This is a genomic window from Gilliamella sp. (assembly GCF_024104075.1).
Classification (GTDB): Bacteria; Pseudomonadota; Gammaproteobacteria; order Enterobacterales; family Orbaceae; genus Gilliamella; species Gilliamella bombi.
Genome location: NZ_JAGGHR010000016.1, coordinates 1 through 54438 on the forward strand (window position 1 = coordinate 1; position 54438 = coordinate 54438).

72 protein-coding genes and 2 rRNA genes are annotated in these 54438 nt (G+C 36.1%); 19 read left to right on the forward strand and 55 right to left on the reverse strand.

Going from position 1 to position 54438, the window contains the following annotated elements:
- Positions 1-643: 643 nt before the first annotated feature.
- The 6 genes from galU to J6569_RS06275 all read right to left on the reverse strand — a co-directional run bounded on the left by galU (position 644) and on the right by J6569_RS06275 (position 4685).
- On the reverse strand, positions 644-1558 hold the full coding sequence (gene galU / locus J6569_RS06250; protein ID WP_085165994.1) for a UTP--glucose-1-phosphate uridylyltransferase GalU: 915 nt from the start codon (positions 1556-1558) through the stop codon (positions 644-646).
- Positions 1559-1577: 19 nt separating this feature from the next.
- A complete protein-coding gene (locus J6569_RS06255) occupies positions 1578-2096 on the reverse strand; it encodes a DUF2569 domain-containing protein (RefSeq protein WP_296318054.1) in 519 nt (172 codons plus the stop codon).
- The gene (locus J6569_RS06260; RefSeq protein WP_296318055.1) at positions 2093-2608 is read right to left on the reverse strand and encodes a hypothetical protein; all 516 of its coding nucleotides are present in this window, start codon (positions 2606-2608) and stop codon (positions 2093-2095) included. Before J6569_RS06260 ends, J6569_RS06255 begins: the two co-directional genes overlap by 4 nt.
- A 54-nt stretch (positions 2609-2662) precedes the next feature.
- Positions 2663-2812: an entericidin A/B family lipoprotein gene (locus tag J6569_RS06265; RefSeq protein WP_202983972.1), complete on the reverse strand. Its 150-nt coding sequence runs from the start codon at positions 2810-2812 to the stop codon at positions 2663-2665.
- Between the two features lie 17 nt (positions 2813-2829).
- Entirely contained in the window at positions 2830-4032 is a 1203-nt protein-coding gene (locus J6569_RS06270; protein ID WP_296318056.1) for an amino acid aminotransferase, read from the reverse strand.
- Between the two features lie 269 nt (positions 4033-4301).
- Entirely contained in the window at positions 4302-4685 is a 384-nt protein-coding gene (locus J6569_RS06275) for a RidA family protein (protein ID WP_034915311.1), read from the reverse strand.
- Between the two features lie 180 nt (positions 4686-4865).
- Between J6569_RS06275 and ffh the strand changes: the two genes are divergently transcribed.
- Complete coding sequence (ffh, locus tag J6569_RS06280) at positions 4866-6233, forward strand: signal recognition particle protein (RefSeq protein WP_034915314.1); 1368 nt, start codon at positions 4866-4868, stop codon at positions 6231-6233.
- 120 nt (positions 6234-6353) lie between these two features.
- Here the strand turns inward: ffh and J6569_RS06285 are convergent, their stop codons facing one another.
- Together J6569_RS06285 and ispB are read right to left on the reverse strand one after the other, a co-directional pair.
- Complete coding sequence (locus J6569_RS06285) at positions 6354-7226, reverse strand: EamA family transporter (RefSeq protein WP_065589708.1); 873 nt, start codon at positions 7224-7226, stop codon at positions 6354-6356.
- 110 nt (positions 7227-7336) lie between these two features.
- Positions 7337-8323, reverse strand: a complete 987-nt coding sequence (gene ispB, locus J6569_RS06290) for an octaprenyl diphosphate synthase (protein ID WP_174799337.1) — start codon at positions 8321-8323, stop codon at positions 7337-7339.
- Positions 8324-8479: 156 nt separating this feature from the next.
- Here ispB and J6569_RS06295 point away from each other — a divergent pair, with 156 nt between their 5' ends.
- Positions 8480-9307 (forward strand): TonB family protein, encoded by an 828-nt coding sequence (locus J6569_RS06295; RefSeq protein ID WP_296318057.1) that lies wholly within the window; start codon positions 8480-8482, stop codon positions 9305-9307.
- Positions 9308-9370: 63 nt separating this feature from the next.
- Here the strand turns inward: J6569_RS06295 and pepP are convergent, their stop codons facing one another.
- Positions 9371-10690: a Xaa-Pro aminopeptidase gene (gene pepP / locus J6569_RS06300; RefSeq protein ID WP_296318058.1), complete on the reverse strand. Its 1320-nt coding sequence runs from the start codon at positions 10688-10690 to the stop codon at positions 9371-9373.
- Between the two features lie 33 nt (positions 10691-10723).
- Entirely contained in the window at positions 10724-11275 is a 552-nt protein-coding gene (locus J6569_RS06305) for a UPF0149 family protein (RefSeq protein ID WP_065589711.1), read from the reverse strand.
- 144 nt (positions 11276-11419) lie between these two features.
- Between J6569_RS06305 and J6569_RS06310 the strand changes: the two genes are divergently transcribed.
- From J6569_RS06310 to crr, 4 genes are all read left to right on the forward strand, one after another.
- Entirely contained in the window at positions 11420-11752 is a 333-nt protein-coding gene (locus J6569_RS06310) for a hypothetical protein (protein WP_296300516.1), read from the forward strand.
- 133 nt (positions 11753-11885) lie between these two features.
- Complete coding sequence (gene ptsH, locus J6569_RS06315; protein WP_034911114.1) at positions 11886-12143, forward strand: phosphocarrier protein Hpr; 258 nt, start codon at positions 11886-11888, stop codon at positions 12141-12143.
- Positions 12144-12195: 52 nt separating this feature from the next.
- Complete coding sequence (ptsI, locus tag J6569_RS06320) at positions 12196-13923, forward strand: phosphoenolpyruvate-protein phosphotransferase PtsI (RefSeq protein WP_085166005.1); 1728 nt, start codon at positions 12196-12198, stop codon at positions 13921-13923.
- A 9-nt stretch (positions 13924-13932) separates the two neighbouring features.
- On the forward strand, positions 13933-14436 hold the full coding sequence (gene crr / locus J6569_RS06325; RefSeq protein ID WP_065574261.1) for a PTS glucose transporter subunit IIA: 504 nt from the start codon (positions 13933-13935) through the stop codon (positions 14434-14436).
- 78 nt (positions 14437-14514) lie between these two features.
- Here crr and pgi read toward each other — a convergent pair whose 3' ends face one another.
- Complete coding sequence (gene pgi, locus J6569_RS06330; RefSeq protein ID WP_296318059.1) at positions 14515-16164, reverse strand: glucose-6-phosphate isomerase; 1650 nt, start codon at positions 16162-16164, stop codon at positions 14515-14517.
- A gap of 310 nt (positions 16165-16474) precedes the next feature.
- Between pgi and fmt the strand changes: the two genes are divergently transcribed.
- Entirely contained in the window at positions 16475-17437 is a 963-nt protein-coding gene (gene fmt, locus J6569_RS06335; RefSeq protein ID WP_174799331.1) for a methionyl-tRNA formyltransferase, read from the forward strand.
- A 43-nt stretch (positions 17438-17480) separates the two neighbouring features.
- Here fmt and tehB read toward each other — a convergent pair whose 3' ends face one another.
- Positions 17481-18341: an SAM-dependent methyltransferase TehB gene (gene tehB / locus J6569_RS06340; RefSeq protein ID WP_296318060.1), complete on the reverse strand. Its 861-nt coding sequence runs from the start codon at positions 18339-18341 to the stop codon at positions 17481-17483.
- Positions 18342-18531: 190 nt separating this feature from the next.
- Here tehB and fabI point away from each other — a divergent pair, with 190 nt between their 5' ends.
- The 4 genes from fabI to J6569_RS06360 all read left to right on the forward strand — a co-directional run bounded on the left by fabI (position 18532) and on the right by J6569_RS06360 (position 21169).
- Positions 18532-19320 carry an enoyl-ACP reductase FabI gene (fabI, locus tag J6569_RS06345; RefSeq protein WP_034911124.1) on the forward strand — a complete coding sequence of 263 codons (789 nt, stop codon included), beginning with the start codon at positions 18532-18534 and terminating at the stop codon, positions 19318-19320.
- Between the two features lie 167 nt (positions 19321-19487).
- Positions 19488-20063: a peptidylprolyl isomerase gene (gene slyD / locus J6569_RS06350; RefSeq protein WP_085166009.1), complete on the forward strand. Its 576-nt coding sequence runs from the start codon at positions 19488-19490 to the stop codon at positions 20061-20063.
- Between the two features lie 176 nt (positions 20064-20239).
- Entirely contained in the window at positions 20240-20911 is a 672-nt protein-coding gene (gene radC / locus J6569_RS06355; protein ID WP_065589719.1) for a DNA repair protein RadC, read from the forward strand.
- Between the two features lie 54 nt (positions 20912-20965).
- Entirely contained in the window at positions 20966-21169 is a 204-nt protein-coding gene (locus J6569_RS06360) for a SlyX family protein (RefSeq protein ID WP_034911129.1), read from the forward strand.
- Positions 21170-21343: 174 nt separating this feature from the next.
- Here the strand turns inward: J6569_RS06360 and rplQ are convergent, their stop codons facing one another.
- The 35 genes from rplQ to iscR form a co-directional block, all read right to left on the reverse strand.
- Entirely contained in the window at positions 21344-21730 is a 387-nt protein-coding gene (gene rplQ / locus J6569_RS06365) for a 50S ribosomal protein L17 (RefSeq protein WP_065589720.1), read from the reverse strand.
- Between the two features lie 29 nt (positions 21731-21759).
- A complete protein-coding gene (rpoA, locus tag J6569_RS06370; protein WP_034911133.1) occupies positions 21760-22749 on the reverse strand; it encodes a DNA-directed RNA polymerase subunit alpha in 990 nt (329 codons plus the stop codon).
- Between the two features lie 25 nt (positions 22750-22774).
- On the reverse strand, positions 22775-23395 hold the full coding sequence (gene rpsD / locus J6569_RS06375) for a 30S ribosomal protein S4 (RefSeq protein ID WP_034911134.1): 621 nt from the start codon (positions 23393-23395) through the stop codon (positions 22775-22777).
- A gap of 41 nt (positions 23396-23436) precedes the next feature.
- Positions 23437-23826 (reverse strand): 30S ribosomal protein S11, encoded by a 390-nt coding sequence (rpsK, locus tag J6569_RS06380; protein WP_025314405.1) that lies wholly within the window; start codon positions 23824-23826, stop codon positions 23437-23439.
- Positions 23827-23841: 15 nt separating this feature from the next.
- A complete protein-coding gene (rpsM, locus tag J6569_RS06385; RefSeq protein WP_025314404.1) occupies positions 23842-24198 on the reverse strand; it encodes a 30S ribosomal protein S13 in 357 nt (118 codons plus the stop codon).
- Between the two features lie 169 nt (positions 24199-24367).
- Positions 24368-24481 (reverse strand): 50S ribosomal protein L36, encoded by a 114-nt coding sequence (gene rpmJ / locus J6569_RS06390; protein WP_025314403.1) that lies wholly within the window; start codon positions 24479-24481, stop codon positions 24368-24370.
- A 26-nt stretch (positions 24482-24507) separates the two neighbouring features.
- Positions 24508-25848 carry a preprotein translocase subunit SecY gene (gene secY / locus J6569_RS06395; protein WP_174799329.1) on the reverse strand — a complete coding sequence of 447 codons (1341 nt, stop codon included), beginning with the start codon at positions 25846-25848 and terminating at the stop codon, positions 24508-24510.
- Positions 25849-25856: 8 nt separating this feature from the next.
- On the reverse strand, positions 25857-26291 hold the full coding sequence (gene rplO / locus J6569_RS06400; protein WP_174799328.1) for a 50S ribosomal protein L15: 435 nt from the start codon (positions 26289-26291) through the stop codon (positions 25857-25859).
- A gap of 5 nt (positions 26292-26296) precedes the next feature.
- A complete protein-coding gene (gene rpmD, locus J6569_RS06405) occupies positions 26297-26476 on the reverse strand; it encodes a 50S ribosomal protein L30 (protein WP_025314400.1) in 180 nt (59 codons plus the stop codon).
- A gap of 6 nt (positions 26477-26482) precedes the next feature.
- Positions 26483-26983, reverse strand: a complete 501-nt coding sequence (gene rpsE / locus J6569_RS06410) for a 30S ribosomal protein S5 (RefSeq protein WP_034911141.1) — start codon at positions 26981-26983, stop codon at positions 26483-26485.
- Positions 26984-26997: 14 nt separating this feature from the next.
- A complete protein-coding gene (gene rplR, locus J6569_RS06415) occupies positions 26998-27351 on the reverse strand; it encodes a 50S ribosomal protein L18 (protein WP_025314398.1) in 354 nt (117 codons plus the stop codon).
- A gap of 9 nt (positions 27352-27360) precedes the next feature.
- Positions 27361-27894 carry a 50S ribosomal protein L6 gene (gene rplF, locus J6569_RS06420; RefSeq protein WP_174799327.1) on the reverse strand — a complete coding sequence of 178 codons (534 nt, stop codon included), beginning with the start codon at positions 27892-27894 and terminating at the stop codon, positions 27361-27363.
- Between the two features lie 11 nt (positions 27895-27905).
- Positions 27906-28298, reverse strand: a complete 393-nt coding sequence (gene rpsH, locus J6569_RS06425; protein ID WP_034911147.1) for a 30S ribosomal protein S8 — start codon at positions 28296-28298, stop codon at positions 27906-27908.
- 17 nt (positions 28299-28315) lie between these two features.
- The gene (gene rpsN / locus J6569_RS06430; protein WP_025314395.1) at positions 28316-28621 is read right to left on the reverse strand and encodes a 30S ribosomal protein S14; all 306 of its coding nucleotides are present in this window, start codon (positions 28619-28621) and stop codon (positions 28316-28318) included.
- Positions 28622-28632: 11 nt separating this feature from the next.
- Entirely contained in the window at positions 28633-29172 is a 540-nt protein-coding gene (rplE, locus tag J6569_RS06435) for a 50S ribosomal protein L5 (protein ID WP_025314394.1), read from the reverse strand.
- Positions 29173-29189: 17 nt separating this feature from the next.
- Positions 29190-29504, reverse strand: a complete 315-nt coding sequence (gene rplX, locus J6569_RS06440; protein WP_065561017.1) for a 50S ribosomal protein L24 — start codon at positions 29502-29504, stop codon at positions 29190-29192.
- Between the two features lie 10 nt (positions 29505-29514).
- Positions 29515-29886 (reverse strand): 50S ribosomal protein L14, encoded by a 372-nt coding sequence (gene rplN, locus J6569_RS06445; RefSeq protein WP_025314392.1) that lies wholly within the window; start codon positions 29884-29886, stop codon positions 29515-29517.
- Between the two features lie 196 nt (positions 29887-30082).
- A complete protein-coding gene (gene rpsQ / locus J6569_RS06450; protein WP_034911151.1) occupies positions 30083-30343 on the reverse strand; it encodes a 30S ribosomal protein S17 in 261 nt (86 codons plus the stop codon).
- A gap of 1 nt (position 30344) precedes the next feature.
- Positions 30345-30536, reverse strand: a complete 192-nt coding sequence (gene rpmC / locus J6569_RS06455; protein ID WP_034902373.1) for a 50S ribosomal protein L29 — start codon at positions 30534-30536, stop codon at positions 30345-30347.
- A complete protein-coding gene (gene rplP / locus J6569_RS06460) occupies positions 30537-30947 on the reverse strand; it encodes a 50S ribosomal protein L16 (protein WP_034911153.1) in 411 nt (136 codons plus the stop codon).
- Between the two features lie 12 nt (positions 30948-30959).
- Positions 30960-31697, reverse strand: coding sequence for a 30S ribosomal protein S3 (gene rpsC / locus J6569_RS06465; RefSeq protein WP_065561018.1), 738 nt, complete (start codon positions 31695-31697; stop codon positions 30960-30962).
- Between the two features lie 14 nt (positions 31698-31711).
- Positions 31712-32044 (reverse strand): 50S ribosomal protein L22, encoded by a 333-nt coding sequence (rplV, locus tag J6569_RS06470; RefSeq protein WP_034947997.1) that lies wholly within the window; start codon positions 32042-32044, stop codon positions 31712-31714.
- A gap of 13 nt (positions 32045-32057) precedes the next feature.
- Positions 32058-32336: a 30S ribosomal protein S19 gene (gene rpsS, locus J6569_RS06475; protein ID WP_024496505.1), complete on the reverse strand. Its 279-nt coding sequence runs from the start codon at positions 32334-32336 to the stop codon at positions 32058-32060.
- Between the two features lie 19 nt (positions 32337-32355).
- Entirely contained in the window at positions 32356-33180 is an 825-nt protein-coding gene (gene rplB / locus J6569_RS06480) for a 50S ribosomal protein L2 (RefSeq protein ID WP_034911158.1), read from the reverse strand.
- A gap of 18 nt (positions 33181-33198) precedes the next feature.
- Complete coding sequence (gene rplW, locus J6569_RS06485; RefSeq protein ID WP_034885052.1) at positions 33199-33501, reverse strand: 50S ribosomal protein L23; 303 nt, start codon at positions 33499-33501, stop codon at positions 33199-33201.
- Positions 33498-34100 (reverse strand): 50S ribosomal protein L4, encoded by a 603-nt coding sequence (gene rplD / locus J6569_RS06490; RefSeq protein ID WP_034911160.1) that lies wholly within the window; start codon positions 34098-34100, stop codon positions 33498-33500. The genes rplW and rplD overlap by 4 nt, the downstream gene beginning before the upstream one ends.
- A gap of 16 nt (positions 34101-34116) precedes the next feature.
- Complete coding sequence (gene rplC / locus J6569_RS06495) at positions 34117-34743, reverse strand: 50S ribosomal protein L3 (RefSeq protein ID WP_034911162.1); 627 nt, start codon at positions 34741-34743, stop codon at positions 34117-34119.
- A gap of 31 nt (positions 34744-34774) precedes the next feature.
- Complete coding sequence (rpsJ, locus tag J6569_RS06500) at positions 34775-35086, reverse strand: 30S ribosomal protein S10 (RefSeq protein ID WP_006120582.1); 312 nt, start codon at positions 35084-35086, stop codon at positions 34775-34777.
- A gap of 367 nt (positions 35087-35453) precedes the next feature.
- Positions 35454-35792: an ISC system 2Fe-2S type ferredoxin gene (gene fdx, locus J6569_RS06505; RefSeq protein WP_174799325.1), complete on the reverse strand. Its 339-nt coding sequence runs from the start codon at positions 35790-35792 to the stop codon at positions 35454-35456.
- Positions 35793-35806: 14 nt separating this feature from the next.
- The gene (gene hscA / locus J6569_RS06510) at positions 35807-37666 is read right to left on the reverse strand and encodes a Fe-S protein assembly chaperone HscA (protein WP_296318061.1); all 1860 of its coding nucleotides are present in this window, start codon (positions 37664-37666) and stop codon (positions 35807-35809) included.
- Positions 37667-37702: 36 nt separating this feature from the next.
- Positions 37703-38221: a Fe-S protein assembly co-chaperone HscB gene (gene hscB, locus J6569_RS06515; RefSeq protein ID WP_296318062.1), complete on the reverse strand. Its 519-nt coding sequence runs from the start codon at positions 38219-38221 to the stop codon at positions 37703-37705.
- Between the two features lie 15 nt (positions 38222-38236).
- Positions 38237-38560 carry an iron-sulfur cluster assembly protein IscA gene (gene iscA / locus J6569_RS06520; RefSeq protein ID WP_065561024.1) on the reverse strand — a complete coding sequence of 108 codons (324 nt, stop codon included), beginning with the start codon at positions 38558-38560 and terminating at the stop codon, positions 38237-38239.
- Complete coding sequence (iscU, locus tag J6569_RS06525; protein WP_034911174.1) at positions 38560-38946, reverse strand: Fe-S cluster assembly scaffold IscU; 387 nt, start codon at positions 38944-38946, stop codon at positions 38560-38562. The genes iscA and iscU overlap by 1 nt, the downstream gene beginning before the upstream one ends.
- A 15-nt stretch (positions 38947-38961) precedes the next feature.
- The gene (locus J6569_RS06530) at positions 38962-40176 is read right to left on the reverse strand and encodes an IscS subfamily cysteine desulfurase (RefSeq protein ID WP_065561025.1); all 1215 of its coding nucleotides are present in this window, start codon (positions 40174-40176) and stop codon (positions 38962-38964) included.
- Between the two features lie 38 nt (positions 40177-40214).
- Positions 40215-40670, reverse strand: a complete 456-nt coding sequence (gene iscR / locus J6569_RS06535) for a Fe-S cluster assembly transcriptional regulator IscR (protein ID WP_065589729.1) — start codon at positions 40668-40670, stop codon at positions 40215-40217.
- A gap of 162 nt (positions 40671-40832) precedes the next feature.
- Here iscR and sltY point away from each other — a divergent pair, with 162 nt between their 5' ends.
- Complete coding sequence (sltY, locus tag J6569_RS06540; RefSeq protein WP_296318063.1) at positions 40833-42770, forward strand: murein transglycosylase; 1938 nt, start codon at positions 40833-40835, stop codon at positions 42768-42770.
- A gap of 11 nt (positions 42771-42781) precedes the next feature.
- Positions 42782-43072, forward strand: a complete 291-nt coding sequence (trpR, locus tag J6569_RS06545; protein ID WP_296318064.1) for a trp operon repressor — start codon at positions 42782-42784, stop codon at positions 43070-43072.
- Positions 43073-43118: 46 nt separating this feature from the next.
- Here the strand turns inward: trpR and robA are convergent, their stop codons facing one another.
- The 3 genes from robA to J6569_RS06560 form a co-directional block, all read right to left on the reverse strand.
- Positions 43119-44036 carry an MDR efflux pump AcrAB transcriptional activator RobA gene (gene robA / locus J6569_RS06550; protein ID WP_065611182.1) on the reverse strand — a complete coding sequence of 306 codons (918 nt, stop codon included), beginning with the start codon at positions 44034-44036 and terminating at the stop codon, positions 43119-43121.
- A gap of 96 nt (positions 44037-44132) precedes the next feature.
- Positions 44133-44708 (reverse strand): Fe-S biogenesis protein NfuA, encoded by a 576-nt coding sequence (nfuA, locus tag J6569_RS06555; RefSeq protein WP_065561041.1) that lies wholly within the window; start codon positions 44706-44708, stop codon positions 44133-44135.
- Between the two features lie 114 nt (positions 44709-44822).
- Positions 44823-45473 carry a phosphoribosyltransferase family protein gene (locus J6569_RS06560; protein WP_296318065.1) on the reverse strand — a complete coding sequence of 217 codons (651 nt, stop codon included), beginning with the start codon at positions 45471-45473 and terminating at the stop codon, positions 44823-44825.
- 316 nt (positions 45474-45789) lie between these two features.
- On the opposite strand from J6569_RS06560, the gene J6569_RS06565 reads away from it, so the two are divergent.
- Entirely contained in the window at positions 45790-46356 is a 567-nt protein-coding gene (locus J6569_RS06565; RefSeq protein WP_296318066.1) for a peptidylprolyl isomerase, read from the forward strand.
- A 58-nt stretch (positions 46357-46414) separates the two neighbouring features.
- Here J6569_RS06565 and pepB read toward each other — a convergent pair whose 3' ends face one another.
- Entirely contained in the window at positions 46415-47695 is a 1281-nt protein-coding gene (pepB, locus tag J6569_RS06570; RefSeq protein ID WP_296318067.1) for an aminopeptidase PepB, read from the reverse strand.
- Between the two features lie 103 nt (positions 47696-47798).
- Between pepB and J6569_RS06575 the strand changes: the two genes are divergently transcribed.
- Positions 47799-48572, forward strand: coding sequence for a tyrosine-protein phosphatase (locus J6569_RS06575; protein ID WP_065561033.1), 774 nt, complete (start codon positions 47799-47801; stop codon positions 48570-48572).
- Positions 48573-48622: 50 nt separating this feature from the next.
- On the opposite strand, the gene J6569_RS06580 is transcribed toward J6569_RS06575, so the two are convergent.
- Positions 48623-49240 (reverse strand): 4'-phosphopantetheinyl transferase superfamily protein, encoded by a 618-nt coding sequence (locus tag J6569_RS06580; protein ID WP_065605920.1) that lies wholly within the window; start codon positions 49238-49240, stop codon positions 48623-48625.
- A 120-nt stretch (positions 49241-49360) separates the two neighbouring features.
- On the opposite strand from J6569_RS06580, the gene metC reads away from it, so the two are divergent.
- From metC to J6569_RS06600, 4 genes are all read left to right on the forward strand, one after another.
- Positions 49361-50542, forward strand: a complete 1182-nt coding sequence (metC, locus tag J6569_RS06585) for a cystathionine beta-lyase (RefSeq protein WP_296318068.1) — start codon at positions 49361-49363, stop codon at positions 50540-50542.
- 62 nt (positions 50543-50604) lie between these two features.
- The gene (gene tilS / locus J6569_RS06590) at positions 50605-51924 is read left to right on the forward strand and encodes a tRNA lysidine(34) synthetase TilS (RefSeq protein ID WP_296318069.1); all 1320 of its coding nucleotides are present in this window, start codon (positions 50605-50607) and stop codon (positions 51922-51924) included.
- A 392-nt stretch (positions 51925-52316) separates the two neighbouring features.
- Positions 52317-52676, forward strand: a complete 360-nt coding sequence (locus tag J6569_RS06595) for a hypothetical protein (protein ID WP_296318070.1) — start codon at positions 52317-52319, stop codon at positions 52674-52676.
- Between the two features lie 203 nt (positions 52677-52879).
- Entirely contained in the window at positions 52880-53239 is a 360-nt protein-coding gene (locus J6569_RS06600; protein ID WP_296318071.1) for a hypothetical protein, read from the forward strand.
- A gap of 100 nt (positions 53240-53339) precedes the next feature.
- On the opposite strand, the gene J6569_RS06605 is transcribed toward J6569_RS06600, so the two are convergent.
- The 3 genes from J6569_RS06605 to J6569_RS06615 form a co-directional block, all read right to left on the reverse strand.
- Positions 53340-53762, reverse strand: a complete 423-nt coding sequence (locus tag J6569_RS06605; protein WP_174799312.1) for a hypothetical protein — start codon at positions 53760-53762, stop codon at positions 53340-53342.
- A 161-nt stretch (positions 53763-53923) separates the two neighbouring features.
- Positions 53924-54039: ribosomal RNA gene (rrf, locus tag J6569_RS06610) — 5S ribosomal RNA — on the reverse strand.
- Between the two features lie 164 nt (positions 54040-54203).
- Positions 54204-54438 (reverse strand): 23S ribosomal RNA (locus tag J6569_RS06615); the annotation flags it as partial.

Here is a 54438-nt window from a genome sequence, read left to right on the forward strand (position 1 = left end):
TAGGATTATTTGATAAATTTAAGACATAGGTTTGCCAGTGCTTGTGCCTTGTGCCTTGTGCCTTGTGCCTAAAATAATAATGCATTATGGTTTACCTGTCAAGTAATTATTTGTTTTATTTAGATTTTTATAATTATTTGCTTATTTAATAAGCTTGTTTTCCTATAACGGCGAAAGTATAACCATTTATAAAATAGTTGGCTAGTTTTTTAGCGGACTTTTTTGTAAAGAAATGTAAAGATAAAAACGATTTGTCTTTATAGATAGGTGAATTTTCTAATTAAAATAAGGTGTTAGTTTTATAATTTTTTGTATTTTGCGGAATGATTAATATTGCTGATAACATCTAAAACACAAACACACCCAACAACCTAGTTTAGCGTACTAGCTTTACTTCGTTATCGGCATATTTTGATGCTGTGATAAAGCTGGCTGATTAACATTGTAGTGCTATAAGCGTGTTTCTTGCTCTAAAATCGTTCAGGTGGACTATTGATTTTATTGAAATTTTTATTTTTAAATAAACCTAGCGGTTATTGCAGGCTTAGAGGGGGCAGTGTAATGGTTTCGGATGTTGTCACTGATGTTAATTATTTCCACAAAAGGTCAAAACATTCGAAACCTAGCTAACCTAAATCAAAAATTAAAGCGTTTTTAACCAAGCTTTAACATCGCTACCTAAGCTTTTATGTCGCATTGCGTATTGTACAAATGTTTGTACATAGCCAAGTTTATTACCGCAGTCATGACTACGACCTTTTATGCAATAGGCATCAACACAATCTTCTTCCAGTAACATAGCAATTGCGTCGGTCAATTGAATTTCACCACCTGCACCTAATGGCGTTTTGGCAAGTAGAGGCCAGATTTTTTCAGATAGAACATAACGTCCAACAACGGATTCGTTTGATGGTGCTTCTTCAACTGATGGTTTTTCAACTACGCTGTACATTTGTGCAACATTACCCGCAGATAGCTCTTGACCACGACAATCAACAATACCGTAAGAAGAAACTAATTCTTTTGGCACGGGCTCTACCATGATTTGGCTATGTTTGGTTTCATGGTAATTTTTGATCATTGCAGCTAAATTATCGCTGGTAAGGTCACTTTCGTATTCATCGATAATCACATCAGGTAAAACAACAGCAAATGGTTCATCACCAACTAAAGGATAAGCACATAATACCGCATGACCAAGCCCTTTTGCCAAACCTTGGCGGACGCTAGTTATGGTAACATTTTTAGGTAAAATGCCTTGTACTTCTTGCAATAATTGACGTTTAACACGCGCCTCTAACATGGCTTCTAATTCAAAACTGGTATCGAAATGGTTTTCAATTGAGTTTTTTGATGAGTGCGTAACAAATATAATTTCAGTTATGCCTGCGGCAATACACTCTTTAACTACATATTGAATAAGTGGCTTGTCAACAACGGGGAGCATCTCTTTTGGAATAGCTTTAGTTGCTGGTAACATACGAGTACCCAAACCGGCAACAGGGATAACCGCTTTTGTTACTTTTCCATTTACTGAATTGTCTAAATTTGATGTCATTTTATTTCCTTAAAACAAATTAACTAATTATGTCGCTATGAGTAACTTCACTATGGCGACCATTAACAAATGTATTTTTGACTCGAACTGACTTTAACACATAAGCAATCCAAATACTGGTATAAATGATTGCTATCACAATATCTTTTATAAAAGAAAACTCAAATTTAACTTCAAATGGTAACACTATAAAAAGATACCAACATCTTTGAATTAGCTTAAAAACAATAAAACTGCAACTAAATATAATAAAAAAGTTAGGAAATTTATAACTTTTAGTAAAATATAAAAATATAATATAAGCGTTTAAAAGCAATAATAAACAATTTAGACCCATGTCACCTAAAATAAACAGACCCAAATGAATTGTGTGCATTTTCGAGTAGGGATCCAATAATTGTGTCCATACGTCGATAAAATCAATCGCATTTAGTCTAGAAAAAGTAACATATCCAATAAAAATAAAACAAAAAAATAATTCAATACCAACTAAAATTAGCCAACCGCCTAATCCTTTAAGTTCTTTTTCCTTGATCATTTTTGTACCTGTTTAATAATCGATAAATCGTTAGATTCAATTAGCAAAGGATTATCTCTGTCTTTAGCTAAAGAATCAATAGCGATATAAACGATTTGGCAATTTTGTAACACGGCTTGTCTTACTACGAATTTTGCTTTTCGATCACGTGCCTCTTTTTGTGCTTTGCTGATGTAAAGGTCATCATATCCATCCTCATATAAAGAGGCCCTTTCAAATAAATTTGGCGTTCGCCAAAATGTCTGTTTGGGATAATTGCGAATAAGAATTTGATCGGTTAATTTGCCTTTTATTCCTGCATAACTACTGGGCAAATGTTTGCCTTCTCGACTCTGGCTAATATAAACATGCTGATAGCTTGGTTTATTTGAAGGGAGTGGGTTTAATAAAAATTCAATACCTGATAGGTTTGAATATTGACAATTTTCCATAGTTAAAGGTGCAGTTCGAAAGTTTAACGAGCTGCACCCAACAAGTAAAAATAATGTAACTGTAAATAAAATACGTGACATTTAACCAAATATATTTAAGACATTAAAATATTTGTAGATAGTCTATAACCTTAGTTACATTTTATCACTCACTTTTTCGGCTGTATGTGAAATGGCTTTTCCACCTGATTCGACATCTTGACCAACACCTTTTACGGTGTTACATCCAACAACTAAAGTCGCCATTGCTATACCTAATATTAACATTAACATTTTATGGAACATAAAAATACACTCCTTTATTAACATGATTGTTTTAGTGCAGCAAATGCTTCTGCCACACGTTCGATATTATGGTGATTTAAACCCGCTACACACATTCTTCCGCTACCCACCAAATAAATAGCAAAATTATCTTTTAATTGTGTAACTTGCTCTTTACTAAAACCGGTATAACTAAACATGCCCTGCTGTTTTACTAAATAATCAAAATGACAATCAGGTGCCGCTTTTTTTAATAATTCAACCAGAGTTGATCGCATGGTTACGATGCGCGTTCTCATGGATTCGACTTCTTTTAACCATTGCGCTTTAAGTTCTGGATTATTTAAAACATAACTCACTAACTGCACGCCATATGCCGCTGGGGTTGAATAATTTTGGCGAACCGTTGCTTGTAATTGTCCTAACACACGGTTAGCGATCTGGCTGTTATCACATAAAACAGATAATCCTCCCACTCGTTCACCATAAAGTGAAAATGTTTTCGAAAATGAGTTACTAACAAATCCACACAATCCTACATCTGCCATTTTTCGAATCGCATAAACGTCTTGTTCAATACCATTGCCAAAGCCTTGATAAGCAATATCCATAAATGGAATGAGATCTCGTGCTTGTAAAACTGCTATTACTTTATCCCACTGTGCTTGCGTTAGATCAGCGCCAGTTGGGTTATGGCAACAAGGGTGTAGTAAGACTATGCTTTTAGCTGGTAGTTGATTTAATGTTTCAAGCATTGCTTCAAATTTTACGCCACATGTTTGTTCATCAAAGTAAGGATATTGGTTTACTTTAAAACCTGCACCATTAAAAATGGCGATGTGATTTTCCCAAGTTGGATCGCTGACCCATACTTGTGAATTTGGGAAATAGCGAAATAAAAAATCAGCACCTATTTTAAGAGCACCCGATCCGCCTAAGGTTTGTATCGTTGCGATACGTTTATCTTTAGAGGCCGAATGATCTTCACCAAATAATAAAGATTGGATCGCTTGGCAATAAGCTGGTAGGCCACTCATGGGTAAATACAATTGAGCATCTTGGTTGTGATGATAGATATAATCACGCGCCGTTTTAATACATTGTAATTGAGGCACTATGCTATTTTCATCATAATAATAACCAATACTTAAATTTATTTTGTTGTCTCGACTATCATTAATAAATTCAGTTACTAGTGATAAGATGGGGTCCCCTGGGTACGGCTCTACTTTTTCAAACATTTTTACAATCCAATTGGTACAAATAATAATAATAAATAATTGTAGATTATTGCACCAACTCTATTGGCGATCAATCATTAAATAATAGTTTAATAGCAAATAATTAAGTTGATTTTTGGTTGGAAAATTGCCGTTTTTTAATAAGATGAATAAAGAACAAAATAACCCAAAAAGTCATGTTTTTATATTAATTTTATACTGAAACACATAGTTACCTGAAACTTTTTGACAAAAATTAGCACCTATTGGTGCTAATCTGATAAGCAAATTTATTTAGCGGCAATAACTTCGATTTCGACTTTGGCATCTTTGGGAATTCGAGCTACTTGTACGCAAGAACGTGCAGGGAAAGATGCATTATTTTCAATAAAAAAGGCTTCGTATACTGCATTTACCGTAGCAAAGTCATTGATATCAGCTAAGAAAATAGTCGTTTTAACGATATTACTTACTTGATAGCCAGCCGCAGTGATGATCGCTTTAACATTCGCTAAACTCTGTTTGGCTTGCTCTTTAACACAAGTTGGCATTTCACCAGTTGTTGGATCTAATGGAATTTGTCCTGAGGCAAATAACATATTACCTAAATCTACTGCTTGAACATAAGGCCCAATAGCTGCTGGCGCTTTATCAGTACTAATTACTTTTGCCATGTCCGATTTTCTCCTTTTTAATTTATTCTGCTTTGTGATTATTAAGAATCGTCTTTTTCTCTTTCCTCATTTCAACAGGAACACAATTTTGTGTCAAGTCAGTGCAAAATTATGATCGTGGGACTTATTGAAATTTTCTGATATGATAATGGCAATTTTTCATTTATTACGAGAGTTAATATGTTCGAGAATTTAACCGACCGTTTATCACAGACATTCCGCAATATTAGTGGTCGAGGACGATTATCTGAAGATAATATCAAAGATGCATTGCGCGATGTTCGTATGGCACTACTTGAGGCCGATGTTGCACTACCCGTAGTTCGTGAATTTATTAATCAAGTTAAAGAAAAGGCTGTTGGATTAGATGTCAATAAGAGCTTAACCCCAGGTCAAGAATTTATCAAAATAGTTCAGGCAGAATTAACAACTGCTATGGGTGAGGTTAATAGTTCGCTCAATTTGGCAACTCAACCACCTGCAGTGATTTTAATGGCAGGTTTGCAAGGGGCAGGTAAAACAACGAGCGTTGCTAAGCTAGCTAAATTTTTAAAAGAAAAACATAAAAAGAAAGTGTTGGTTGTTTCTGCCGATGTTTATCGCCCTGCTGCGATTAAACAGCTAGAAACATTAGCTAAAGCTATTGATGTTGAAGTTTTTCCATCTGATATTGCTGAAAAGCCAGTCAATATTGTTAATAAAGCTATTTCGCATGCTAAATTGCAATTTTTTGATGTGTTAATTGTTGATACTGCAGGCCGTTTGCATGTTGATAGCGATATGATGGATGAAATCAAAGCGCTCCATCATGCTGTCAATCCAATTGAAACGCTATTTGTGGTCGATGCTATGACAGGGCAAGATGCCGCTAATACCGCTAAAGCGTTTAATGATGCATTACCGCTTACTGGTGTAATTTTAACAAAAGTTGACGGGGATGCTCGTGGTGGTGCAGCGTTATCAATTCGCCACATTACCGGTAAGCCAATTAAATTTTTAGGAATGGGTGAAAAGACAGACGCTTTAGAGCCATTTTATCCTGATCGCATTGCTTCACGTATTTTAGGGATGGGCGATGTGCTATCTTTAATTGAAGAATTACAAAGCAACGTCGATCGCGAAAAAGCAGAAAAAATTGCCAAGAAGCTAAAAAAAGGTGACAAATTTGATTTTAATGATTTCCAAGATCAGTTAAAACAGATGCGTAATATGGGCGGAATGGGGGCTTTGTTAGCTAAATTACCCGGTGTTGGTCAACTTCCTGATCATATTAAAGCACAGATGGATGATAAAATTACCATCAAAATGGAGGCAATCATTGGTTCAATGACATTAAAAGAGCGTGCTAATCCTGAAATCATTAAAGGTTCTCGTAAACGCCGTATTGCCAACGGTTCGGGAACTCAGGTTCAAGATGTCAACAAGCTGTTAAAACAGTTTGAAGATATGCAAAAGATGATGAAAAAAATGAAAGGTGGCGGCATGATGAAGATGATGCGCCAAATGAAAGGATTAATGGGCGGTGGTATGGGATTACCTCCTCGTTAAGTCATTAATACTAAATTTTCAATTAAATGAGTTATATCTGAGTACTTAGTAACTGTTAACTATAGCTTGCCGTACAACCACTATCACACTTATAAATAGTGCAATAGTGGTTTTAATTATTTAATTGTTTGGTTTACTCGATTTTATTTTTACTGGACGACTCATAGTTAGCACTGTACCTATTGATGAGGTAATAATAAAAATAATGGCTAAGCACTGGTAGTGGGTTAGTTGTTCATGCAAAACAATGAGCCCAGAAAGCGCGGCAAAAACAGGCGATAAGCTCATTAATGTACTAAATGTTTGTGCCGGTAATTTTGGTAGTGCAATCATGTCTAATCCATAAGGGATTGCTGATGCTAATAATGAGACCAGAAAAACCATTGGGAGCAATTCCAACGAAAACATGGTACTGCCACTTTGCCAAATTCCAATAGGAAATAAAAAGCACGAAGCAATGACTGATCCAATCGCTACGCTGGCTGAGCCATAAATAGTGCTGGCTTTGCGTCCAAATAAGATGTAACACGCCCAACCACTTCCAGCTAATAGCGCAAATAAAATACCCTTGGGATCTAAATTGCTTGAAGCTTGTTCAATGGGTAAAAGCATGGCCAAGCCAATAATAGCAACACCTAACCAAATAAAATCAAGTACTTTACGCGAGGAGCACATCGCCACCATAATTGGCCCTGTGAGTTCAATGGCAACTGCAATACCTAGCGGAATTCTTGCGATTGCATTGTAAAACGCTAAATTCATACAACCAATTGAAATACCGTATAAAAAAATGTATTTTAATGCTTGTTTTGTCAGTGTTTTACGCCACGGCTTGAATATTAAAATTAACATAATTGCTGAAAAAAATAATCGCCAAGCTGTCATCCCTTCAGGCCCTAATACAGGAAACAGATATTTGGCTATTGAGGCACTGCCTTGCACTGAAATCATCGAGATAAAAATTAACAAAACAGGCCAAAACCTTTTAAGCATAAATAATTACCTTAAATTAAAGTTATTGTATATGAAACTAATGACAAAAAGTTTCAGGAAACTATGTGTTTGAGTATAAAAAGCATATATTTAATTGATTTATTGGCTAGTTAGTTTTCTCTTTTTACTGACAATAAGGCAAGATCTTGTAACGCTTGTTTATAAGGCGAATCAGGTAAAATTGCGATAACGTCAAACGCTTTTTGCGCTTCTTTTTGAGCAGTTTGTAACGTAAAATCTAGCGAACCACATTCGTCCATGATGTTTAAAATACGATCTAATAATTGTCGACCATTACCTTGCTCTATTGCTTGGCGTATTAATGCCGCATCTTGGGCGTTTTTTGTGTGGTGCATAGCATGTAAAAGCGGTAGAGTGGGCTTGCCTTCGTTAAGATCGTCCCCTAAATTTTTACCTAATTTTTGGTTGCTATCAGCACTATAATCGAGTAGATCATCAATGATTTGAAAGGCTGTGCCTAAATATTTTCCATATTCTTGTAGGGCGAGTTCTTGCTCCTCACTAGCTCCAGCTAGGACAGCAGCAGAATGCGATGTTGCTTCAAATAGACGTGCCGTTTTTCGATAAATTACATCTAAATATTGTTCTTTTGTGATATCTGGATCGTTACAATTAATCAACTGTTGTACTTCACCTTCAGCTATTACATTGGTTGCAGCCGACATGATCGTCAATACTTTAAACGATTCTGTTCGTACCATCATTTGAAAAGAGCGTGTGTAAATATAATCGCCAACTAATACGCTCGCGGCATTGCCAAAAAGTGCATTAGCGGTTGATTTGCCTCGGCGTAAATCGGATTCGTCAACAACATCATCATGCAATAAGGTGGCGGTATGAATAAATTCAATAAAAGCAGCAGTGATAATATGTTTATCGCCTTGGTAGTTGAGTGCTTTGGCTATTAATAATGCGATAACAGGGCGTATACGTTTGCCACCACTACTAATGATGTAATTGCCTAATTGATTAATTAAAGCCACATCAGAAGTTAGTTCTGCCTGTATTGCCTCATTTACTTTGACTAAATCATTTTTAACAAGATCGAGTATTTGATTCATTGATGGAGTATTCATCAGCCTAACCACTACAAATAATAGATATTTATTTTCTATTATCTGATAAATATCTTTATGCAACAAGGTATCATCCATCTTATTTTAAAATAATACTACAAATGATAAGCATTTTCATTTAGAATAACTGTCATTAAGTTAAATATGATTATTATTATGAAGATTAACTTTGATATAGATCTCGATGATACTAAGGCCCCTTTGAGTCCAATTAAAAAAAAACCTAAAAATACCTATGTATGTACATCAGTTTCTGTATTGTCGCATCTTATCTTATTTGCTTTGCTCTTTAGTTCTGCCTTGTTTGCTAAAAATGTTGCTGTTGATGAAGGCGATAATGCGATTAAAGCTATTATGGTCGATCTATCGCAATTTGCCGCCCCTGAACAATCATTAGTTGAAAATACCCCTGAAATTCAAGGTGCGGAAAATAGTGGACTGATCGATAACAAACAAATTGAAGAAAAACCAGTTGATCCTGTTGTTGAACCTGAAGTAGTTAAGGAAGAAAATCCTGAATCTATTCTCGAAAAAATATCTGATAAATCAACAGTTGAGCCCCAAAAGGAAGTTGTAGTAAAAAAAGAGAAAAAGCCGAAAAAAAAGCGCAGGCCAGTCCAAAAAGCTTCTCATAAACAAGTTAGGCAAGAAGTGGTTAGTGATAATTTGGCAAATACCTCTGTTGCACCCAAACTTTCAGATAATCGCCAATATTCAGGTAATCCTTCTCCAATTAGACGGAATCAACCTGAGTATCCACGCCGAGCGCTTGATATGCGCTTAGAAGGCTACGTGGTAGCAATGTTTGATATTAACAGCGATGGGCGAGTTGAAAATATTCGCATTGTTGAAGCAAATCCTAATAATATATTTAATCGTTCGGTAATAAATGCCATGAAAACTTGGAAATACAAACCAATTCCAGCAAAAGACCTAAAAATTAGAATTATTTTTAATCGTGATAAATCAATTAAGTTGGATTAATAATTAGGTAGATAAAAACAAAAAACCGTAATTTTTATTTTAAAAATTACGGTAACGACACAATTAATGAGTAAATTTATTTTCCATTAATTTTTCAATTTCAGCTGGGTCTTTTGGAACATCACCTGTCAGAACTTCATTTCCTGTGTCAGTAATTAAAATGTTATCTTCGATCCGAATACCGATACCTTTATATTGTGCTGGTACATCTGATTCTTGATTAATATAAAGCCCTGGTTCAACGGTCAATACCATTCCTGGCTCTAAAATTCGATCTCGTCCACTACCAACATCATGTACATCAATACCTAACCAATGGCCTAAACCGTGCATGTAATATTGTGTATAAGCTTTATTAGCAATTAAGCTATCAACATCACCTTGCATAATCCCGAGTTTTACTAAACCTTCTACCATCGTTCTTACAACTTGATTATTGACTTCCATAATTGAAGTACCCGGTTTAAACAATTTAATGGCTTGATATTGTGATGCTAAAACGATGTTATAAATTTCAAGTTGAGCTTGGTTAAATTTGCCATTGATAGGAAAAGTGCGAGTTATATCGCCTGCATAGTACTGATATTCACAACCCGCATCAATTAAAACTAAATCGCCATTTTTTAACTGCTGACTATTATTTTCATAATGTAGTATACATCCATTATTACCACTACCAACAATGGTGTTATAAGATGGTGCTCGTGCGCCATGCCACGCAAATTCATGCAAGATTTCAGCTTCTAGTTGATACTCATACATATTCGGTTTACATTTTTGCATTGCTCGAACGTGAGATTGAGCGCTGATTTTGCAAGCCTTGCGCAATATTTTTATTTCAAAATCTGATTTAAACATGCGCATTTGATGAACTATCGGTCGCCAATCGATCGTGCTGTTTGGTGCATAAAGATTTAATCTACTCCCTTGTCGCAGAGTATTCATTGTGCGATCTACGATTCTATCGGCATATTGATACTGTTGGTCAGCATGGTAAACCGCCGTTTTGCCATTTAATAAATCAGGTAATACTATTTCAATCTCATCAAATATATAAGCTTCATCAACAAAAACCGTCTTTAATGCGGCATCTTGACCTAAACGGTAACCTGTCCAAGTCTCTGCTAGCGTATCTTTTGGGCGATTAAATAATATGTATTTAGTTGTATTATCTTTTTGTTTAACTACTGCAAATACCGCTTCTGGTTCAGAAAAAAGTGTAAAATACCAAAAGTCGCTATTTTGTCGATATGGGTAGTGGGTGTCATTACTCCTCGTCATTTCTGGAGCAGCAAAAAAAAGTGCAACACTATTTGGTATCATTTGAGCTAGTAATTTTTCTCGACGTGCAAAAAGTTCTGTTTCGATATCAGTATTTATCATTGTGATGCCCCTGAAGATATAATGTTATTAATATTAATGGATTGTTGGGGGTGTGTCAGCCTCATTAAATTCGTTAAATTCATCAAAACATAGCATAGAAGTTATGCGAACATACTCTTTTATCTCTTCAAAAGCAAAACCAAGCTCTTGTTGATCTTCATTTTCATCATAGCCTAGTTTAATAATTTGACGTAGATCATAAATAGCTTCACCAACATCACCTTTGATGTGGTTAATTTTAGGTTGCACAAGTCCAATACCAAGTAAAAAATGATTTACCCAACCAACTAAATCATCCAGTTGTGTATATAAATCTTTGTCGCTAAGTAATAACTGAAAGCTGAAATCTTCTTCAAAAAATTGCTGTTTGATAAGCGCATAAAGTTGGCTAATTTTTTCATCTAATGATGTTGGCATTTTTTGACCATTGTTTAACATATCCTCAACTAATGGACGCCAGCTCTCGTCATTGTTACCTCCAGCTAATATGCCTGAAAGAAAACCATGTAACTCAGCAGCGGTAATGCCTATTTTATTTTGGATTAATTGGCGATTAAATTCGTCGTAATTAATAGTATCTGACATAAACTTCCCCTAATATTATTACATCAAGAAAAATGCACTCTGCACTTTCTTCAATTATTAGTATATAATTTGCATCTAATTATAAATCATAAACAGATTGCTTTGCTTTATAAAGGAATTATTTTGAACTTTATAGGATTTATCATGAAATTTTCACTGCAATTATTATTTTTTGCAGGATTAACATTATCATTAACCTCCTGTAGTTCGTTTTTATCGAATAAAGGCGTAATTGTCCTTGATGTGCAAGATAAAATACATACCTATGTAACCAGTCAAGACTTACCTAAATCTTATAAATTGGGTAATAGTGAGCAGGAATTACAGCGATTCGAGGCTTTCTGTAGAGAGGAGATCCGCGTATCACAACTTGATGGTAGTGAAGAAATCGTTTTTGAGAATATTAAACATGGAATCCATGGACAGGTAGAATTTAAAAAATGTAGTGATAAAGTCACTCGTATCTACCGATACTGATAAAGTATGGCTATCTTAATATGATAGCTAATACGACGACTTAATATAAAAGATCGATGAAATCTTACTAGCCTTTCAGGCAGTTTTTATTTATATTGGTCGGTGAAACAAAATATTTTGGGAGTAAAATAATATGTATAAACAAGATGTAACTATTACTGCATCTAACGGTCTTCATACCCGCCCTGCTGCACAATTTGTTAAAGAAGCAAAGAACTTTAATGCAGAAATTACTGTCACATCTAATGGTAAAAGTGCGAGTGCTAAAAGTCTGTTTAAGTTACAAACATTAGGCTTATCACAAGGCACAACTATTACCATTTCTGCCGAAGGTGAAGACGAAAAAGAAGCAGTTGCTCATTTAGTAAAATTAATTCCTGAGTTGGAATAATAACTCCCGATTAGCTATGAACGGTTTTAAAATAGAATAAGGATTAAATGTTATGGTATCAGGTACACTTGTTTCCCCCGGTATCGCTTTTGCTAAAGCGCTATTATTAAAAGAAGAGCCTATTGTTATTAGTAATAGGCAAATTCTTGATAACAAGATTGAGGCTGAAATTGAGCGCTTCAAGGAAGCTCGCCAAAAATCAAGTAAACAGCTACATACGATTATGGAACGAGCAAAATCCACATTAGGCGAAGATAAAGCGGCCATTTTTGAAGGGCATATTATGCTTCTTGAAGATGAGGATCTTGAACAAGAAGTTATTTCTCGTATTCAAAGTAAACATTCAACCGCTGATGCCGCTGTTCAATCTGTATTTGAAACTCAAGCTAAAGAATTAGAAAATCTAGATGATGAATATCTAAAAGAACGTGCCGCAGATATTCGTGATATTGGTAAACGTTTACTCAAAAATATTTTAGGTATTGAAATTGTTGACTTGAGTGCTATTAGCCAACCATGTATTTTAGTTGCAACCGATTTAACACCTTCTGAAACAGCTCAGCTAAACTTGGATATGGTGCTAGGTTTTATTACTGACGCTGGTGGACGCACCTCGCATACTTCAATTATGGCTCGCTCTTTAGAGATACCAGCTATCGTCGGAACATCTAATGCAACTCAAGCAATCAAACATGGCGATTTTGTTATTTTAGATGCTATAAATAATGCTATTTATATCAATCCAGATCACACAACGCAAGAAAAATTAAAACAAGTTCAAGCTAAATATATTAGTGATAAAGAAGAACTAGCTAAATTGAAAGATCTACCTGCTGTAACCCTTGATGGTCATCAAGTAGAGATTTGTGGTAACATCGGTACAGTACGCGATATTGCAGGTGCTGAACGTAACGGTTATGAAGGTGTTGGTCTATACCGTACTGAATTCTTATTTATGGATCGCGAAGCTTATCCTGATGAAGAAGAACAGTTTAAAGCATATAAAGAAGTAGCTGAATCAACCAATGGTTTATCGGTAATTGTCCGTACCATGGATATTGGTGGCGATAAGGATATACCTTATATGCATTTACCAAAAGAAGAGAATCCATTCTTAGGTTGGCGAGCAATTCGAATCTGTTTAGATCGTAAAGAAGTACTTCATGCACAACTACGCGCAATTTTGCGTGCATCAGCATTTGGTAAATTGCGCATTATGTTCCCAATGATTATTTCTGTTGAAGAAATCCGAACATTAAAATCCGAAATCAATACTCTTAAAGAACAATTGACTGCTGAAGGAAAATCATTTGATAAAAATATTGAAATCGGTGTAATGATTGAAACTCCTGCAGCCGCTGTGATTGCACATCACTTAGCCAAGGAAGTAGACTTTTTTAGTATCGGTACCAATGACTTAACTCAATATACACTTGCCGTTGACCGTGGTAACGAATTAATTTCTCACCTTTATAATCCGTTTTCGCCTTCAGTGCTAACTCTGATTAAAAATGTTATCGATGCTTCTCATAAAGAAGGTAAATGGACAGGTATGTGTGGAGAGCTTGCTGGTGATGAAAGAGCCACAATCTTATTGCTTGGTATGGGACTTGATGAATTTAGTATGAGTGCAGTATCAATTCCTAAAATCAAAAAATTAATTCGTAATACTAACTATGAAGAAGCGAAAAAATTTGCTGATACTGTATTAGAAAAAGCAACTTCTAAAGAAATCATTGATTTAATTGAAAATTACACTGCTGAAAAGCAAATTTGTTAGGAGGCAATAATGGGTCTATTCGATAAAATTAAGCAATTCGTATCCGATGATAATAAAAACAGCATCGAGATTATTGCTCCCTTAAGTGGCGAAATTGTCAAAATCGAAGATGTACCAGATGTGGTTTTTGCTGAAAAAATCGTTGGTGATGGGGTAGCAATTAAACCTTCTGGTAATAAAATTGTCGCTCCATTAAGTGGAAAAATAGGCAAAATTTTCGAAACCAACCACGCTTTTGCTATAGAATCGGATGAGGGCATTGAGCTTTTTGTTCACTTTGGTATTGATACAGTAGAACTAAAAGGTGAAGGCTTCAAACGAGTTGCTGAAGAAGGTCAGCAGGTAAAAGTAGGTGATACCATTATTGAAATTGATTTACCTTTACTTGAAAGCAAAGCTAAATCCGTATTAACTCCGGTAGTTATTTCTAATATGGAAACCATAATAGAATTAAATAAATTATCTGGCGCTGTCGAAGCAGGTAAAACTCCAATAATGCGTGTGAAAAAATAATTTTTTCACTATTATAAAAAACCTTCAGTTTTAGCTGAAGGTTTTTTTTATATTATAACTTATCTTTTTTAATAATACTTAACGCCATTTTTTGTATTGGTTGATTAAGCTATTGGTTGAATCATCGTGAGAGCTAACTGGTTTATCATCTGCTAATTCAGGTAAAATACGTCCAGCAAGTTGTTTACCAAGTTCAACACCCCATTGATCAAAACTAAATATATTAAGAATAACTCCTTGAGTAAAGATTTTATGCTCATACATCGCAACTAAGGCACCAAGAGTATAAGGTGTAATTTTTTTCACTAATATTGAATTAGTTGGTTTATTACCTTCAAATACTTTAAATGGTACAACAGATTTCACTTCATCAAGATTTTTTCCTGCAGCTATGAACTCTTGCTCGACCTGTTCTCTTGTTTTACCAAAAGCTAAAGCTTCAGTTTGAGCAAAAAAGTTAGATAATAATTTTGGGTGATGATCTCCAACTGGATTATGGCTTATTGCTGGCGCAATAAAATCACAAGGGATGAGTTTAGTACCCTGGTGAATTAATTGATAAAATGCATGTTGACCATTGGTTCCTGGTTCGCCCCAAATAATTGGACCTGTTGTGTAAGGTGTTTTATTACCGTTGCGATCGACACTTTTACCATTTGACTCCATATTTCCTTGTTGGAAATAAGCCGCAAAACGGTGCATGTACTGATCATATGGTAAAATAGCTTCAGTTTCAGCACCACAAAAATTATTGTACCAAATACCAATTAATGCCAGTAACGTTGGAATATTTTTATCAATTGGTGCGTTTTGGAAGTGCTTATCCATCGCATGGCCACCAGCTAAAAATTGTTTGAAGTTATCAAAACCAATTGATAAAACAATCGATAAGCCAATTGCCGACCAAGATGAATAACGTCCACCAACCCAATCCCAAAATTCAAACATATTAGCTGTATCAATACCAAATTTTTCAACTTCTTTAGCATTAGTTGAAAGTGCAACAAAGTGCAAAGCAACTGCTTTATCATCTTTAGCAGCATCAAGTAACCATGCTCGTGCTGTTTGTGCATTTGTCATAGTTTCTTGAGTGGTAAAAGTTTTGGATGCAACCAAAAATAAAGTAGTTTCAGGATTTAAGCCTTTTAACGCTTCAACGATATGTGTGCCATCTACATTTGATACGAAATGCATGTTCAAGTGGTTTTTGTAAGGTCGTAGTGCTTCGGTAATCATTACTGGCCCTAGATCCGAACCACCAATACCAATATTGACCACATCAGTAATGGCTTTACCAGCGTATCCTTTCCATTCACCATTAATGATTTTTTTACTGAATGATTCCATCTTAGCTAAGACAGTATTAACATCATCCATCACATTCTTACCATCAACATAAATTGGTGTATTTGATACATTACGTAATGCAACATGTAATACAGCTCGATTTTCTGTACGATTAATCTTTTCACCACTATACATGGCTTTAGTAGCACCAATTAGATCGCATTCATCAGCTAGCTTATAAAGCAACTCTAGCGTCTCTTGTGTCACTCTATTTTTAGATAAATCAACCAAAAACTCTTCTTCAAAAGGAATAGTAAGCTTTTCAACACGTTTTGGTTCTTCTTTCAGAATTTGTGCAATGGTTTTATTGTGGTGTTTTTCGTAACTAGCTTGAAGGGATTTCCAAGATTGGGTTGTTGTTGGATCAATTGATTTTAACATAATTTATTCCTTAAATAATATTGCATTATAGCCATAATATAACTATGCCTAACATGATGCAAGATAAGGATCTCATCGATTAAAATAATTCGCTAGAAACCCATAAAGCGTTTTTTCTGAAATCATTTGTAACGTTTAATCGTATTAAATTAGAGGGATAATTACACAACATAACCTAATGTATATAAATATTATCAATATTTATACCAACTAAAGATGTTTATCATATCCATGAGTTTTTTTGATTAAAGATTCTCACTAAAATTTCGGGTATAATTCAGATAAATTTTTGATTATGGACATAACGCTTATGCCACATGCAACTAAACCTTTAAATATTATTTTTGCAGGTACACCCGATTTTGCTGCAACTCATTTAAAAGCTCTTATTAACTCACGCCATAATGTAATTGCTGTTTTTACGCAACCAGATCGCCCTGCAGGTCGTGGTAATAAATTAACAGCAAGCCCTGTTAAACAATTAGCTGTTGAGCATAATATTCCTGTTTATCAACCAGCAACGCTTAAATCCGAAGAAAATCAAAAAATCATTGCTGAATTAAATGCTGACATTATGGTTGTTGTTGCTTATGGACTTATTTTGCCACAAGCTGTACTTGGTATACCTAGATTAGGTTGCTTAAATGTGCATGGTTCGTTATTACCCCGTTGGCGAGGTGCTGCGCCAATTCAACGTGCATGTTGGGCAGGCGATGAAGAAACAGGCATTACCATTATGCAGATGGATGCAGGGCTTGATACGGGTGATATGCTTTATAAGCTTACCTGTCCTATTGAGCAATCCGATACTAGCGCATCACTGTATGAGAAACTCGCAAAACTCGGTCCCCAAGGCTTGCTTGATACATTAGAGTTAATCACTGAAGGAAAAATCCAACCTGAAAAACAAGATGAGGCGCAAGCAACCTATGCCGAAAAGCTGTCAAAACAGGAAGCTAAACTTGATTGGAATTTGCCTGCCGTGCAACTTGAACGTTGCGTTCGGGCTTTTAACCCATGGCCAGTGAGTTATTTTGAGGTTAATGGTGAGCCTGTAAAAGTATGGCAAGCCCATGTGGTAAAAATGGATTCAAAACAGACGGCTGGCACAATTTTGCAAGCCAATAAAAATGGCATTTGTATTGCAACCAGCAACGGCGCATTGAATATGATACTTTTGCAACCTGCTGGGAAAAAACCGATGTCTGCCCAAGATTTGTTAAACTCACGCAAGGCTTGGTTTACGGTCGGCGAAAAATTAAATACACGTTAATCGATTAATGTATAAAATTACAGGATGCTATATCCTGTAATCGTTATCGTTTTTTAGCCAATAAGGTTGCAAACCTTAATTTGATTCTGTTTCCATGTATATCCGTTTTATGCAATTGTCCAACATCTTCATTATATTTTAGTATTTCCCAATCTTGGTAATATTGGCGCAATTCGTTTTCTTTAAAAGTAAATGAAAACCCAACAGAGCAAGGGTAATCAGGCGTAGACATGGCGCTGACAATTAAATTATATCCCCCTGATTTGGTCATTTTTTGCATGTTATTAATAATAGCTGGAATTCTTTCGGGTTGTAAAAACATCATGACAACGGTCAAAAAAATAAAATCATATTCGCCCGGTAAATTTGCTTGATTGATATCGTAAACCATTGCATTAATGTGCTTAAGGTTATCATCATTAATGATTTTTTGTAAGTTTCCAATACTGAGCTCTGATTTATCAATCGCGGTAACATCAAAGCCTTGTAACTGCAAGTAAAGTGAATTACGACCTGAACCACAACCTAAATCCAATGCCTTTCCTGTTTGGATAATCTTTGTTGCGTTAATTACCTCGGAGTGGGTTTTGGTCATTTGGTATTTTTTTTGAGTATAATCCTCAGGCAAACAGTAAAATGCTAACTGGCACTGTAAGTCATCTGATATTTCGGCTATACGGTGCCATTGCTGTGGCAATATAAATGGCGGTTGCTGCTGAGTATCAAAACAATGCTTAGTAATCACTTCGCCTTGTTCGGTTAACATTTCAAAACCAATACTTCCTTTTAAAATTTCTAACTTCGCCCATGTACCAATTTGGGTATTATGCTTTTGACGCAACAACGCAGGTAATGTATCAGCATTCCAAATAGGCAATGTTTTGTAACAAACTAAATTATTCAAATTGGTACCTCCTATAAAAAAACAATAATTGACTATTATAGTAGGATATTAATATGGTAAACAATCATTTATTTTAGACAATAAAATAAAAACCTATCAACGAAAATAAATTTATAGTGGCGAAGTTGGCTTGATCAACATATAATCGTCATCATCCTAGACTATATAGTGAAAATTAGAGGAATAATTTATGGGATTTTTAACAGGTAAACGTATACTCGTTACGGGTGTTGCAAGTAATCGTTCAATTGCTTACGGTATTGCACAAGCAATGCATCGTGAAGGCGCTGAACTCGCTTTTACTTACCAAAATGATAAATTAAAAACACGCGTTGAAGAGTTTGCCGCTGATTTTGGTTCTAAAATCGTTTTACCTTGCGATGTTGCTCATGATGAAAGCATCTCTGAACTATTTTCTGAACTTGCAAAAACTTGGGATAAATTTGATGGTTTTGTTCATGCTATTGCTTTCGCACCAGGTGATCAATTAGATGGCGATTATGTTAATGCTGTTACCCGTGAAGGTTTTGCTATTGCTCACGATATTAGCTCTTATAGCTTCGTTGCTATGGCTAAGGCATGTCGTTCAATGCTAAATCCAAATTCAGCATTAGTGACACTTTCTTATCTTGGTGCTGAGCGTGCAATCCCTAACTATAATGTAATGGGACTAGCTAAAGCCTCACTAGAAGCAAATGTGCGTTATATGGCAAATGCTATGGGGCCTGAAGGTGTCCGTGTTAATGCAATTTCAGCAGGCCCTATTCGTACACTGGCGGCATCGGGTATTAAAGATTTCAAAAAAATGTTATCTCACTGTGAATCAGTAACACCAATCCGTCGCACTGTGACAACCGAAGATGTGGGTAATTCAGCAGCATTTTTATGTTCAGATTTAGCATCAGGTATTACAGGTGAAGTCATTCACGTTGACGGTGGATTTAGCATCGCTGCGATGAATGAATTAGAACTTAAATAAGCTGCTCTCAGTGTGTGTGAAAAAGGCGCTAAACCATAAATGTTTGCGCCTTTTTTATTTTATTTTTTGGTAAGTTTTGAACAAAAATATAAAATTTAGAATACTTATACTCTTTTTTCCGTTAAAATCTAATGTAATTTGCTCAATAAAAGTTTGTTGGAGAAAAAATGAAAATAGCAAAAAATACAGTGGTTAGTTTAGCATACCAAGTTCGCACTAAAGACGGTGTTTTAGTTGATGAAGCAACTACGACAGCGCCATTAGAATATTTACATGGTGCAGGTAACTTGCTACAAGATCTTGAGAACGCATTAGATGGTCACCAAGTTGGCGACAAATTTGACGTTGAGCTAATTAATGCTTACGGGGATTTTAATGATGCTCTTGTACAAAATGTTCCTCGTGACGTTTTTGTTGGTGTAGATGAACTTGAAGTCGGTATGCGATTTTTTGCTGATACCGAGCATGGTTCTTTACCCGTTGAAATCACCGCTATCGATGGCGATACCATCACTATTGATGGAAACCATATGTTAGCTGGACAAGATTTACAATTTAACGTTGAAGTATTGGCTATTCGTGAAGCTACTGAAGATGAAATTGCTCACGGGCATATTCATGGTGAGCATGGTCATGATCACGGACATGGCGGTTGTGGCTGTGGTGGTCATTCTCATGAAGACGAAGATGATGAAAACACAGGCTGCTGTGGCGGTGGCCATGGTGGCTGCGGTTGTCACTAATTCTTAATTAATTTAAATTAAATTTTAAAAGCGCTATATAGCGCTTTTTATTTACTTCTGTTTTGTGTTTTTGCTTAATAAGTTGTGAAACAACTCCCAATATTTTAAATTATCATTTTGCTTTGCTAATTTTTCCTTTAATAATCTTTATTTTACGATTATTGGGATCTGCAACTATGCCTTCACAACCAATAGCATTAATGCCGCGTGAAAAGCTTTTAAAATTTGGCGTTGAAGCACTCAGTGATACTGAATTACTTGCTCTTTTTTTACGCACTGGCACTCGAGATTTGCCTGTTTTGGAACTGTCACAAAAGCTATTAAATGAGTTTGGTTCTTTTTATAATTTAATTAATGCAAGCCATAGTGATTTTTGCAAGAAGAAAGGATTGGGAACGGCTAAATATACACAATTGAAAGCAGTTGTTGAACTTTCTTATAGATATTTAAAAGTTAAAATGACTACCGATAATTTTTTGACATCGTCATCTTTGACACATCACTATTTAGCTAGTCGATTGGCTAATAAAGATCGTGAAGTTTTTATGGTTATTTTTTTAGATAATCAAAATCGCGTCATAGCATCAGAAGATATGTTTGTCGGTACCTATAATTGTGTTGAAGTCCACCCAAGAGAAGTTGTTAGACGAGCATTACAACATAACGCAGCCGCATTGATTCTAGCTCATAATCATCCTTCAGGTGTGGCAAAACCTAGTCAGGCAGATCGCCATCTTACACAAAAAATAGAAGAAGTTTGTGAATTGGTTGATATTCGAGTCATAGATCATATTGTTATAGGTAAAGGTGAATATTTCTCTTTTGCAGAGCATGGATGGATTTCGTAGCTATTTTTACTTACAATGTAATTTAATCAACTAATCTATATATGAATTTATTTTATGAACCAGCAATTAGAATTACTTGAAACCAAAGTAGCTTTTCAAGAAATCACCATTGAAGAACTTAATCAAATGGTAACTAACCTTCAAGCTGATGTTAGCAAATTAAAAGAACAATTGACGTTATTGTCTCAAAAACTACAGGCAACACAACCTTCAAACATTGCTAATTTATCTGAAGAAACACCACCACCTCACTATTAATTGTATTTATGAGGTAAATAACTGTTGTTAACAATTATTTATTTAATAATTTTGTCTTGATCTCTTTTAGTTTTTAACTAATTTTAACTAAAGTTAGTAATTTGAGTTTTCAAATATAGTAAACATAAATAAAAAACCGGCATATAGCCGGTTTTAATACACAATGATTTATTATTATTCAGCTGATGCTGCTTCTTCTACTGCAGGACGATCAACTAATTCAATATAAGCCATTGGAGCATTATCTCCATCACGGAAACCACATTTTAAAATACGTACATAACCGCCAGGACGGGTAGCAAAACGTGGACCTAAATCTGAAAATAATTTTTTAACTGTATCTTTATCACGGATACGAGCAAAAGCCAGACGGCGATTAGCTACGCTATCGCTTTTGGCTAGCGTAATTAACGGTTCAACAACACGACGCAACTCTTTTGCTTTAGGCAATGTAGTTTTGATGATTTCATGTTCAACAAGTGAACTTGTCATGTTACGAAACATTGCTTGACGATGGCTGCTATTTCGGTTCAGTTGACGACCACTTTTACGATGGCGCATAACTTTATCCTTCTTATATAAATTTTATCTTAGTCTTCAACAATACTTGCTGGTGGCCAATTCTCAAGACGCATGCCTAAAGATAAACCACGAGATGCGAGCACGTCCTTAATTTCAGTAAGTGATTTCTTACCAAGATTAGGGGTTTTAAGTAACTCAACTTCGGTACGTTGTACTAAATCACCAATATAATGAACTGCTTCTGCCTTTAAGCAATTAGCAGACCGAACAGTTAATTCCAAATCATCTACTGGACGTAAAAGGATTGGATCAAATTCCGGTTTATCTTCTTTAACTTCTGGTTGACGTACATCTCGTAAATCAACGAAAGCTTCAAGTTGTTCAGCCAAAATAGTTGATGCACGACGAATAGATTCTTCTGGATCGATAGTACCATTAGTTTCCATATCGATAACAAGTTTATCTAAATCCGTACGTTGTTCCACACGAGCAGCATCAACAGAATATGCAATGCGCTCTACAGGGCTATAACATGCGTCAACTAACAGACGACCGATTGGTCGTTCTTCATCTTCTGACTTAACGCGAGCAGAAGCAGGGACATAACCACGTCCTCGTTGTACACGAATACGCATACTAATTGAAGCATTGGCATCAGTAAGATGACAAATCACTAAATCAGGATTAACAATTTCAACATCACCATCATGAGTGATATCAGATGCTGTTACTGCACCTATGCCCGATTTGTTTAAAGTCAGCATAACATCATCTTTCGTATGTACACGTACTGCTAATTTTTTTAAATTAAGCAGAATATCAAGTACATCTTCTTGAACGCCTTCTTTAGTACTGTACTCATGCAGAACACCGTCAATTTCAACTTCGGTTACTGCATATCCCGGCATAGATGATAATAAAATGCGGCGTAGTGCATTACCTAAAGTATGGCCAAAACCACGTTCTAGTGGCTCTAAAGTCACTTTAGCATGTGTTTGGCTGTATTGAACAACATCAACTAGGTGAGGTTTTAAAAACTCTGTTACAGAACCCTGCATTATGTCCTCTCTTAAGTGCTAAACTTTACTTAGAGTAAAGTTCGACGATCAAATGTTCGTTGATATCAGCAGATAAATCTGAACGTTCTGGTAAGCGTTTAAATACACCTTCCATTTTGCTAGCATCAACTTCTAACCATGTTGGTTTTTCACGTTGTTCAGCTAGCTCTAAAGCGGCTTTAATACGTGCTTGTTTTTTTGATTTTTCGCGAACACTAATCACATCTTCAGGTGAAACTTGATAAGATGCAATATTCACAACACGACCATTAACAAGAACAGCTTTATGACTAACTAATTGACGAGCTTCAGCACGAGTTGCACCAAATCCCATGCGATAAACAACGTTATCTAAGCGACGTTCTAAAAGACCAAGTAGGTTTTCACCGGTATTGCCTTTAATTCGAGCTGCGCTTTTGTAGTAATTACGGAATTGACGTTCTAAAATTCCATAAATACGTCTAACTTTTTGCTTTTCACGTAACTGAACACCATAATCTGATAAACGCGGTTTACGCGCACCATGTTGTCCAGGAGCTTGCTCTAATTTACATTTACTATCAATCGCTCGGACACCAGATTTAAGGAATAAATCTGTACCTTCACGACGACTTAATTTGAGTTTTGGTCCCAAATATCTTGCCATTTTATTTCTCCAATAATCCTAAACATTCAATGTTTAAAAAATTAAACACGACGTTTCTTTGGTGGACGACAACCGTTATGAGGAATCGGAGTAACATCAGTAATGTTAGTGATGCGATAACCCGCTGCATTTAATGCACGAATTGTTGACTCACGACCAGGACCAGGTCCTTTTACCATAACTTCCAGATTCTTAATTCCGTAATCTTTGACAGCTTCAGCACAACGTTCTGCGGCCACTTGAGCTGCAAAAGGAGTTGATTTACGAGAGCCACGGAAACCAGAACCACCAGCGGTTGCCCAACCTAACGCATTACCTTGACGATCGGTAATAGTTACGATTGTATTGTTGAATGATGCATGAATATGAGCTATACCATCAGAAACTTGCTTTTTTACACGTTTACGTGTACGAACAGGTGTCTTTGCCATTTAATTATACCTCAATTATTTCTTGATTGGCTTACGCGGTCCCTTACGGGTACGAGCGTTAGTCTTTGTGCGTTGACCGCGAACAGGAAGTCCACGACGGTGACGCATGCCACGATAACAACCAAGGTCTAATAAACGCTTGATACTCATAGTTACTTCTCGGCGTAAATCACCTTCAACAGTGAATTTAGCGACTTGTTCACGTAACTTTTCAATCTGATCTTCAGATAGTTCTCTGATCTTAACATGTTCAGGAATACCAGCTTCAGCACAAATTGTCTTAGCTCGAGTATTTCCAATACCATAAATTGCTTGTAAAGCAATTACAGCATGTTGTTGATCAGGAATGTTAATGCCTGCTATACGGGCCACTATGCACTCCTTTATTGTTAATGTTTAGCAAATTCACCATACTGAAAAGCCCGTTTTCAGGATACTCAAACAGTGAATTTACAAATAAATCTAGGCTGGCTATTCTAGCCAGCTTTACTATACTTTGGCAAGAAAAATATGCAAAAGCTCAACTTTCCAGTTAAATAAATTAACCTTGACGTTGTTTGTGTTTACCTTCAACGCAAATAACACGAACGATGCCATTACGTTTAATGATTTTACAATTTCTGCATAATTTCTTGACTGAAGCACGAACTTTCATTTTTTTCTCCGTAACTTCTGGCTAACTTATCGGCCATAGCCTTTAAGATTCGCTTTCTTTAACACTGACTCATAACGATTTGGCATCATTAAAGTCTGTACTTGTGCCATAAAATCCATGATTACAACAACAACAATTAATAACGATGTCCCACCAAATTGAACTGGAACCTTCATTGCGCTTGTCATAAACATTGGAACCAAACATACAAAAGTAATGTAGATTGCGCCAATTAGCGTTAAACGAGTCATTACCTTGTCAATATACTTAGATGTTTGTTCACCTGGACGGATACCTGGAATAAATGCACCAGATTTTTTTAGCTGATCTGCTGTTTCTCTTGGGTTAAAAACCAATGCTGTATAGAAGAAACAAAAGAAGATAATCGCCGCAGCAAAAAAGATTATGTATAACGGTTGATCATGATTGAAGTATTGACCGATAAGTACAATAAAATATCTCCATCCTTCACCATCTCCTTGGAACCAAGAAGCCATCATTGATGGTAACATAGCAATTGTCGAGGCAAATATCGCTGGAATAACTCCTGCCATATTAATCTTTAATGGTAAGTGTGTACTTTGTGCTGCGTAAACACGACGACCTTGTTGTCGTTGCGCATAGTTAACAACAATTCGTCGCTGACCACGTTCAACAAATACAACAAAATAAGTTACACCAACCACTAATGCAGCAACAACCAATAATAAAATCGGATGCAATGAACCAGAGCGAGCTTGTTCAAGTGTTTCATAAATAGCATGAGGAAGACTTGCCACAATACCAGCAAAGATAATGATAGAAATACCATTACCTACACCTCGTTCGGTGATTTGTTCGCCCAACCACATAAGAAACATAGTGCCAGTAACTAAGCTAACCGATGCGATAAAATAGAAAGAAAATCCTGGATTAATTACAACATGTTCATAACCAGGAATATTTGGTAAACCAGTTGAAATACCAATAGCCTGTACTATTGCTAAAGCAAGTGTGCCATAACGAGTGTACTGACTAATTTTTTTACGACCTGATTCACCTTCTTTCTTCAATTCTGCTAACTTAGGGCTAATTGCCGTTAATAACTGCACGATAATTGATGCGGAAATATAAGGCATTATCCCTAATGCAAAAATTGAAGCACGGCTTAAAGCACCACCAGAGAACATATTGAACATACCAACAATACCGTTTGACGATGCTATTGTTAATAAGTCCGATAACGCTTTTGTATCAATACCAGGAACCGGAATATAAGAACCAAGACGAAAAACAATAAGCGCTAAAAGCACAAACATCAAGCGTCTTTTAAGCTCACCACTACCGCCCCGTGTACTTTGAAAATCTAATCCTGGTTGCTTTGCCATCTTTCTAATTATTCCTCAATTTTTCCGCCAGCAGCTTCAATTGCAGCTTTAGCACCTTTAGTTACTCGAATACCGCGAATAGTTACTGGTTTGGTTACTTCTCCAGATAACATGATTTTTGCATATTCGATATGTGAATTAATCACATTTGCAACTTTTAAGCTATTTAGGTCAACAATATCGCCTTCGACTTTCATCAAATCTGAAAGACGAACTTGAGCTGTAACTTGAGCTTTACGTGAGGTAAAACCAAATTTTGGTAAACGACGATATAAAGGCATTTGACCACCTTCAAAGCCGCGACGAACGCCACCACCTGAACGAGATTTTTGACCTTTAATACCACGAGTACCAGTTTTACCTAATCCTGAACCGATTCCTCGACCCAGACGTTTTGGTGCATGCTTTGAACCTTCAGCAGGAGATAAAGTATTTAAACGCATTACTATTACTCCTCCACTTTAACCATGTAATAAACTTGGTTTACCATACCACGAATTGCAGGAGTATCCTCGCGCTCAACAGTATGACCAATACGACGTAATCCTAGACCTACTAATGTCGCTTTATGCTTAGGCAGACGACCTATAGAACTACGAGTTTGTGTAATTTTAATTGTTTTTGCCATGGTTAATTACCCCAAAATTTCTTCGACGGTTTTACCACGTTTAGCAGCAACCATTTCTGGTGATTTCATACTTTCTAAGCCATCAATAGTTGCACGAACCACATTAATTGGGTTAGTAGAACCATATGCTTTAGCTAGAACGTTACGAACTCCAGCAACTTCTAAAACTGCACGCATCGCACCACCGGCGATAATACCAGTACCTTCTGATGCTGGTTGCATATAAACACGAGAGCCTGTGTGAGCACCTTTAACAGGATGCTGTAAAGTATCGTTATTTAAAGCAACATTAATCATATTGCGACGTGCTTTTTCCATTGCTTTTTGGATTGCTGCTGGCACTTCACGTGCTTTACCATATCCAAAACCTACGCGGCCATTACCGTCACCAACAACTGTTAGTGCAGAAAAACTAAAAATACGACCACCTTTTACAGTTTTAGAAACTCGGTTAACTGCGATTAGTTTTTCCTGCAGTTCACCAGCTTGTTTTTCGATGTTTGACATCTTTAACTCCTACCTTAGAACTGTAGGCCAGCTTCGCGAGCAGCATCTGCTAGCGCCTGAACTCGACCATGATATTGGAAACCTGAACGATCAAATGAAACTTCTTTGATATCTTTTGCTAACGCACGTTCAGCAATTGCTTTACCAACTGCTGCTGCAGCGTCTTTGTTTCCTGTGTATTTTAAACTTTCACTGATAGCTTTTTCTAATGTAGAAGCGGCTGCCAGTACTTCTGATCCGTTTGGTGCGATAATCTGCGCATAAATATGACGCGGAGTGCGGTGAACTACCAAGCGAGTTGCAAGTAGTTCATGCATCTTGCGACGCGCTTTAGTTGCACGACGGATACGAGCTGATTTCTTATCCATAGTGTTACCTTACTTTTTCTTAGCTTCTTTAGTACGCACAACTTCATCTGCGTAACGAACACCTTTACCTTTATAAGGTTCAGGACGACGATAAGCACGGATATCAGCAGCTACTTGCCCGATTAACTGTTTATCAGTACTTTTTAATACGATTTCAGTTTGAGATGGACACTCAGCTGTTACACCTGCAGGTAATTGATGTTCAATTGGATGTGAATATCCAAGAGATAAACTAATTGTATTACCTTTCACTTGTGCACGATAACCGACACCAACTAGCTGAAGTTTTTTAGTAAAACCTTCAGTAACACCAATAACCATTGAATTAATCAAAGCACGCGCAGTTCCAGCTTGAGCCCAAGCATCTGCAAAACCAACACGAGGAGCAAATTTAATTTGTCCTTCTTCTTGATTAATCACAACAGCATTATTTATTGTGCGAGATAATTCGCCATTTTTACCTTTAATCGTAATTACCTGACCATTGAGTTTTACCTCTACGCCAGCAGGAACAACGACAGGTGCTTTTGCAACACGAGACATTCTTTTCTCCCTTACGCTACGTAGCAGATAATTTCACCACCAAGACCTGCTTGGCGTGCTGCACGATCAGTCATAACACCTTTAGAAGTAGAAACAACTGCGATACCTAATCCTGCCATAACTTTCGGCAATTCATCTTTACGTTTATAAATACGTAAACCTGGACGGCTAACACGTTTGATACTTTCTACAACAGCTTTACCTTGGAAATATTTTAAAGTAATTTCCAGTTCCGGCTTAGTGTCACCAACAACTTTAAAGTCCCCAATATAACCTTCTTCTTTTAGCACATTGGCAATTGCCACTTTTAGCTTAGAGGAAGGCATGGTGACTGCAACTTTATTCGCAGATTGACCATTACGAATACGGGTCAACATATCTGCTATAGGATCTTGCATGCTCATCTATAACACTCCCCTGATTACCAACTTGCCTTTTTAAGACCAGGAATCTCACCACGCATGGCTGACTCACGAACCTTAATACGGCTTAAACCAAACTTACGAAGGACGCCATGAGGACGACCAGTTTGACGACAACGACGACGTTGACGTGATGGACTAGAATCACGAGGAAGCGTTTGCAATTTAAGCACTGCATTCCAACGATCTTCATCTGATGCATTAAGATCAGAGATAATCGCTTTTAATTCTTGACGCTTTGCAAAATATTTTTCTGCTAGCTTTACGCGTTTCTTATCGCGTTCAATCATTGATTGTTTAGCCATTATGCCCTACCTTACTTACGAAATGGGAAGTTAAAGGCAGATAATAAAGCTCGGCCTTCTTCATCTGATTGTGCAGTAGTGGTGATAGTAATATCTAAACCACGAACACGATCAACTTTGTCATAATCGATTTCAGGGAAAACGATTTGCTCACGAACACCCATGCTATAGTTGCCACGACCATCAAAAGATTTTGCGCTTAAACCGCGAAAATCTCGAGTACGAGGAAGGGCAATATAAACTAGACGCTCAAAAAATTCCCACATACGTTCGCCACGTAAAGTGACTTTACAACCAATAGGATACCCTTGACGGATTTTAAAACCAGCAACTGATTTGCGTGCTTTAGTGACTAGTGGTTTTTGACCACTGATTGCAGCTAAATCTGCAACAGCATTATCTAATAATTTCTTATCAGTAATTGCTTCACCCACACCCATATTCAAGGTGATCTTTTCGATCCGAGGGACTTGCATGACAGATTTGTAGCCAAACTGTTCTTGCAGTTTATTTACTACCTGTGCTTTGTAGTAATCATGCAGTTTCGCCATCGTACACTCCAAATTACTTAATTGATTAATTCATTAGTAGACTTATAAAAACGGACTTTTTTACCGTCTTCAATACGAAAGCCTACGCGATCTGCTTTGCCTGTAGCTGGATTAAAAATTGCCACATTAGAAACATTGATAGCTGCTTCTTTTTCAACAATTCCACCTTCTTGATTTAATGCAGGTACTGGTTTTTGATGTTTTTTCACCAAATTGATACCTTCAACAATCACTTTGCCTGTAGACAAAACACTCTTAACTTTACCGCGTTTACCTTTATCTTTGCCAGTTAACACGATAACTTCATCTTCTCGACGGATTTTCGCTGCCATTACCCGCTCCTTACAGTACTTCTGGTGCTAATGAAATGATCTTCATAAACTTCTCAGAGCGAAGTTCACGAGTGACCGGTCCAAAAATACGCGTACCAATCGGTTGCTCACTGTTATTATTTAAAATAACACAAGCATTGCGATCGAAACGAATGACAGATCCATCAGGGCGACGAACACCTTTTCTAGTGCGCACAACAACAGCTTTAAGTACATCACCTTTTTTAACTTTACCACGCGGAATTGCTTCTTTAATGGTAACTTTGATGATATCGCCTACTGCTGCATAACGACGGTGCGATCCACCGAGAACCTTGATACACATTACGCTACGTGCGCCAGAGTTATCGGCAACATCTAGCCTAGTCTGTTCTTGGATCATTTTAATGCTCCGTATAAATTAATTATTGTCTAATCTACCTTCATCCACCTCAACTACCATGGATAAGAATAGACAACCAAAAACCCACTTACGTGAGGATGCATAGTATAACACCACTCAAATAAAATGGATAGCATAAAATAAACGGCCGTTCAGCCGTTTATTATATTATGTACAGTTTTCAATCAAAAAAAGATTAAATAACTGCTTTTTCAACGATTCGAACAAGAGTCCAAGATTTGGTTTTTGATAATGGACGACACTCTTTAATCTCTACAGTATCACCAATACCACACTCGTTGTTTTCATCATGTACATGCAATTTAGTCGTACGTTTAATGAACTTACCATATAACGGATGCTTCACTTTACGTTCAATAGCTACAGTAATAGATTTATCCATTTTGTCGCTAATAACACGACCTTGCTGAGTACGAATTTTTACTTCAGTAGTCATATTACGCACCCGCCTTTTCAGTTAATAATGTTTTAACACGTGCAATATTACGACGCACTTGTTTTAACATATGAGTCTGTGTTAACTGACCTCCAGCTAATTGCATACGTAAGTTAAATTGCTCACGTAATAAATTAAGAAGTTCAGTATTTAACTCTTCAACGCTTTTTTCGCGTAGCTCTTTTGCTTTCATTTACATCACCGTCTTAATCACAAAGGTGGTTTTAATTGGCAGTTTTGCAGCTGCCAACGCAAATGCTTCACGAGCAACTTCTTCCGGTACACCGTCCATTTCATAAAGGACTTTACCTGGTTGAATCTGAGCAACCCAGTATTCAACGTTACCCTTACCTTTACCCATACGCACTGCAAGTGGTTTTTCGGTAATTGGTTTATCAGGGAAAACTCGAATCCAGATTTTACCTTGACGCTTAACTGCACGAGTCATTGCACGACGTGCTGCTTCGATCTGGCGCGCAGTCAAACGACCACGACCTACAGCCTTAAGACCGAATGTACCGAAACTAACGTCAGTACTTACAGCAAGACCACGATTGCGGCCCTTGTGCACTTTACGGAATTTTGTACGCTTTGGTTGTAACATCAGCGACGCTCCTTATTGTTTTCGGCCTTTTCGCTGCTTTTTCGGTTGAGCAGCAGGTTGTTTTTCTGCTTGTTCAACGGCAGCCATACCACCAAGGATCTCACCTTTGAAGATCCACACTTTAACACCAATAATACCATAGGTAGTTAATGCTTCAGATAAACCATAGTCAATATCAGCTCGTAATGTATGTAAAGGTACACGACCTTCACGATACCATTCGCTACGAGCAATTTCAGCACCGCCTAAACGACCACTTACTTCGACTTTGATACCTTTAGCACCCGCCTTCATTGCATTTTGAACCGCACGTTTCATAGCACGACGGAACATAACACGGCGTTCTAACTGAGAAGTAATGCTATCAGCAACTAATTTAGCATCAAGTTCTGGTTTACGAACTTCAGCAATATTAATTTGTACTGCAACATCACGTTTTTCTCTTTTGTCTTTATATTTATTGACAATAGAAGCTACGGCATTACGTAATTTTTCAACGTCCTCGCCTTTTTTACCAATCACGATACCCGGACGAGCAGTGTGAATAGTAATACGAACGTTAGTTTCTGCTGAACGGTCGATCACAATCTTAGAGATTGACGCTTGAGATAATTCTTTATTTAAGAATTCACGCACTCTAAAATCACTTTCTAAATTATCAGCGAATGTCTTTGTACCCGAATACCATGTAGATGTCCAAGGCTTGACAATGCCTAATCGGATACCATTTGGATTTACTTTTTGACCCATTGCTATTCTCCAGCCTAGCGATCTGAAACGATCACGGTGATGTGACTCGTACGCTTCAAAATTCGATCTGCACGACCTTTCGCACGAGGCATAATACGCTTCATGGTTGGGCCTTCATCTACGAAAATCTTCGCAACTTTTAGATCATCAATATCAGCACCATCGTTATGCTCTGCGTTAGCAATAGCAGACTCTAATACTTTTTTAACAAGTACAGCCGCTTTTTTATTGGTGTACGTTAAAATATCTAGTGCCTGAGACACATTCTTACCGCGAACAAGATCTGCAACTAAGCGAACCTTTTGTGCAGAAGAACGAGCGTGGCGGTACTTTGCAATTGTTTCCATCTCTTTCTCCTACTTATTTCTTCTTAGCTTTCTTATCAGCCGCATGGCCGCGATAAGTACGAGTCGGCGCGAATTCACCCAATTTATGACCAACCATTTCGTCGGAAACATAAACTGGAACGTGCTGACGACCATTATGGACAGCGATGGTCAAACCGATCATGTTAGGAAAGATCGTTGAACGACGGGACCAAGTACGAATTGGTTTCTTGTCCCCGCTTTCCACCGCTTTCTCTACCTTCTTCAGCAAGTGTAGGTCAATAAAAGGACCCTTCTTGAGAGAACGTGGCATAGCTAATCCTCTATATTAATTATTTCTTATTGCGACGGCGAACAATATACTTATCAGTACGTTTGTTGCTACGCGTTTTCAATCCTTTGGCTTTTTGACCCCATGGAGACACAGGATGTTTACCAAAGTTACGACCTTCACCACCACCATGTGGGTGGTCTACCGGGTTCATTGCTGTACCACGAACAGTAGGACGAACACCACGCCAACGCGTTGCACCCGCTTTACCTAATACACGAAGCATATGCTCTGAATTACCAACTTCACCAATAGTGGCACGACAATCAGATAATACTTTACGCATTTCACCTGAACGTAGACGTAATGTTACATAAGCACCATCACGCGCAACGATTTGAACATAACTACCAGCAGAGCGAGCAATTTGTCCGCCTTTACCTGGTTTCATTTCAATATTATGCACAGTAGAACCGACTGGGATATTGCGCATTGGTAAACAGTTACCTGTTTTAATTGCTGCATCAACACCAGATTGGATCTGATCACCTGCTTTTAAGCCTTTAGGCGCTAAAATATAACGGCGTTCACCGTCTTTATATAAAACCAATGCAATATTTGCACTACGGTTTGGATCATATTCCAAACGTTCAACAACTGCTGGAATACCATCTTTATTACGCTTAAAGTCAACAATACGATAATGTTGTTTATGACCACCACCAATGTGACGGGTAGTGATACGACCATTATTATTGCGACCACCAGTTTTGCTTTTTGAATCAAGCAACGGTGCATAAGGTTTACCTTTATGCAACTCTGGGTTAACCACTTTAACAACGTGGCGACGACCCGGAGATGTAGGTTTACACTTAACAACTGCCATTGTTCTTACTCCTCCGAATTACTCAGCGACGCCAGCAAGGTCTAAATTTTGACCTTCTGCTAAAGTAACGTAAGCTTTTTTCCAGTCGCTACGGCGACCGATTTGTTGACCACGACGTTTAACTTTACCTTTAACAACAAGTGTATTAACGTCATCTACTTTAACTTCAAATAGTTGTTCAACTGCGGCTTTAATCTCTCTCTTAGTAGCATCTTTAGCAACTTTCAATACTAATGTATTTGTTTTTTCCATTGAAATAGATGCTTTTTCAGAAACATGTGGTGCTCGCAGGACTTTAAGCAGACGCTCTTCACGAATCATGCTAACATCTCCTCTACTTGTTTAACGGCATCAACTGTGATAACCACTTTGTCAAATGCAATCAAACTAACTGGATCAATACCTGCCACATCACGCACATCAACTTTATGTAAGTTACGTGCTGCTAAGAAAAGATTTTCATCAACTTCAGAAGCGATAATAAGAACATCATTAAGATTCATATCGTTTAATTTCTGAGTTAATAATTTAGTCTTAGGTGCTTCAACAGTAAATGTTTCAACCACAACTAAACGTTCTTGACGCACTAATTCAGAGAAAATACTCTTTAATGCACCACGATACATTTTACGGTTAACTTTTTGGCTATGATCTTGTGGTTTTGCTGCAAATGTTACACCACCACTGCGCCAGATTGGGCTCTTAATTGAACCTGAACGAGCACGACCGGTACCTTTTTGACGCCATGGTTTTTTACCTGAACCAGCGATTTCTGCACGAGTTTTTTGTGCGCGAGAACCTTGACGAGCAGCAGATGCATAAGCAACAACTACTTGATGAACTAACGCTTCATTAAACTCACGTCCGAAGGTAGTTTCGGAAACAGAAAGCGCTTTCGCGTCTTTTACTACTAATTCCATCTCTATCTCCTCGACGTTAAGCCTTGATTGCCGGTTTAACAATTACGTCACTATTGATTGCGCCAGGAACTGCACCTTTAATTAATAAAAGATTACGTTCAGCATCAACACGTACAATATCTAAGTTTTGAACAGTTACACGTTCATTACCTAGGTGACCTGCCATTTTACGACCTTTAAACACTTTACCCGGAGTTTGGTTTTGACCAATAGAACCATGACCACGGTGTGCCAAAGAGTTACCATGAGTAGCATCTTGAGTACGGAAATTCCAACGTTTAGTAACGCCAGCAAAACCTTTACCTTTAGATGTTCCAGTAACATCAACTTTCTTAACGTCAGCGAAGATATCAACGTTAATACTTTGACCTACAGAAAATTCGCCTTCTTCAAAACGGAATTCCCATAGACCACGACCAGCTTCAACGCCAGCCTTAGCGAAATGACCTGCTTCAGGTTTGTTTACGCGGCTTGCTTTTTTGCTGCCAGTAGTAACCTGAATAGCTTGATAACCATCATTCTCAAGTGTTTTAACTTGAGTAATGCGGTTGCTTTGAACTTCAACTACGGTGACAGGAATAGAAACACCATCTTCAGTGAAGATACGCGTCATTCCTACTTTACGACCGATTAAACCAATCATTATTTCGACCTCTCAATCATTCAGCTTAGGATTAACCTAAACTGATCTGCACATCAACACCGGCAGCAAGGTCTAGACGCATTAAAGCATCAACTGTTTTTTCAGTTGGCTCAACAATATCAACTAGACGCTTATGAGTGCGAATCTCGTACTGATCACGCGCATCTTTATTTACGTGTGGAGAAATCAATACAGTGAAACGCTCTTTGCGTGTCGGTAATGGAATAGGACCACGAACTTGCGCACCTGTGCGCTTCGCAGTTTCTACAATTTCAGCAGTTGATTGATCAATCAGACGATGATCAAACGCTTTTAACCGGATACGGATTCTTTGGTTCGACATGAGACCAGAGCTCCATTATTTAAAAGTTATAACAAAAGACTACTCCTCTTTCCCTGTTTCGATTGACAGGAGAGTGTAATCCGTTCTTTTTCGTAACCCCCAAATCGGGAGTATTGTTGATATAATTAGCTATTTTTTATATAACAATTATATCTTTTTCTCATTTGCTTACATAAAGGCAATAAACAAAGTGAGCCGATTATACTCTGTTAGTTAACTAACGGCAAGGAATAAATACAGATATTTGGGTTTAAAGATGGGAAGCTTTTTCTGGTTATTAATTTACAATTACCAAATTTCAATCAAATAACCAGATTTAATGTTATTTTTATATTAACCCATAATGGATAATCATTATGATAACTTCCTAATGATCTTCTTTGGCATGATTAAGGCTATATCTTGGGATTTCGACCTCTAAATCTTCATTCGTGACACGAGCTTGACAGCTTAAACGACTATGCAGTTCAACTCCCCATGCTTTATCTAACATATCATCTTCTTGCTCATCGCTTACTTCAAGCGAATCAAATCCCTTACGCACAATACAGTGGCATGTTGAACAAGCACATGACATTTCACAAGCATGCTCGATTTCAATATCATTGCGCAATGCCACTTCTAAAATGGATTCGCCTTCTTGGGCATCAACAGTTTTTCCATCTGGACAAAGCTCCGCATTCGGTAAAAAAGTAATTTTTGGCATAATAATCTCGTTAGTTAAATATCATCAACGTTATGGCCAGTTAACGCATGTCGAATTGACCTATCCATTCGCTTAGCTGCAAAATTTTGTGTTACTTTATCAACAATTTTAATTTGTTTTTCAATTGCATAACTGTCATTTGACTCACTTACAGCTTGTAATTGATGCTTAGCAATTAAAATATGGTTTAGTTCACTTTCATCTAATAAGTCAGCATCTTTATCTAAAGCACTTTGCAAGCTTTCAAGCACTCTAGCTGCCTCAACTTTTTGTTCAGCAAGTATTCGAATCTGTTTATCTTGCTGTGCGTAACTGATTGAATCTTGAATCATATCGGCAATTTCATTATCAGTCAGTCCATATGAAGGTTTTACTTGGATAGCAGCTTCAATACCCGTTGATTTTTCCATTGCTGTTACACTTAATAAACCATCAGCATCAACTTGGAAAGTCACCCTAATGTGCGCACCACCAGCAGGCATTGCTGGAATACCTTGCAGAGTAAAACGAGCCAAAGATCGACAATCAGCAACACTTTCACGTTCTCCTTGTAAAACATGAACCATCATCGCGGTTTGACCATCTTTAAAAGTTGTAAACTCTTGAGCTCTTGCACACGGAATTGTACTATTACGTGGAATAATTTTTTCGACCAATTCACCCATGATCTCAATGCCTAACGACAATGGGATCACATCAAGCAATAACATATCTGAATCGGGTTTATTGCCAACCAAAATATCGGCCTGAATAGCTGCACCAATAGCAACTACTTTATCAGGATCGATAGATATCAAGGGATTAGTTTTAAAATAATTCCCTACTAATTCTCGCACTAATGGCACACGAGTAGAGCCGCCAACCATAACAACTTCAACTACTTCATCCACATTAATCTCGGCATCTTTCAATGCACGGCGACAAACAGCTAAAGTGCGTTTAACCAATGGCTCAATTAATTGTTGAAATTGCTGGCGAGTAATAGTCAAAGATTGATTATCCAGAGAAAATACAGCTAAATCTTGCTCACTTAATAAAATCTTTATTTCGGTAGCTTGGCTACTGATTTTTTGATTAATATAAGGATCTATATTATTAGTTAATCCTAATTTCTCTTTTATATAGTCAGCAAGTAGCCGATCAAAATCATCACCACCAAGAGCTGAGTCACCGCTAGTTGCTAGAACCTCAAAAACACCTTTATTTAAGCGTAAAATAGAAATATCAAAAGTACCGCCACCTAAATCATAAACAGCGATTATACCTTCCTTCCCTGAATCTAAACCGTACGCAATCGCAGCGGCTGTAGGTTCATTAAGTAGGCGCAATACATGCAAACCAGCTAATTTGGCAGCATCTTTTGTTGCTTGCCGTTGTGCATCATCAAAATAAGCTGGCACAGTAATAACCACACCATCAATTTCACCTTGTAAACTCTCTTTTGCTCGCTCAGCTAACGCTGTCAAAATTTCTGATGAAACTTGTATTGGATTTACTTGCTCATTAGGCAAATTTAATAAAGGAACACCATTTTCAGTTTGTGAAAAAGTATAAGGAAATTGTGATAAATCTATATCAGATAAACTTCGCCCCATTAATCTCTTAATAGAGCTAACTGTATTTTGCGGATCATTCACAGCATTATCTTTGGCATTTTTTCCAATCGTGATAACAAAGTTATCATCATGATCGATGCCATAATGCACAACGGATGGCAATAGCGGATTACCTTCTAAATCAGGCAATACCTCTGCTTGTCCACTTCGTACCGTTGCTACTAATGAATTAGTTGTACCAAGATCAATTCCTACAGCAAGGCGGCGCTGATGTGGTAGTGGAGTTTGTCCTGGTTCGCTGATCTGTAATAATACCATTTAATCTATCTCTATCGATATGTTACTTATCTTAAATTATAAATCAAATTGCTTTTCTTGTAACTTTTCGATTTGTTCAATCAATCTGGCAAGATAGCGAATTTTATAGATCTGATTAAGTGCTTTTGACCAATCTTGATTAGTAATAAATTGTAATAATTCGTTATAAACTATCTTTTGACAAGCAACAATCTCAGCATAAAAATCATCTAATAATTCAAAATTATCTTTACGTTCGATATCATCAAGTCTTTCACGTAAAAAAAATTGCTCCATTAAAAAATCAGTATCATGAATAATACTTTGTTCAGTTGCTACGTCAAAACCTTGTAGAGATAAAAAATACTCAGCGGCTTTAATTGGATTTTTTAACGTATGATAACCATCATTAATGATTGCTGACTTTTGAACAATTGCCACTTTATCAATATCGTTTCCAACAGCAAAATTATCTGGATGATATTGCTTTTGCAATTGCTGATAATGAGTTGTTAGTTGAGCGACATCCACCGGCAATTGAGCTGGCAAACTAAATAGCTCGAAGTAATTAACCATAATTATTGTGCCCGATTACACATTAAAGCTTTCGCCACAGCCACATTCGTGCTTCGTATTAGGATTATTAAACTTGAAACCTTCATTTAATCCTTCTTTAACAAAATCAAGTTCAGTACCATCAATATAAACTAAGCTTTTTTTATCCACGATAACTTTGACATGTTTATCTTCAAAGACACTATCATCATCATTAATCACATCGGCAAACTCTAAAACATAAGCCATACCAGAACAACCAGATGTTTTAACACCTAATCGTAACCCAACACCCTTTCCACGATTAGCCAAAAAAGCTTGAACACGATCAGCTGCGCTATTAGTCAATGTGATTGCCATTAACGTTGTCCTTTTTTGGTTTTGTAGTCATCAATAGCAGCTTTAATTGCATCTTCCGCTAGAATTGAACAGTGAATTTTAACCGGAGGTAAAGCAAGTTCTTTAGCAATATCCGTATTTTTGATAGCTTCTGCTTCGTCTAATGATTTACCTTTTATCCATTCTGTAACCAAAGAACTTGATGCAATTGCACTACCACAACCATAAGTTTTAAACTTAGCATCTTCAATAATACCGTTGTCATTCACTTTGATTTGTAGACGCATCACATCACCACACGCTGGTGCGCCAACCATACCACTACCAACATTAGGATCATTTTGATCAAACGAACCAACGTTACGTGGGTTTTCATAATGATCAACAACTTTTTCACTATATGCCATAATTTACTCCCAATTTTAATGTGCTGACCATTTAATCTTTGTTAAATCAACGCCATCTTTAAACATTTCCCAAAGAGGCGATAAATCCCTTAATTTCCCAATAGATTCTCTGATTAATTTAATGACATAATCAATTTCTTCTTCTGTGGTAAAACGACCAATAGAAAATCGAATTGAACTATGAGCCAGCTCATCATTAAGCCCTAATGCTCGTAATACATAAGACGGCTCTAAACTCGCAGATGTGCATGCAGAACCAGAGGAAACAGCTAAATCTTTTAAAGCCATCATCAACGATTCGCCTTCAATGTAAGCAAAACTCACATTTAAGATATTTGGCACACTGTGCTCCAAAGAACCATTTAAATAAACCTCTTCAATGTCTTTTAAACCATCCCATAAACGATTTTTTAAAGCCAATAAACGAGGCATTTCAGTAACCATCTCTTGTTTAGCTATATGATACGCTTCACCCATGCCCACAATTTGATGCACAGGTAAAGTACCAGAGCGCATGCCTCGTTCATGACCACCGCCATGTATTTGAGCTTCAATACGAACACGCGGTTTACGCCTTACATAAAGCCCACCAATACCTTTTGGTCCATAAATTTTATGACCAGAAAATGACATTAAATCAACTTTTAAGTTAGCTACATCAATTGGTAATTTACCAACAGACTGGGTTGCATCAACATGAAAAACAATACCTCTTTCACGGCACATCTCACCAATTTTTTCGATGTCTTGTATTACACCCGTTTCATTGTTGACATGCATAATTGATACAACGGTTGTATCACTACGCATAGCCGTTGCAAGTTTATCAAGATCAAGGATCCCATCGGATTCTGGCGTTAAATAAGTTACTTCATAACCTTCTCGCTCAAGTTGGCGACAAGTATCAAGCACAGCCTTGTGCTCAGTTTTACAAGTAATAATGTGCTTACCTTTGGCTTGATTAAAATGAGCGGCACCTTTAATTGCTAAATTATCAGCTTCAGTTGCCCCTGACGTAAAGACAATTTCGCGTGAATCAGCACCAATAAGATCGGCAATTTGATTACGGGCAATATCAACGGCTTCTTCAGCTTGCCAGCCAAATTTATGGGAACGAGATGCTGGATTACCAAATATACCGTCTGGCGTTAAATACTGCATCATTTTTTCAGCAACTCTAGGATCTACAGGCGTTGTCGCTGCATAATCCATATAAATAGGTAGTTTCATTAATTACTCCCAATGAAAAATTCTGTATTCTATTTTTATTAATTAATTTGAACGTGTTGTATATTACTTTGTCGGCTAGCAACAGCTTTAACTTCTTTATTATTGACCAATTCACTCAATGTAATGCTAGTTAAAAAGTCCTCAATTCGTTCACTTAAATCATTCCACAGTGTATGGGTTAAACATCTAACACCGCCTTGACATCCATCTTGCCCGTGACATTTTGTCGCATGCACTGTTTCATCGACAGCTTTAACAATTGAACTAATAGCAATTTGATCCATAGAACGACTCAGTATATAACCGCCACCAGGGCCTCTAACACTGCGCACCAAACCATTTTTTCGTAATCGAGCAAACAATTGTTCAAGATAAGAAAGTGAAATTTCTTGACGTTCTGAAATATCAGCTAGTGATACCGGTCCTGAATCTGCATGTAAAGCAACATCAAGCATTGCTGTCACCGCGTATCGCCCTTTTGATGTCAGTTTCATTGAGCATTCCTTTATATGTGTGTATGCATATTGTATATATCCTTTCGATTTAGTCAAGTATTTAGTTGAGTGTTTTAGTAGGAATTAAACCGCAGTTCATTATCGACGAATCATAGCTTAATATGCTAATCTAATAAACTAAATTAACATAGGAGTTAAAGGATGAAATTAGTATTACGTTATTTTTTGATAATTAACCTATTGTTCACAGGTAACATTTATGCAGATAGTTATCAAAAAGGTCGAGAAAATTATCAAAAATGGCTTAACTCCTATCAATCACTTAACTTTGAAGAACAGCAAACATTACTCTCTACCATAAAAGATTATCCATTGTATCCTTATGCTGCTGTACAGTTTTTTCAGAGTAATATTAAAATCGTTTCACCACAAATGGTAAGCGATTTTATTAATCAATATAATAATTTTCCGCTAACAGCTTCATTAACACAATCTTATTTAAGCGAATTAAGCAATCGTCAAGATTGGAATTCAATCGTTTCGTTCCCAAAAGATAACTCCATACTCTCTAACTGTCGTTATCAATATGCATTACTACAACAAGGAAATAACGAGGTTGCTTTTAGCTCTGTTGAATCTCTTTGGATGACAGGCAAAGAACTTCCTTCTGCATGCGATCCATTACTTGACGCTTGGGCTCAAGCAGGTAAACGGACAGCTAATTTAATACTATTACGTATCGAACTTGCTATTGATGCAAATAATTTAAAATTAGCCAAACACCTAGCTAATTTACTTGATGACAACTACAAAACAACAAAAATCAATTTACTAGCTGTTCTTAATAATCCTAAAAAATTAGAAGATTTTTCAAAAAATATTAAAGCTAGCTCTTTCACTAAAAAAGTTGTCTTATCATCATTCCCTCGCTTAGTAAAAGCTGATATGAATTTAGCTGCAGCATTATTACCAAAATTAGTTAAACAGCAAACTTTAAGTAAAGCAGAGCAGGTAGCATTACAAAAGAGTTTAGCTAACAGCTACTTTAAAAATTCTGCAACAGATGAACAAATTAAATGGCGTGATAGCTATATTGAAAAATACCACGATACAACATTAGTTGAAAAACGTATCCGCCTTGCTATCGATAACTATAACTTCACAGACATCGCTTATTGGATAGCACAACTATCACCAGAAGATCAATTAAAAGAAGACTGGCAATATTGGCAAGCTAGAGTTTTATTAAATAATAATAAAAAAAGTGAAGCTAACAAAATTTTGCAAACACTCACAACCAAACGTGGGTTTTATGGCATGATAAGTGCACAAACTCTTAATCAACCTTATTCGATCAATAACCAATCACCAAAGATTACACCATCAGAAATATCAACCTTAAAAAGCAAATACGACAATCAACCCTATGTAAAAAGAATTAACGAATTACGTTATTTAGGAATGCTTTCAGAATCAAGCTACGAATGGCGATATATGTTAAATAATCAAAAAAATAAGAATGAATATTTAGCATTATCTCAATATGCCTTACAAAAAGGGTGGGGGGATCTTAGTATTCAAGCAACCATTGCAGGCAAACTCTGGAATAACTGGACAGAGCGTTTGCCTATTATGTACAAAGATTTATATAACAATGCATTAAAAGATAAAGCTATTGGTTTATCTTATGCTTTAGCTATTTCTCGCCAAGAAAGTGCACTTGATACTACTGTCAAATCACCTGTCGGCGCCAGTGGATTAATGCAACTAATGCCAGCTACAGCAAAAGAGACAGCTAAAAAAGTTAATTCATTAACTTATATTTCATCAGCACAATTGTTTGATCCTCAAACAAATATACAGTTAGGCACTACCTATTTAAACACTGCTTATCTACAAAATGATAAAAATCGTATATTATCTTCAGCCGCTTATAATGCTGGTCCAAATAATGTTAAGCGCTGGCTAAAAAAGAGTAACGGAAAACTTGATGCAGTAGCATTTATCGATAGTATACCGTTTACTGAAACACGTAATTACGTCAAAAACGTATTGGTATATGATTATATTTATCAAGTAATCTTAGGGCAAAAAAATGTCAATTTTCTTAGCTCAAATGAATTTAATAAACAATATTAATGGTGATTATAATGAAAACTAACGAATGGAAACAAACAGTTGAATTATTACACCAAGCATTTAACGATGGTTATTCACTGGATATATTAAAATTACTAATGACAGCCGATGAGCGAGATGCTTTAATTACTCGAGTTAAAATCGTACATTCATTACTTGATGGTTCAATCAATCAACGCCAACTTAAAGAGCAACTAAAAATTGGTATTGCAACTGTAACAAGAGGCTCTAATAGCCTAAAAGAGACAACTCCAGAATTTAAACAGTGGTTAGAAAAGATTTTATTAAACTCAGATAACTAAATAATTCAGTCAATATCTAATAGCAGATTTTTATATCATATTATAACTATAAACTTGATTGGATATTGACTTCACTATCAGCAACAACCGGCACACAATAATCACACTCCATATGCTTAATATCCTTAAACGATTCAACAGAGTCATCGCGAAGATTATGATGAATCTCAATTACACAACTAGAGCAACGTAAGCGTACCTTTAATGCTGGCATAGCAGCTAAATGCACTTGTGAAATAAAATCGCCAAACTCATCAGGAGAACCAATATATCTAAAACAAAGATACAATCCTCCTTCATTAACTATCTGCTCAATATGCTCTAAATTATTATTCTGATCTAAAGCAATTGTATAAAAAAGCTCTTGTTCATTAGCATTATCTTTGCTTTTCAATATACGGCTAAAAGCATAAATTTTATCTGGCAAGTTTTCACATGTATTTCCACAGCGAGATATATAATTATGAAAAAATTGTGATCTTAGTTTATTTTCTTCATCTAATAATTGACTCAAATTGCAATTATTTTTAAAGGTGATACCCCAAAACGTTTTTTGAGGCATATTAACAAATTTTGGCTCAGGCAATGAAAACCGATTTTTATTAAGCTCAATAGCAGGAGTTAATCCTGTAGGATCCCAAATATCTCCTCGTCGGTAACTTGCTGGAGTTTCATTGAATTGTTTTTTAAAAGAACGAGTAAATGTTTGTTGAGAATCAAAACGATATTGCATCGCAATATCTAAAATAGGCTTACTTGTCATGCGTAAAGCAAGCGCAGCATAAGTTAAACGACGATGTCGAATATAAGTACCAAGAACTTGACCAGTTACCTCTTTAAACATACGTTGTAAATGCCACTTTGAATAACCTGATTTTTGTGCAACATGATCAATAGATAATGGTTGTTCCAAATTTTTTTCAATCCAAACGATAAGATCTGAAATAATACTAACTTGATTCATAAAACCCCATCAGAATGTCAAATGGCAAACGTTATCCGATTATGACTCAATCCCAGCAATAAGCAAGATTTAAATAAAAATTATTTTCTGCCATTATTAGCAAAAAGAATGAGCTCCAGCTTGGTGTTCAGTAATATCTTTTACACCAGCGAGTTCAGGAAACTCTGCCATTAATTGCTTCTCAATACCTTCTTTCAAAGTATAATCAACCATTGAGCAACCATTACACCCCCCACCAAATTGTAAAACAACATAATTATCTTCGGTCAACTCCACTAAACTAACATGGCCACCATGGCTAGCTAATTGCGGATTGACCTGTGCTTGAATTGCGTAATTAACACGCTCAATAAGAGGTGCATCATCAGCTACTTTTTTCATTTTTGAATTTGGTGCTTTTAATGTTAACTGCGAACCTAATTCATCAGTCACATAATCAATGACAGCTTCTTCTAAAAATGGCGCACTAATTTCATCAATATAAACTGAAAAATCAGCATACCGTTCTTCTATATCGCTATCTTCTATAGTATCAGCAGGGCAATACGAAACACCGCATTCAGCACTTGGAGTACCAGGGTTAATAACAAATACTCGAATTTGTGTTCCATCGGGTTGATTAGCAAGCAATTTTTTAAAGTGCTGTTGAGCTGATTCAGAAATAGTGATAATAGACATAACCCCTCACTTTAATGTAGTTAGGTAATAAACAAACCTAACATCATTTATAATATATTAATAATAGTTGACTAACTTTCTTGGTTATTATAGGGGCTGTTTAGGATTTTACAATACTGTACGGCATAAACAAACAACATAAACACTCGTTGCTCCACAATTTTTTAGTTGCTGACTAATTGCATTAATCGTATTACCTGTTGTAACGATATCATCAATAAGCATTACTGATTTATGTGAAAGATTTTGATGGCATGTAAAAAGCTTTTCAACATTAGCGATTCGCTCTGTAAGAGATAGTTTTTTTTGATCTTGTACATTTGACGTTCGAGATAGTAAATAAGGATAAAATTCACAATCTAACCATCTTGCAATCGGTTTTGCCAATAACTCAGCTTGATTAAAACCACGAGACCAATAACGAAAATGATGCAATGGCACACAAGTGACCAAATCGGGCTTAATTAACGCATCGATTTCTCGCCGTTGATACCAAGCCAAAAACATCAATCTTGCCAATGCAGTACTCAATTCAATTTTGTTGCAGAACTTTAGATGATGAATCAATTTTTTTAAAGGATTAACATACTCAGAAACAGCAATAAGTTCATCCCAATAAGGTTTCTTTGCACGACACCGATAACATATATCAGTCGATAAAGAATGTGGTAAACAGCATTGATGGCAGACCTTATTAAATTTAGGTATATTTTGAACACATTGGCTACAAATGCCATGATGAGATAGAAATAAAGGCATATCACACAAAATACATCGCATAAAATTTAATAGTTTTATTTGTAAAAAAGTTTCAGGTTACACTATGTTTCAGTATAAAAACGGTTAGTATAAAAAAGGGAGTTATAAAAAACATTTTTTATAACTCCTTATCTTATTAATGTTTAAAATCAGGTTAACATCAATAAAATAGACTAATCAATTTTTTAATTAAATATAATTAAATTGTTATACGATATACAGCACAAAAAATTATCCGATTTTGCATAATTGCTATTTAAATTAGCTTAATATTCGGTATAATCAGTCAATTCAAATGGAAAGAGATTTTATTAATATGAAAAAAATCAAACTATTAATTTTAACATTATTGCTAACAATTTTTTCAACTATCGCCTTAGCTACTCCTCAAGTCTTATTACAAACCAGTATGGGCGATATTGAGATTGAACTAGACAGCGAACATGCGCCAATTACCACTAAAAACTTTCTTGATTATGTTAATAGTGGTTTTTATGAAAATTTAACTTTCCACCGTGTAATTCCTGGATTTATGATTCAAGGTGGTGGCGCTGATGATCAACTAAAATTTAAAGAGAATAATCCACCAATTAAAAATGAAGCAGACAATGGTTTAAAAAATGATCGTGGCACCATTGCAATGGCAAGAACGAGTGAAATAAACAGCGCAACCAGTCAATTTTTTATCAACGTAGTAAACAATGATTTCCTTAATTACAAATCACCAGAACAATATGGTTATGCTGTATTTGGTAAAGTAACTAAAGGGATGGATATAGTTGATAAAATTGTTAGTGTCCCAACTAAACGCGTGGGACCACATCAAAATGTGCCAGTTGAGCCTATTTATATCAAAAAAGCAATTGTTATTAAAAATGATTAAAATTGCACTTTGTTAACAAAAACCACTTTAAAACCACTTTTTAAAAGTGGTTTTTTGTTTATTTAAGCTGACTAAGTAAATTAGCAATTGTCCTCACACCAATACCTGTTGCCCCTGTTGCCCATAGAGCTGTGGCGCTTTTACGGAATGTTGCAGAACAATCAATATGTAGCCAATTTTTTTGATAATTTTTAATAAAATGCGATAAGAAAGCCGCAGCAGTACTTGCCCCAGCAGTATTAGGTATACCTGAATTTGCTATATCAGCAAATGATGATGGGAATTGCGAACGATGAAAGTCGGCTAATGGTAATCGCCAAAAAGCTTCATGCTCAATATCGCTACTAGCTAACAATTGGCTAGCAAATTTATCATCAAACGAAAGTAATGACTGATAATCATTCCCCACCGCAATCTTAGCCGCTCCAGTCAGTGTTGCACAATCAATAATATAATGAGGCTGGTCATTATCAGCACAAATTAAACCATCAGCCAAAACTAGTCGCCCTTCTGCATCAGTGTTATCAACTTCAACCGTTTTACCGTTACGGTAACGAATAATATCGCCTAATTTAAACGCATTGCCACTGACTAAATTATCCGCGCAACATAGATAAAGTTTAATACGTTGATTTAAACCGCGCGCAATGGCTAATGCTAATGCACTTGTTACTAACGCAGCCCCCCCCATATCTGAGCGCATTGACTCCATAAAATTACTTGGTTTTAAACTATATCCTCCTGAATCAAAGGTAATACCTTTACCAACTAAACAGGCTGTTATCGGTGAATTAGGGTTTTGGGTTGGGTTATAATCTAGTTCAAGCAAAGCCGCTGGCCGATCCGAACCTTTTCCAACCGTATAAATGCCCATATAACCTTGTTCTCTTAAAGCTTCACCTGAAATGATGTTGTAAGTCACAGCTGATGAGTAAGTGCTAATTAACTTAGCTGCTCGTGTGGCTAACTCAACAGGACTTAATGTTTCGGCTTGTTCATTAATAATATCCCGACACCAATCAATAATTTCTATACGATGTTTCAATTCTTGTTTGTCTTTGGTGTTGAGTTCTGACCAAGTTACTTTTGTACTTTTTTTGGCATTACGATAGCCTAACCAAAAATGCCAACAAGCTTCGATATCCCAATTTTCACCGCTTAGTTTAACCGAATTTATTCCTTGGTTATCTAACTTTCGACCTGCACGTTGAATCGCCCCTAAGCGATGTTCCGGTTTATAATGAATAGTAATCGCCTCGTTAGAAAAACTCAGCAATGCATCTTTTCCCCACTGTTTTGGTGCAGGTTTATCAGTTAGTAAAACAGATAACATCGACATAGTAAAAACCTCAAAAAATTGATAAACAACATAACAATGAATTAATTCTAATCAGAAACATGTTAATATAGCAAGTAAAGTTAAAAATAAATAAGGATGGGTTATGGCATCAGTTGTACCGATAAAAAATGGGATTAATTTTCGTGATTTAGGTGGAATCAAAACAATTGATGGACGTCAAATTCGATCTGGCCTACTATACCGCTCAGGCGCATTCTCGCTTATTACACAACAAGAGCAATCTTTTTTAGCTAATCAGCTAAATCTGCACTACGTTTTAGACTATCGCGATCCTGATGAAATTAAGCGAAATCCAGATAAATTATGGCAAAATACTCATTATATTAATGTACCAGCTAATCCGTTAAGTAATACGATCACCGCAAGTTTAACAAGTGATCTAGGCAATGCTCACCAAACACTTAAAAAAAATGCTCCATTTGATTTTATGATTAAGCTTTACCAGCTACTACCATTTAATAACACAGCATATCAAAAACTTTCCTCAATCCTACTAAACTCACAAGGTAGACCATTGGTACAACATTGTGCTGTTGGTAAAGATCGTACAGGTGTTGGCGTTGCATTAACATTGTTTGCTTTGGGTGTTAGTGAAGAAACTGTCATGCAAGATTATTTACTAACAGAACAGCTATTGTCAGATTATCGTGAAAATATATTAAGCCAATATCAACATAAAATGACGCCTGATGAGTTTGAAAAACGCAAATTAATTTTTGCCGCCAAAAAAGAGTATCTAACTGCGGCACTGAATGCAATTAAAACGCGTCACGGTACAATTGACAATTGGTTATCACAGGAATATCAATTAAACGAAACTAATAGAAAAAGAATTCAAGATATCTATCTGGTTTAATAAATAACAAGCCATTATCGCACCATAATAAATAATGGAAAAACATTGTATTAAGACAACAAAATTAATTTAGAGATCGGTTGATTGCTGTTCACCGACAGATGAACATTATCCACTTGACGATATTGATAATAAAATTCTTGAGCAAAAGGTGCCATAATCATCTGCTGTTTTAAATCGACGTTAACCGATTTTATTTGCCAAACACCTTTAGCATAAAGCTTTAATGCAGACTCTTTTAATGTCCATAGTTGCCAAAAGGCTCTTAATGTATCATCTTGTTTAGTCATCCATTGATATTCGTCATCAGCAAAAAAATTTTTAGCTACTTTCAAATAATTTTTTCGTGGACGTGCTACTTCGATATCTAAACCAACCTTACCTACTAACGAAATCGCAACTGCTACCCAATCTTGGCTATGACTAATATTAAAATCTGGTAAGTGTGGCTCTAAAAAAGAGGGACGACCATTATCTCCAACCTTAATAACAGGTAACATCGAAATATCACAGTATTGTTTAAGCAAATGAGCCAAAATTGATCGGCAAACTAAAAACTGTTTTTTACGTTGGCCACTTAAATTATTCGCTTCATCAAGAAGCGTTTGAGGCAACAGTGAAAAATCAATGTCAGCATCCTTAAGACAAGCAAGTTGAACAATTAGCATAATTGGCAAGAAAATATTAATAAAATTTATTTTTTACTATTCTAACAGCATGCTATGCTAACTGTTATCAAAATTAATAAAAATATCAACCTTAATAAATAGTAGCAAGGGTGTATCATTATGTCATTACCAACAAAATTAGTTCATGCAGGACGTAAAAAGCGTTATACACAAGGCGCTGTTAATTCGGTTATTCAACGTGCATCATCATTGGTTTTTGATTCAATTGAAACAAAAAAAGAAGCAACCAAAAACCGTGCTAATGGTGCATTATTTTATGGACGCCGTGGTACATTAACTCATTTTGCGCTACAAGATGCGATGGTTGAAATCGAAGGTGGAGCTGGTTGCTATCTATACCCTTGTGGCGCAGCTGCCGTCGCTAATGCTATTTTAGCTTTTGTCCAAGCTGGCGATCATATATTAGTGTCTGAAGCCGCTTACGAACCTACTCAAGAATTTTGTCAGCAAATTTTAAAAAATTTTGGTGTTGAAACAGATTACTTTACGCCATTAGTGGGGCACAATATTACAAATCAAATTAAACCCAATACCAAAGTCGTATTTTTAGAATCACCAAGTTCCATTACGATGGAAATTCATGATATTCCTTCAATGGTTAAAGCAATTCGCAGCGTCAATCCAGAAATTATTATTATGATCGATAATACATGGAGCGCCGGCGTATTATTTAAAGCATTAGATCATGATATTGATATCTCAATACAAGCAGGCACTAAATACCTAATCGGTCATTCTGATGCCATGATAGGCACCGCTGTTGCTAACCAGCGTTGTTGGGAAAAATTACGCGAACGTTCTTACTTAATGGGACAAATGTGCGATGCTGATACCGCTTATATAGCCGCACGAGGATTGCGAACATTAGCAATACGATTAAAGCAACACCACGAAAATGGCATAAAAGTAGCAAAATGGTTAGCTCACCATCCTAAAGTTGCTACCGTCAATCACCCAGCATTAGAAAGTTGTAAGGGGCATGAATTTTTTAAACGTGATTTTTCAGGTGCAAGTGGATTATTTTCTTTTGTACTCAAAGATCGATTAACTGACGAGCAATTATCTGATTTTATTGACAACTTAACTTATTTCTCAATGGCTTATTCATGGGGTGGTTTTGAATCATTAATTTTAGCTAATCAACCCGAAGAACTAACAAAAATTAGACCTGTATCTGGTATTGATTTTAAAGGAACTTTAATTCGTCTTCATATAGGGCTTGAAGATCCCGATGATTTAATTACCGATCTTGCTACTGGTTTAGACAGAATCAAGCTATAAAAAATGAATCTATATAAAACCAATGCATTATGAATGTTTAGTTTAGCATAATTAAGTAGAAGATGAATAATCAAAACCAAATCACGTGTGACGAAATAATAAAACAAACAGTTTTTCATAATATAAAACACCACAAAGCGCTACTGGTTGCATATAGTGGAGGTGTTGACTCAACGGTATTAATGCATGTGCTTGTTAAGCTTAAAAAACAATTGTTACCAAATTTAGAACTAAGAGCGATCTATATTCATCATGGTTTGAGTAGCAATGCTGACAACTGGGCAACGCATTGCAGTCAACAATGCCAAACATGGCAAGTTCCAATAATTATTGAAAAAGTCAGACTTGATCCCATAGCGGGTAATATTGAAGAGCAAGCTAGAAATGCACGTTACCAAGCTATATATCACCATCTAAAAGATGATGAAACGTTATGTACAGCTCAACATCTTGATGATCAATGTGAAACTTTCTTCTTGGCATTGAAACGTGGCAGTGGACCTGCGGGATTGTCCGCAATGCCAAGGGAAAATCAACAACATCTTCGACCTTTATTAACAATATCACGATCACAAATTGAAACCTATGCGAATAAACATCAACTCAATTGGATAGAAGATGAAAGCAACCAAGATGATCACTACGACCGTAATTTTTTACGCTTAAAAGTCTTACCAATTCTTAATCAACGCTGGCCACATTTTTCGCAAATGGTTGCACGCAGTGCGGAATTATGTCAACAACAAGAAACGTTAATTAATGAGTTATTATTGGTAGAATTTAAGCAAGTTATCACCGAACAAAATCAACTGGCTATTGCACCATTAATGGACTATTCCGAGTATAAACGAAATGCAATTTTACGCATGTGGTTTAAACACAATCATATTAATATGCCAACACGCCAACAAATAACATTAATTTGGCAAACCGTTGCATTAGCAAAAGAAGATGCTAATCCGAAATTTATCTTTAATAACCAACAAGTTCGCCGTTATCAAAATCAACTTTATTTGTTAGCATTATATCAAGATATTGAACAGCAAATCCTAAACTGGGATTTAGCGTTGCCATTAACACTTCCAGATAATGTTGGCGAATTACAAGTTAATTATCAAACTGATTTATGTTGCCGCTTACCACAAGCAGATGAAAAAATCACCGTTAGATTCCATGCTCAAGGAAAATTTCAAATTGTTAATCGCCATGGTTCACGATCAATAAAAAAACTATGGCAAGAGCATAATATTCCACCATGGATGCGAACTCGAATCCCTCTAATTTACTACAACGAACAACTGATTTGCGCAGTTGGCACATTTGTTACCGAACAAGGAAAAGGAACACAAATCGGTTTTATTCTTGTAAAGAATAACCTATAAGTTTATACCCTAATAGGTTTTGTTATAGCATTTAGCTTGCTGACTTAATTTAGTTTTGATGGATTTTTCAACTTTGACTAGCTATAAATAATGGTTTAAGAACATTCATTCTTACAGATTAAAGGAATAAAAAGCTTCAATCAGGCTTTCTTAGGCTAGTTATAAATAGTCGGATAACTGACCATAAAGCGTTTAATCAAATCAGTGGCAGTTATTTTTTCTTTATGATATAAACGTCATATCTATTGTTTATAATAAGACGCTAATTTTGTTTTTTTATGCATATTCATTACAAATTACTTCGGATAACACGTAAACAATTTCTACATTTTATGTAAATAATATTTATTTTTTAATATTTTAGCATTAAATTTTTCTAGGATAATAGAGTTATGAAAATAAATGAAAGATGGTTAACTTTTGTACTTATTGATAGTAATAATTCATTTGAAGAAATGCTGACTAAGATAGAACTAGCATTTAAATGTAAATTATCCTGTAAAGATGAAAAAGGCCGTTATATTGCCAGAGCGGAATTGGATAATTTTAGTATTGCCGTTATCGACAAAATTGATAGGCTTAGTCAATTATTATGTGATGAACATTATACTCTTAAAATAACAATAATATCTGATAAATACTTTAATTCTAAATTTGAAAATTACATAAAAGAAATTCTAACTAATAACTTCATACAATGGGAACAGCCAGTTTGGTCTCCTTTTGACGTTACTCCACTCAGCAAGCGATAAGCGTTTAATCAAATCAGTAGCAGTTATTTCTTCTTTATGATATAAACATCATATCTATTGTTTATAATAAGACGCTAATTTTGTTTTTTATGCATATTCATTAAAAATTACTTCGGATAACACGTAAACAATTTCTACATTTTATGTAAATAATATTTATTTTTTAATATTTTAGCATTAAATTTTTCTAGGATAATAGAGTTATGAAAATAAATGAAAGATGGTTAACTTTTGTACTTATTGATAGTAATAATTCATTTGAAGAAATGCTGACTAAGATAGAACTAGCATTTAAATGTAAATTATCCTGTAAAGATGATAAAGGCCGTTATATTGCCAGAGCGGAATTGGATAATTTTAGTATTGCCGTTATCGACAAAATTGATAGGCTTAGTCAATTATTATGTGATGAACATTATACTCTTGAAATAACAATAATATCTGATAAATACTTTAATTCTAAATTTGAAAATTACATAAAAGAAATTCTAACTAATAACTTCATACAATGGAAACAGTCAATTTGGTCTCCCGTCGAAGTTACTCCACTCAGCAAGCGATAATTTTCACATGATCTCTATGTACACATTTACCTCGACAAACTCCAATATTCATTACAGTATTTTCGCAAATTACTACTCAACATCAGTGATTAAAGACCACTCAACAAAGAGAAATCATCCCTACTTCTCCGTTCGGTAATAAACAAATAACTATTCCTTTTCCTTCAAGTCGAACCACATCACAAAATTTATTTACACGCCAATCTTTTATTTTTGATAACTCTAACCAAGTATCAAGTTTCCAGCTATTTATTCTACCAAGAACTACCATTTTTTTTCTAAAACAATGCATATCAATATTTATACTTATTACCATGTTATTTTCAGAGAGAATATTGACATTGCCATATAGATGACTAAATATTTTTGATTTTCTATTCAGTCTTGCTACAGGTAATTCTGGTTCTCCCATCGTTTCACAAATAAGAGAATCAGACGATCCAACATGCAATTTTTTAATGTGTAGACTGTTAATAATATCCATTAACTCTATTTGAAATATAGGTTTCCATTCTTCATTCATTATCATAACCTATCTTTATAAATTACGACCAATATCATCAGTGAGAACACCTATTGTTGAAACGTATAATAAACATCGAATAAACTAGAAATACACTACAAATAAGTTTTGTTTAGAAAGCAAAAAGCCCAGCATGACTGCTGGGCTCTCTATATTTAAAAGTCTGGCGGCACCCTACTCTCACATGGGTAATACCCACACTACCATCGGCACTACGGCGTTTCACTTCTGAGTTCGGCATGGGGTCAGGTGGGACCACCGCGCTATTACCGCCAGACATATCCTGTCTCTTTCAATTAGTATTGATATCTTCTACCATTATCTCATATCAATACCCATCTCTCAATCCGGAACAAACTGTTTTTTCAATCTCTATTCTCTTTTCGATGATTTTCTCATCTAGTAATAACTTCTGCGTAACCCAAAACAACTCCGAGTTGTAAGGTTAAGACTCTCGGTTCATTAGTATCAGTTAGCTCAATGTATCACTACACTTACACACCTGACCTATCTACGTCTTAGTCTCAAACGGACCTTACTGAATCTCTTCAGGGAAAACTCATCTCGAGGCTAGTTTCGTGCTTAGATGCTTTCAGCACTTATCTATTCCGCACGTAGCTACCGGGCAATGCAATTGGCATCACAACCCGAACACCAGCGGTGCGTTCACTTCGGT

Bases quoted from the DNA above. Each gene is read 5' to 3' on its own strand.
- J6569_RS06575 (WP_065561033.1), top strand. From the start codon at position 47,799: ATGGCATCAGTTGTACCGATAAAAAATGGGATTAATTTTCGTGATTTA.
- J6569_RS06285 (WP_065589708.1), bottom strand. From the start codon at position 7,226: ATGCTTAAAAGGTTTTGGCCTGTTTTGTTAATTTTTATCTCGATGATT.
- crr (WP_065574261.1), top strand. From the start codon at position 13,933: ATGGGTCTATTCGATAAAATTAAGCAATTCGTATCCGATGATAATAAA.
- rplO (WP_174799328.1), bottom strand. From the start codon at position 26,291: ATGCGTTTAAATACTTTATCTCCTGCTGAAGGTTCAAAGCATGCACCA.
- J6569_RS06595 (WP_296318070.1), top strand. From the start codon at position 52,317: ATGAAAATAAATGAAAGATGGTTAACTTTTGTACTTATTGATAGTAAT.
- J6569_RS06275 (WP_034915311.1), bottom strand. From the start codon at position 4,685: ATGGCAAAAGTAATTAGTACTGATAAAGCGCCAGCAGCTATTGGGCCT.
- iscR (WP_065589729.1), bottom strand. From the start codon at position 40,670: ATGAAACTGACATCAAAAGGGCGATACGCGGTGACAGCAATGCTTGAT.
- J6569_RS06360 (WP_034911129.1), top strand. From the start codon at position 20,966: ATGAACCAGCAATTAGAATTACTTGAAACCAAAGTAGCTTTTCAAGAA.
- iscA (WP_065561024.1), bottom strand. From the start codon at position 38,560: ATGGCAATCACATTGACTAATAGCGCAGCTGATCGTGTTCAAGCTTTT.
- robA (WP_065611182.1), bottom strand. From the start codon at position 44,036: ATGAATCAAGTTAGTATTATTTCAGATCTTATCGTTTGGATTGAAAAA.
- rplV (WP_034947997.1), bottom strand. From the start codon at position 32,044: ATGGAAACAATTGCAAAGTACCGCCACGCTCGTTCTTCTGCACAAAAG.
- rplW (WP_034885052.1), bottom strand. From the start codon at position 33,501: ATGATTCGTGAAGAGCGTCTGCTTAAAGTCCTGCGAGCACCACATGTT.
- J6569_RS06600 (WP_296318071.1), top strand. From the start codon at position 52,880: ATGAAAATAAATGAAAGATGGTTAACTTTTGTACTTATTGATAGTAAT.
- J6569_RS06305 (WP_065589711.1), bottom strand. From the start codon at position 11,275: ATGTCAGATACTATTAATTACGACGAATTTAATCGCCAATTAATCCAA.
- J6569_RS06605 (WP_174799312.1), bottom strand. From the start codon at position 53,762: ATGAATGAAGAATGGAAACCTATATTTCAAATAGAGTTAATGGATATT.
- trpR (WP_296318064.1), top strand. From the start codon at position 42,782: ATGAAAACTAACGAATGGAAACAAACAGTTGAATTATTACACCAAGCA.
- rplR (WP_025314398.1), bottom strand. From the start codon at position 27,351: ATGGATAAGAAATCAGCTCGTATCCGTCGTGCAACTAAAGCGCGTCGC.
- rplF (WP_174799327.1), bottom strand. From the start codon at position 27,894: ATGTCTCGTGTTGCAAAAGCACCTGTCGTTGTTCCTGCTGGCGTAGAG.
- rpsQ (WP_034911151.1), bottom strand. From the start codon at position 30,343: ATGACTACTGAAGTAAAAATTCGTACTCAGCAAGGTCGTGTTATTAGC.
- ispB (WP_174799337.1), bottom strand. From the start codon at position 8,323: ATGAATACTCCATCAATGAATCAAATACTCGATCTTGTTAAAAATGAT.
- ffh (WP_034915314.1), top strand. From the start codon at position 4,866: ATGTTCGAGAATTTAACCGACCGTTTATCACAGACATTCCGCAATATT.
- tilS (WP_296318069.1), top strand. From the start codon at position 50,605: ATGAATAATCAAAACCAAATCACGTGTGACGAAATAATAAAACAAACA.
- iscU (WP_034911174.1), bottom strand. From the start codon at position 38,946: ATGGCATATAGTGAAAAAGTTGTTGATCATTATGAAAACCCACGTAAC.
- secY (WP_174799329.1), bottom strand. From the start codon at position 25,848: ATGGCAAAGCAACCAGGATTAGATTTTCAAAGTACACGGGGCGGTAGT.
- pepB (WP_296318067.1), bottom strand. From the start codon at position 47,695: ATGTCGATGTTATCTGTTTTACTAACTGATAAACCTGCACCAAAACAG.
- rpsN (WP_025314395.1), bottom strand. From the start codon at position 28,621: ATGGCTAAACAATCAATGATTGAACGCGATAAGAAACGCGTAAAGCTA.
- rplE (WP_025314394.1), bottom strand. From the start codon at position 29,172: ATGGCGAAACTGCATGATTACTACAAAGCACAGGTAGTAAATAAACTG.
- rpsS (WP_024496505.1), bottom strand. From the start codon at position 32,336: ATGCCACGTTCTCTCAAGAAGGGTCCTTTTATTGACCTACACTTGCTG.
- rpsD (WP_034911134.1), bottom strand. From the start codon at position 23,395: ATGGCAAGATATTTGGGACCAAAACTCAAATTAAGTCGTCGTGAAGGT.
- radC (WP_065589719.1), top strand. From the start codon at position 20,240: ATGCCTTCACAACCAATAGCATTAATGCCGCGTGAAAAGCTTTTAAAA.
- rplP (WP_034911153.1), bottom strand. From the start codon at position 30,947: ATGTTACAACCAAAGCGTACAAAATTCCGTAAAGTGCACAAGGGCCGC.
- rplC (WP_034911162.1), bottom strand. From the start codon at position 34,743: ATGATTGGTTTAATCGGTCGTAAAGTAGGAATGACGCGTATCTTCACT.
- J6569_RS06265 (WP_202983972.1), bottom strand. From the start codon at position 2,812: ATGTTCCATAAAATGTTAATGTTAATATTAGGTATAGCAATGGCGACT.
- J6569_RS06270 (WP_296318056.1), bottom strand. From the start codon at position 4,032: ATGTTTGAAAAAGTAGAGCCGTACCCAGGGGACCCCATCTTATCACTA.
- pgi (WP_296318059.1), bottom strand. From the start codon at position 16,164: ATGTTAAAATCAATTGATCCAACAACAACCCAATCTTGGAAATCCCTT.
- J6569_RS06530 (WP_065561025.1), bottom strand. From the start codon at position 40,176: ATGAAACTACCTATTTATATGGATTATGCAGCGACAACGCCTGTAGAT.
- rplB (WP_034911158.1), bottom strand. From the start codon at position 33,180: ATGGCAGTTGTTAAGTGTAAACCTACATCTCCGGGTCGTCGCCACGTT.
- rpmD (WP_025314400.1), bottom strand. From the start codon at position 26,476: ATGGCAAAAACAATTAAAATTACACAAACTCGTAGTTCTATAGGTCGT.
- rplQ (WP_065589720.1), bottom strand. From the start codon at position 21,730: ATGCGCCATCGTAAAAGTGGTCGTCAACTGAACCGAAATAGCAGCCAT.
- fabI (WP_034911124.1), top strand. From the start codon at position 18,532: ATGGGATTTTTAACAGGTAAACGTATACTCGTTACGGGTGTTGCAAGT.
- rplD (WP_034911160.1), bottom strand. From the start codon at position 34,100: ATGGAATTAGTAGTAAAAGACGCGAAAGCGCTTTCTGTTTCCGAAACT.
- slyD (WP_085166009.1), top strand. From the start codon at position 19,488: ATGAAAATAGCAAAAAATACAGTGGTTAGTTTAGCATACCAAGTTCGC.
- ptsI (WP_085166005.1), top strand. From the start codon at position 12,196: ATGGTATCAGGTACACTTGTTTCCCCCGGTATCGCTTTTGCTAAAGCG.
- fmt (WP_174799331.1), top strand. From the start codon at position 16,475: ATGCCACATGCAACTAAACCTTTAAATATTATTTTTGCAGGTACACCC.
- J6569_RS06295 (WP_296318057.1), top strand. From the start codon at position 8,480: ATGAAGATTAACTTTGATATAGATCTCGATGATACTAAGGCCCCTTTG.
- rpmJ (WP_025314403.1), bottom strand. From the start codon at position 24,481: ATGAAAGTTCGTGCTTCAGTCAAGAAATTATGCAGAAATTGTAAAATC.
- rpmC (WP_034902373.1), bottom strand. From the start codon at position 30,536: ATGAAAGCAAAAGAGCTACGCGAAAAAAGCGTTGAAGAGTTAAATACT.
- fdx (WP_174799325.1), bottom strand. From the start codon at position 35,792: ATGCCAAAAATTACTTTTTTACCGAATGCGGAGCTTTGTCCAGATGGA.
- rpsC (WP_065561018.1), bottom strand. From the start codon at position 31,697: ATGGGTCAAAAAGTAAATCCAAATGGTATCCGATTAGGCATTGTCAAG.
- rpsE (WP_034911141.1), bottom strand. From the start codon at position 26,983: ATGTCAAACATCGAAAAACAAGCTGGTGAACTGCAGGAAAAACTAATC.
- sltY (WP_296318063.1), top strand. From the start codon at position 40,833: ATGAAATTAGTATTACGTTATTTTTTGATAATTAACCTATTGTTCACA.
- J6569_RS06580 (WP_065605920.1), bottom strand. From the start codon at position 49,240: ATGCTAATTGTTCAACTTGCTTGTCTTAAGGATGCTGACATTGATTTT.
- rplX (WP_065561017.1), bottom strand. From the start codon at position 29,504: ATGGCAGCGAAAATCCGTCGAGAAGATGAAGTTATCGTGTTAACTGGC.
- hscA (WP_296318061.1), bottom strand. From the start codon at position 37,666: ATGGTATTATTACAGATCAGCGAACCAGGACAAACTCCACTACCACAT.
- ptsH (WP_034911114.1), top strand. From the start codon at position 11,886: ATGTATAAACAAGATGTAACTATTACTGCATCTAACGGTCTTCATACC.
- J6569_RS06560 (WP_296318065.1), bottom strand. From the start codon at position 45,473: ATGCCTTTATTTCTATCTCATCATGGCATTTGTAGCCAATGTGTTCAA.
- rpsH (WP_034911147.1), bottom strand. From the start codon at position 28,298: ATGAGCATGCAAGATCCTATAGCAGATATGTTGACCCGTATTCGTAAT.
- rpoA (WP_034911133.1), bottom strand. From the start codon at position 22,749: ATGCAGGGTTCTGTAACAGAGTTTTTAAAACCTCACCTAGTTGATGTT.
- hscB (WP_296318062.1), bottom strand. From the start codon at position 38,221: ATGGTTAATTACTTCGAGCTATTTAGTTTGCCAGCTCAATTGCCGGTG.
- J6569_RS06255 (WP_296318054.1), bottom strand. From the start codon at position 2,096: ATGATCAAGGAAAAAGAACTTAAAGGATTAGGCGGTTGGCTAATTTTA.
- pepP (WP_296318058.1), bottom strand. From the start codon at position 10,690: ATGATAAATACTGATATCGAAACAGAACTTTTTGCACGTCGAGAAAAA.
- galU (WP_085165994.1), bottom strand. From the start codon at position 1,558: ATGACATCAAATTTAGACAATTCAGTAAATGGAAAAGTAACAAAAGCG.
- metC (WP_296318068.1), top strand. From the start codon at position 49,361: ATGTCATTACCAACAAAATTAGTTCATGCAGGACGTAAAAAGCGTTAT.
- J6569_RS06260 (WP_296318055.1), bottom strand. From the start codon at position 2,608: ATGTCACGTATTTTATTTACAGTTACATTATTTTTACTTGTTGGGTGC.
- J6569_RS06565 (WP_296318066.1), top strand. From the start codon at position 45,790: ATGAAAAAAATCAAACTATTAATTTTAACATTATTGCTAACAATTTTT.
- rplN (WP_025314392.1), bottom strand. From the start codon at position 29,886: ATGATCCAAGAACAGACTAGGCTAGATGTTGCCGATAACTCTGGCGCA.
- rpsK (WP_025314405.1), bottom strand. From the start codon at position 23,826: ATGGCAAAGACACCTGTTCGTACACGTAAACGTGTAAAAAAGCAAGTT.
- rpsJ (WP_006120582.1), bottom strand. From the start codon at position 35,086: ATGTCGAACCAAAGAATCCGTATCCGGTTAAAAGCGTTTGATCATCGT.
- J6569_RS06310 (WP_296300516.1), top strand. From the start codon at position 11,420: ATGAAATTTTCACTGCAATTATTATTTTTTGCAGGATTAACATTATCA.